Raw genomic sequence first — 53823 nt, forward strand, 5'->3', positions numbered from 1 at the left:
ATACCCCGCGGACGACATGCGCAGCTGGGACGAGCGCTGGCAGGGCGAGAACTATACGTACAACCTCCGCGCCACCGAACAGCTCAAGGAACTCGCCGCGGCCAAGGGCATCACCACCGCCCAACTCGCGCTGGCCTGGCTCCTCGCCCAGGGTCAGGACATCGTGCCCATCCCCGGCACCCGCAGTGCCAAGCGTCTCGAGGAGAACGCCGGCGCGGACAGCGTCCAGCTCACTGACGCCGACATGGCCCACATCACCGAGATCCTCCCCCACGGCTCGGCGGGCAGCCGATACCCGGCCGCGATACTGTCCACCTTCACCACCGACTGATCCCGCCGACGCCACAACGCCTCTCCACCGTTTATGTGGTGAGGCGCCGGTGGCAGATGAGAGCGGCGGCTATGCCGACGAAGGCAAGGAAGTGCTCGGGCTTGCGTTCATAGCGGCGGTGTGGGCGACGGCATCCGCCAAGCCAGGAAACCGTACGTTCAACGACCCATCGATGACGGCCGAGCCGCTGCGAGGGCTCGATGCCCTTGCGGGCGATGCGGTGGGGTATGCCGCGGCTGCGGAGCCATCGTCGCAGGTGCTTGTAGTCGTAGCCTTTGTCCGCATGCAGTTTCGCCGGGAGTCTGCGCCGAGGTCCGCGGCGGGAGCGAATGGGCGGGATGCCGCGCACAAGCGGTTCCAGGGCCTGGCTGTCGTGCATGTTGGCTCCGGAGATGCCCAGCGACAGCGGCAGTCCGTTCCGGTCGGTGAGCAGGTGAATCTTCGTTCCTGACTTGCCACGATCGGTCGAATTCGGTCCCGTCAGCATCCCCCTTTTGCTGCACGGATGCTGACCGAATCGATCGCGCACCGCGACCAGTCCAGCTCACCCCGAGCACCGAGTTCATCCAGGACCACGCGGCAGAGCCGGGCCCAGACCCGGTCCCGACTCCACTGTGCGAACCTCCGGTACACCGTCTGCCATGCCGGACCGAACACCGGCGGGAGCTGCCGCCACGTACAGCCGGAGGTCGCGACGAAGATGATCGCGGCCAGTGCCTCGCGGTCACCGGCTCGACGCCGCCCCCCGCCCTGTGGACGCTTCACCTCGGCGGGCGGCACCACCCGCCGGAACAGAGCCCACAACTCGTCCGGTACCAACCGCTCAACAGGAATCGTCATGCCCGGTTCAAAACGCGATCGGGCCATAAGGAACGATGTCTAAAGCGGGTGTCGCAGGTTCGAATCCTGCCGGGGGCACCAGTCAAAAGGCCCCAGACCGATCTTGGTCCGGGGCCTTTGACGGCGAAGTGTGATGGCAATGGTGGCTCGCTACCACACCGTCACTCTCACAAGCACGCCGAGAGTCCGAGCGGCACCGCTCACAGCACGCTCTGCGGCTGTGGGGCGGTCCTGCTTCCGATTGCCTCAAAGGGTCATGGGGTCGCCGGCTATATCCTCGATCCAGAACCTGTCGCCGTCATGAAAGAACGCGCCCTGGCCGGCCGGAATCCCGTTCACCTCGGATTGGTACATACGTAGGCCGTGCTCGTTCCGGCCTGTGCCGCCGGCACCTGGCTTTCTTTATCCCTCTCCTCCCCTCTCCCTGATGTCTCGTGATCCCACTGAGAAATCAGGTCCCATTTCCGGCCGTGGTAATTCTCGTGCCCATCCGTGACTTCCGCATCGCTCCCCTTCAGCTTCTTGGCCGGTGGGCGTCAGTGCGGTTCTCACGATAGGCCGCAGCCACAGGGATTTCGTTAGCGCTGAGTTCACACCTTTTTTTCCGACGCGTCTACTGGGCGAAGCTCCGGGCTTGGTGGCAGTACTCCTGACGGCGGGTTATGGCCGCCTCGATTCCTGTGGCCGGTGGCGACGACGTCCCCGAAGGACGCGGCGAGTGCTCGCGCGATCAGGTCGGGCAGTTCCGTCTGCCCGTCGTCCTCGGCCCAGCGCGTCAATGCCGTGTGCATCGCGGCCAGGCATGCGCTGGTCGCGGCCTGGGCACGGAACGCGGCGTCATGGGTAGTCGCGTCGTCCAGGCCGAGGGCGTCGACGATGGCCTGCTGGAGCGCGTACTGGCTGTCCAGATGCCGGGCCCGCAGCGCGGGCGTCGAGACCATCAGCCGGAGGCAGTCCAGCAGGAACCGCTCGCTCACTGCCGGTTCGTCCCCCTCGTCACCGATCAGCACCGTGGCCGCATCGACGAGTGCGCCACCGACGCGGCGCACCACGGGCTGCGTCGCGGGCGATGCGGCGACCTTCTCGGCGATGAGCCGGGCGGGCTGGTCGATGAGGACGAGGTCCTCCTTGGTGGGGAAGTGCCGGTACACGGTCATCGCCGAGACCCCGGCGGCCTCAGCGACTTCGGCCACCGTCACCGTGTCGTAGCCGCGGTCGGTGAACAGCCGTACCGCATGCTCCTGGATCACGCGCCGCGTCCCGGCTCGCTGCCGTTCCCTCAGCGTAGGCTTTCGCTCCGTCATATGGTAGACACTACCGCAGTGTTAGTAACTAACATGCGATGGGGTGGACGGTATGAGCGGTCAGGTCGGCAGGACGGCTTTGGTGACGGGTGCGTCGCGTGGCATCGGCCAAGCGATCGCAGCCCGGCTCGCGGCGGAAGGGGGCATGGTCATCGTGCACTTCGGCACGGACGAGAGCGGGGCGGCGGCGACGGTCGAGGCGGTGGAACGGGCTGGTGGGGCCGCCCGCGCCGTCCAGGCCGAACTGGGCGTGGACGGCGATGTCGAGACACTCTTCGCCGGTGTCGAGGACTGCTTGTCCGGCAGACCGCTCGACATCCTCGTCAACAACGCCGCGGCTGCGCCGGCCGGCCCGCTCGGCGCGACGACCCGGGCGGAGTTCGACCGCCTGTTCGCGGTCAACGTGCGAGCGCCGTATTTCATCATCGAGCACGCGATGCCCCTGCTGCGTGACGGCGGCCGGATCATCACGATCTCATCGGTGGCGACGCGGATGGCCAACTCGGCCCAGACGTCCTTCGCCATGACGAAAGCCGCGGTCGAGACGATGAGCAGGACCCTGGCCAACCAACTCGGGCCCCGGGGGATCACGGTGAACGCCGTCGCTCCCGGAGCCACCAGGACGGCGGCCAACGGAGCCGTCTTCGACGTGCCGGGCCTCGCCGAACAGATCACCGCTCTGACGGCACTCGACCGGCTGGGCGGGCCCGACGACATCGCCGATGTGGTCGCCTTCCTCGCATCCGACGCCGCTCGCTGGATCACCGGCCAGGTCATCGACGCGAGCGGAGGCCTGTTCCTCGGTCCACGCGTCTGACCGACGAGGGCGCGCGACGACCGGAGAGGACCATGGGGCCCGACATCGCCCGCATCCACCACGTGGGCCACATCGTCGCCTGGCCGCCGCATCCGTCGTCCGGACCGGCGACGACGGGTACTGGTACCAGGCAGCCGGGCACATGGTGGAAGCGGTCTGGTACGGGTGCACGGCCGCCGGACTTCCGCCGCTGCACGAGCGCCGCGAGCACCAAAACTTCTTCGCGTCCCAGATGGGCCGCGCCCTCCTCTTCGACCCGGGGCACGCGCTGTTGTACGCGGACAACGTGGAACTGCGCGCGGACCAGCGGGACTTGCTGACCGTGACCTCGTAGCCCCGACGGCCACCCTCTGACCGTCCTCCCTCCAGGGGACCCTACGCGGAGCGACGGGGATGCCCCAGGCCCGCGTCCCGCGCGAGGGCTGCTGCCTCTGTGCGAGACCGGGCGTGCAGTTTCGCCAGAACGTCGCTGACCCGATTGCGGATGGTCTTCTCGGACAGGGACAGGCTGCGGGCGATGGAAGCGTTGTCCAGGCCGCGGGAGATCAGATCGAGGGTCTCGCGTTCGCGGTCGGTGAGATGAGGAAACGGGAGGGGGGATCTGGCGGTGGGCGGAGTGGCGAAATGGGACAGGACGCGCTGGGCGATCCGGGGGCCGAAGACCGCTTCGCCGCGGGCGACACCGAGCAGGGCGCGGTGGACGTCGGCGCCGTCCGATTCCTTGAGCAGGTAGCCGCGTGCGCCGACGCGCAGGGCGGCGAACACCGAGTCCTCGTCCTCGTCCATGGTCAGGATGAGAACGGCGATATCCGGATGGGCGGTGGTGATCTGGGCCGTGGCCTCCAGGCCGTTGACGTTCGGCATACGCAGGTCCATGAGCACGATCGCCGGCCGCAGTCGGCCGGCGGCGGTGATGGCTTCGGCGCCGTCGGACGCTTCTCCGACGACCGTCACATCGGGGAGATCGGCGAGGACGGTGGCCATTCCGGCCCGGAAGACGGGATGGTCGTCGACGACGAGGACGGTGACACTCACCGCGGGTCACCTACCGGGAGGCCGGCTCGCACGAGGGTGCCTTCGCCGGGCTCGGTCGTCACCTCCAGCCAGCCTCCGATCTCGGCTGCGCGCTCCTTCATGCTGCGCAGTCCGACACCGGCCCTGTGCCTGGACGGAATACCGCGTCCATTGTCGCGGATCGACAGAATCAAGACGGTGTCCTCCATACGGGCGGTCAGTTCGAGGCGGCCGGCGGCGCTGTGCCTGACGGCGTTGGCGACCGCCTCGGCAGCGATGGCGTACGCGGCGACCTCGACGGCGGCCGGCAGACTGTGGCAGGCGCCGTCGATGCTGCTGTGACATGCCGGGGTGTCGTACCCGGCCAGCAGTTCCCGCAGGGCGCCGGGAAGCCCGAGCTGGTCGAGGACCGCGGGCCGGAGCCCCTGGACCACGGTGCGCAGATCGGCGACTGTGGAGCGGAGCCTGTCCCGAAGTGTCCTGACGCACCCCGCGAGATGGGGGTCGTCGATGCGCCGGGCGAGGGCATCGAGCTGGTGGGCGGTGCCGGCCAGGGAGGGGCCGATGCCATCGTGGAGGTCCGCGCGCAGCCGCCGTCGCTCCTCCTCACGCACCGACAGGATGCGTGACCGGCTGCGGGCGATGTCCTCGACCAGACCGGCGGCGTAGGCGAGTGTCCCGGCGCGGTCCGCGACCTCTTCGACCGCTGCCTGCTCCTTCGCCGTCCAAGGGTCGTTGACGCTTCGCCGTCCTACGCGGAGTACACCGAGTTCGCGGCCCAGAGCCCGGCAGGGGAAGGCCCGCCAGCCCGCGCCGGCCGCCGGCCTGCCGGAGGCCGCCGCTACGGCGGGGCTCTCGAAGGCCGCGTAGGGCAGCCGTAGCGCGGACCGCAAGGCATCGACGAGATGCTGCATGGCTTCCGCCGGCTCGCCGGCCGGAGCGACCCGGCGACCGACGTGGGCGACGACGGCGTACGGATCGTGGCGATGCCCGAACAGCGTCCGGTCCACGGCTGCCTGTACGGTGCCGCGGCCGTTGGCCGCGAGCAGTGCGGTGAAAGCGATCAGACAAGTCCCCGTCAGGGACCCGGGCGCGATCAGTCTCGCGCCGGCGACGACCGCGGCGTACACCCCCAGAACAAGCGCGCTGAGGACGGCGAAGACGATGGCGCGGCCGAGGACCAGCTCCACATCGAACAGTCCGTGCCGCAGCATGGCGACGGCGATGCTCGCAGGCGGGCCGAGCAGCCCCACCAGCATCACGAGATCACCGACCAGAGCCGGCTGCTCCGCGTCGTCCAACGGGAAGGCGAGGAAGGAGAACGCCATCAGCAGCCCGCCGAGCATCAGCCACTGCAGTTGAGCCCGCTCGACACCGGTCGCAGCGCGGGTACGCAGGACGAGGAAGACGGCGGCCGCGAGGGAACCGCCGAGCATGGTGGCCGCGGCACAGATGAACATCACCGTGTGCAGCCACTCCCAGCCCGCGATCCCGAGAGGATTCGGGACACCAGGGACGGGATCGGTGCCGCTGGGCCGCAGCATCGTGGCCAGCGTTCCTGTCCCGGCGACCGTGATGACAGCCCGGGCGCACGCCCGGCGCGGCGCTGTTTCCAGGCGGCCGTGCGGAAAGAGCAAGGGCACCAAGGGCGTGGCGAACCAGTAGCCGACAAAGCCCCAGCATCCGATCCAGGCTCCCACCTCCCACCCGGGAAGGGGATCCTCGGCGACGAGGCGGCTGTAACCGGCGTAGTAGGCCAGGAGATGGTACGGCCCGATCATCGCGGGCAGCAGCATCAGCCAGCAGACGGGATTACGCGGGCGGCCCCTGGCAACGACGGCGCCCACCAGCGGCCAGACAGAGCCGAGCACGAGGTCGGACCAGTACAGGGGCGTGACGGCGATGCGTTCAGCCAGCCAATCATGCACGGGCACCGTCGCCAGACAGCCCGCTGTGCCCAGGCTCGCAATGCCGTACGCGGTGTGACGCAGTGCCCGATCCCCCCGACTCACACCCACATGTTCCCGTAATGCCGGCCCTTACCGGGCGCGATCCGGCAAAACCGTCCCGGTCGTCCGGGGCCCGGGTCCCTGGGCGGCGGGACACGTCCCCCGCGACAGTCGGATCGGTAACGGACCCGCACTCACAGGGAGTTGACGCGGATGACCACCATCGATCCGGACGCCCGCCCGGGGCGCATGGCGCGACAGGACGGCGACGGAAGGGCGAAGTGGCCCCTGTACGGGGTCGGAGCAGGCGTGTTCGGAGGAGTCGCCACGCTCGTGGCGGATGTCCGGGCCGGCACGGTCGAGCGGACACCCGTCGAGGCGTCGATCCTCGACGACGTGGGGCGCTCCGTGGCGCATCTCGGTCTCGTCGCGGGGTTCCTGACGGTTCTCCTGCTCCTGGTGCTGGCCGCGGCATGGCGGCGTCAGGTCGAACCACGGGTACCTTCCAGCACCGCTGCCTATGTGGTCAGCGGCGCCTTGACGGCCTCGGCCGCAGGACTGACCTATGGCTACGGATGGAAGGGCGCCCTGGCGATCTATCTGCCGGCCGGTATGGATGAGCGGTCCTTCGGTGAGAACGGGCTGTTCGTCTACTTCATGCTCAACGACTTCGGCGGGTACATCGGCTGGCTCGGCGTCGTGGTCGCGGCTGGAGCGGTGGCCTGGATGGCGTTGCGTGAACGCACGATCTCACGGTGGATCGGTTGGTTCAGCATCGTGCCCGTACTGGCGGTCGTCCTGTTCGCGGGCATCACCGGCCTTCCCGGCTTCCAGGGTGTCGTCGGACCGGCATGGATGCTGGTCACCTTCCTCGGACTGACCTGGGGGCGCAGCGCGATCGTTCGCTGACACGGCCGGGCGGGCGGCTCACCGGCCCGTGAGCCGCCCGCCGCAGGCGCCCACGCCATCGGAACCACAGCCCTGTCCGACCTCGCGCATCAGGAGGCCCCGCATGCCGTCCACCACGAATGCCACCCGCCGCGGCGCCGCGTGTTCAGCGATTCTCATAGTCGCGCTGCTGACCGCAAGTGCCTGCGGGCCAGGCCCTTCGCCGAACGACTCCGGGGAAACGACCTACGAATACACGGAGGAGCCGACCGAGGAACCCACCGAGGAACCCACAGAGGAGCCGACCGAAGAACCCACGGAGAGCAGCGGGCTCGTCGAGGGGTCGGTCCCCGACAGCGTCGTCGGTGTCTGGTGCGGCGGCAGCAACGCCGAAGGACACTGGACGTATCAATTCTCCAATACCGGAGAGTTCATCGCGAGCAGGGGCAACGCGGGTTTCTCGGGTGTCGTCGTCAGCGACTCCCGATCCATGACCTTCCACGTGCCGGGGGAATCGCCTTTCGTATCCTCCTGGGAAGTGGTCCAGGACCCCGTCCTGGGACCTCTCCTCTTCCTCGACGGCTACAGCTACCTGCCCGGGAGCTGTGCCTCGTAGACGTCATCTCATTTGGTCGACTCGGTGGGCTGTCGATGGTGGTGGAGATCGTTGAGCGGCTGGTGCCGGATGAGTTGTGGTGGAGCGTCAGCGGTGCTTGATGCCGGCCTGGGCAGCGGGGGCGAGGGTGGGCTCGGTGAGGGGGACGTCGCCGAGGGCCTGGTCGACGGCGGCCAGGAGGTCGTCGGACAACTCCACCCCGGAGGCGGCGGCATTGGCGTGGATCTGCTCGGGGCGGGAGGCGCCGGTGATCGCGGAGGCGACCTCGGTTCGGCGCAGCACCCAGGCCAGGGCCAGGGTGGCCATGCTCATCCCCGCCTCCTGGGCGATGGGAACCAGGCGCTGCACGGCCTCCAAGGTGGCGTCGCTGTAGACGAGGTCCTGGGACACCGCCATCTCCGCGCTGGCGAACCGGCTTCCTTCCGGGACGGGCTGGCCGGGCTTGTACTTGCCGGTGAGGACGCCCTGGGCGAGCGGTGACCAGACGATCTGGGAGATGCCGTTCGCGGCGCACAGGCCGAACACCTCGGCCTCGGGGGCCTGCCACAGCAGGGAGTACTGCGGCTGGGAGGAGACGAACAGGTCGGGGCCGGCGATGTCGATCGCGGCCTGGATCTGTTCGGGGGTCCACTCGCTGAAGCCGAGGTAGCGGGCCTTGCCCTGTTCGACGGCCTTCTGGAACGCCTCGATGGTGTCCTCGATCGGGACGGTGGGGTCGAAGCGGTGCGCCTGGTACAGGTCGACGTGGTCGGTCTTGAGGCGGGTGAGGGAGGCGTCGATCTGCCGGGCGATCTGCGCCGGGGACAGGCCCTGGTCGGCCGGGTCGTCCGACATGGGGAAGTAGACCTTGGTGGCCAAGATGTAGGAGTCGCGGGGGCGGGAGGAGAGGATCTCGCCCCAGGCCGTCTCCGCGGCGCCCTGGCCGTAGACGTTGGCGGTGTCGAAGAAGTTGATGCCCGCGTCGAACGCCGCCTCGGTGCAGGCACGGGTCTGGTCGGCCTCGATGCCGCCGGAGTAGGTGAGCCAGGATCCCAGCGAGATCTCCGAGACCTGAAGGTCCGAGCTGCCGAGTGTGCGGTACCGCATGGTTGCTCCTCTGGGAACGGGTGTGTGATCAGCGTCGGCGGGCCGCCGGGTCCAGGATGACGTCGGCCGCGGGCAGTTGCGTCTGAGTCTGAAGGTGGTCCAAGGTGCGCGGGCCGATGAGGACCGAGGCGACCGCGGGATGGTTGAGCGCGAACGCGATGGCCATCTCGATCAGCGTCGTTCCGTTGTCCTCGGCCAAGTGGGCGAGGGCTTCGGTCGCCCCGAGCTTGCGCTGGTTGACCGGCAGGGACATGTCGAAAGACACGAGCATGGAGTACGGCGCCTGCTCGCACACGAACCGCTCCAGACACCGGTCGTGGGCGACCCACTGCGCTTCGACGCTCTGGCTGCCGGGGAAGGCGGACGAGCCCAGGTAGCGGACCTTGCCCTGACGCACCGGGTCCGTCAGGGCGCTCAGGGTTTCCTCGATGTCGGGTCGGTACCCCTCACAGCAAAGACTCCCAGCGCAGGGCCGGAGCGGACCTCCTGTTGATGGCCCCAGTCCGCACATCCCGGCCTCGTCGCGCCGACGGGCATCCACACTCAGATGCCGGCAGGCCGGGCTCGGGTGGTCAGGCCCGGCACGACGAGTGTGAGCCAGCGTGCGCGGGCCGCGGGGGGCTGGTCGGTGGGGGCGGTGGAGAACAGCAGGTAGATGTCGTTGACGGTGACGTCCGGGTGGATGTCCTCGTCGGCCTGACCTGCCTGGATGAGGGCGGCGACGGCTGCGCTCGCGCGCTCCTCGGTGGCCCGGTCGCCGGGTTCCGCGCCCAGGGCCTGGGCAGCCGCCTTGACGGCGCGGTCGGTCACGGATGCCTCGACCACGCGGCCGAGGAACGCGGTGAGCTCGTCCAGGGCCCGGGTACCGGCGGTGACACGCTCGAGCGCGGCCTGCGCGTCGTCGGCGACCCGGGCGACGAACTCGGCGACGACGGCCGCGACCAGGTCGGTCTTGGTGGGGAAGTGCCGGTACAAGGTGCCCACGGCCACGCCCGCGGCGGCGGCGATCTCGTCCATCCCGACCTCGGGCCCGTGCGCGGTGATCTGCTCACTGGCGGCGGCGAGGATCTTCTTCCGGTTGCGGACCGCGTCGGCGCGCGGCGCCCTGGCCTGGGTCATTGCGATGTCCCTGCCCTTCCCCTTGCATAAAAGTGAACCACGGTTCAGGATAGATGGTGAACCGAAGTTCATCTTAGTTGTGAGGACCCCGCCATGCCCACCAAGACCGCCCTCGTCACCGGTGCCTCCTCCGGCATCGGCGAAGCCACCGCCCTCAAGCTCCAGGAACTCGGATACACCGTCTACGGGGCCGCCCGCCGCGCCGACCGCCTTCAGCTGCTCGCCGACCGCGGCATCCGCCCGCTGGCCATGGACGTCACCGACGACGCCTCCATGCGCGCCGGCGTCGACCGCATCGCCGCCGAAACCGGCCGCATCGACGTCCTGGTCAACAACGCCGGCTACGGCTCCTACGGCGCCGTCGAGGACGTCCCCATGGACGAGGCCCGCTACCAGTTCGAGGTCAACGTCTTCGGCGCCCTGCGCCTGACCCAGCTCGTCCTGCCCCACATGCGTGCCCAGCACTCCGGCACGGTCGTCAACATCACCTCGATGGGCGGCAAGATCCATACGCCGCTCGGCGGTTGGTACCACGGCACCAAGTTCGCCCTAGAAGCGCTCAGCGACTGCCTGCGCCTGGAAGCCAAGCCCTTCGGCATCGACGTCGTCGTCATCGAACCCGGCGGCATCGCCACCGAATGGGGCGGCATCGCCGCCGACAAGCTGGAGAAGTCCTCCAGCAGCGGCCCCTACGCCGCCCAGGCCACCGCCGTCGCCGCCTCCCTGCGCTCCGAGGCCAACGCCAACCGCAACTCCCCGCCCCAGGTCATCGCCGACGCCATCGCCAAGGCCGTCACCGCCCGCCGCCCCAAGACCCGCTACGCCACCGGCTTCGGCGCCCGCCCCCTCATCACCCTGCGCCGCATCCTGCCCGACCGCGCCTTCGACACCGTTATCTCCCGCGCCGTCGGCGTGCCCCGCTGAACCATTCGGAAGGTGCCCGCGACACGACGTCGAGACGGCCGCTCACAGCACCTCCGTGCTCGCCGTCTCACAAGTCCTGGAACGGCCTGCCTCCTACCTTTCGGCTGATCGCAGAATCCGGCTGGCACGCGTGCCGACGGTGCGGCTGAGGCAAGCGTGCGCGTGGGGGAGGCAACCGGTTCGCCGAATGCTGGATTTCGCAGTCTCAACGGCCCCCGGAGTCCAAAGGATCAGCCATGTCCCGCATCACGTCCGACCGCCGGACCGCACACCGGGCCTGACCGGCTCTCGCCGGACAAGCCGCGGAACCGCCAGCTCATCTCCACCGCGGAGAGCTTCGTCCCGACGGGCAAGGCCTACCACAAGGTCACATGGCCGGACGCGGTACCGGCAAGGGTCGTCGTCTCGGAGAAGACCCCGTTCGACGGATCCCCCGAGGACGCCCGGCGCCGGCGGGACGCCGCCGCCACGTTCGTTCAGGACGGGCCCCACCGCATGGTCGCCACCCAGCACTGAGCCACCCAGCACTGACCCCTACATCCGGGAACAAGGCCCAGGTCAGAGACCTGGGCCTTGTTGGTGTGCGTGTTATCGGGGGCCGTCTCAGCCGACGTCAGGGAGCGGCTGGGGCGTTATCGGGGGATGTCCCTGGAGGCTGCTGCCGAGGTGTGGCTGGCCGGTGGGCGGCAGGAGGTAGGACGCCGGGGTCAGGCTGCGTGCTCCGGTGACGGTGAGGGTGGTGTCCGAGCCGAGGAGTGTGGTGAGCGCGCCGCTCCCGTCGTCCTCGCCCAGCGCCGCGACGGTCAGGTCCTTCCGGCCGTCGCCGTTGAGGTCGCTGAGCAGCAGCCGGGAGCCGAAGCCGTCGCCGGCCTCGTTGTCGCCGGGGACGCCGTCGGTGCCCTGGTCGAAGACCTGGCGGTCGGTGGTCGTGAGCCCGATGGAGCCGCCGTACATGACGGTCACGTGCCCGGCGTCGGCGACCGTGTCGGTGTCGGTGTCCTCGTTGGGATCGCCGACGGCGAGGTCGTCGTAGCCGTCGCCGTCGATGTCACCCGCAGCGAGTCCGGCGCCGTACCGGTCGTACAGGTCGCCGTCACCCGGGGTGTCGAAGTCGTCCTGGGTGAGGGTGTACCTCTCGACGTCGTCCACCGTCCAGGTGGGGTCGGTCTGGGAAACGGGGCGGCCCGGGACGTAGGTGATCTCGCCGCCGTTCCCGCCCTCGCGGCCGAGGACGATGTCCCCGTAGCCGTCGTTGTCGAAGTCCCCGAACACCGAGGAGTAGCCACCGCGGGAGCCGACCTGCAACGGCGTCGGGTCCAGGCCCAGCGTGCTCGCGTCACCACCGCTGCGATAGAGCTGGGAGTGGTTGAACAGCAGGTCGTCCGCGCCGTCGCCGGTGACGTCGCCGGCGGTGAGGGCGACGACCTCGCCACCCCAGGAATTCAGGTTGCCCAGCGGATAAGTGCCGCTGTCAGCGCCCTCTTTGGTGATACCGCCCGCGTACAGCCAGGCCTGGGCCGAGGTGTTGCCGGCGGCCAGGTCGTCCTTGCCGTCGCCGTTGAAGTCACCCGCGGCGAGGGTCCGGCCGTGGGCGTCCTGATCGGTGCTCGTGGGATCGGCGAGCCTGGCACTGCCCGACAGGCCGGTCGGCGAGCCCCACAGGATCTGGACGATACCGGCGTCCTGGTCGTCCCCGACGTCCTCGCCCGGGGTGCCGGTGGCGAGATCGGCGAAGCCGTCGTCGTTGAAGTCGGCGATGGCCACGGAGAATCCGAAGTGGTCACCTGCTTCGGCCTGCCCGCCGACTCCCTTGGAGTTCTGGCTGATCGTGACTCGTTCGGCCTGGGTGACGCCCGCGCCGTCCGCGGAACCGTAGGCGACGGTGACGGCCCCGGCACCCGCCGTGCCGTCGACCGTGGCGTCGGGGGCGGAGGCGGCGAGGTCGACATGACCGTCGCCGTTGAAGTCGCCGTAGCGGCCGGAGACCGACGCACGGTCGGCGGTCGCCGCGACGGCGCTGCCCGCGACGGTGGGCACCAGCAGACCGCCTGCCAGTGCGGCGACCACGACGGCGGTTGCCATGCGGTGGTCGCGTCCGCGTCTCGGCAAGCTGTGTCTTTCGCGCTCGGGCGAGCGGCGTATCGCTTGTTCAGACGAGCGGTGTCTTGCTTCTTCAGATGTCACGCGATGTCTCCCAGTGTGCATACGCGTTGACCCCAGTCGGGGGATCCGTGGACCTGGCGTGGGGGGTGGGAGAACGAACGTCGGTGCAGGTGGTCGTTCGGCCGACTGTTGATCATGGATGAGGCGGGCCCAAAGATAGCTCACAGATTCGCCGCTGTCCCGCGATCATCGGCTCGCGCACCGGTGCGGGCCGGCCTCAGACTTCGAGCTGGGCCTCGATCCTCCTCAGCTGGTGGCGGGCCATCGCCAGGTTGGCGCGTCCGGCGTCCAGGACGAGGTAGAGGAAGAGGCCGTTGCCTCCCTGGCTCCTGAGCAGCCGGATCAGGTGGTACTGGGTGCCCAGGGTGATGAGGATGTCCTCGATCTCGTCCTTGATGCCGAGGAGTTCCATGGTGCGCAGCTTGGCGCGGACGACGTCGGTGTTGCCGGCCGCCGCCACGTTCAGGTCGAAGCTGTTGCTGCCTCCGACGGTTCCCAGCGCCATCCCGCTGGTGTAGTCGACGAGCGCGGCGCCGGTCGCGCCCTCGATCGATGAGAGGGCTTCCTTCAGCGCTGCTTCGGTGTTCGCCATGACGTGCTGTTCCTTTCGGACTGGTGCCGGCCTCGCGTGTTTCAGGCCTGTGCCGGGCTGTGGTGCGGAAAGCGGTGTGCGGGTGCGGAGAGAGGCGTTCGGTCTACGTGCTCGGCGCCTCCCCGGTGGCCGTGCGCGGGGCGCCGGCGCCGGTGCCGGTGCCGTCGGGCCGCGGTGAGGGAGTCCGTACGGGCAGAGGGCCGCTGCCGGTGGTGGTGGGGGTTGTGGGCGGTGGCTGTCTCGGGGCGCGGTCGGGCCGCTGAACGGCGGTCTGCAGCAGTTCGCCGATGCGGTTGCCGGAGCGGCGCCCCTCCAGGTGCAGCCGGCCGACGTTCACCCGTCCCTCGGCGACCAGCGTCAGCACGGCGGACGGGCCGGCGGCGTAGGTGGCCACATAGCCGTGCGCACCGCGGACGAGGAGCTCGCGGAAGTCGCCCTGCCCGGTGGCGTCGGTGAGCCGCAGGGCCACGCCCTGGGCGGCCGCGGTGAGGGCGGCCAGCCCTTCCGGTTCCACCCCCCGGATGTCCTGCGCCAGCACGAGGCCGTCGACGCTGGCGGCGAGGGCGCCGGTCAGTTGCGGCAGGCGGGCCCGGAGGCTGTGCAGTTCGTCGAGGACTTCGGCCTCGGCCGCCATGAGCTGTCTCCTCTCGGCGCGCTGTCTGATCGCGCGGATCACAGGGCCTCCAATGCGTTCTTGATTCGGCGCAGCAGGGCGGCGTCGGGGCCGGCCGAGGTTCCCGGAAGGCGGGCGGGCCCGGTGGCGGGTCGCGGTGGTCGCCGGGCCGCGGCCACGATGCCGGCGGCGGCGAGACGACGGACCTCGACGAGGGTGTGGAAGGCGGGGCGGCCCAGGACATGGGAGATGTCGGATGCCGTTCGCGTCCCGTCCACGTGCTCGAGGACCGCGTGCTGACGCCGTGGCAGGCGGGTGTCGAGGGGGAGACGGGTGCGTACGAGCGGTTGGGTGTCCGTCTCCTCCTCGAACCAGATCTCGCGCAGCAGCTCCCGCCGGCGCACCGTCTCGCGCTGCACCGCGCCGACGGGCACGGGACGCACCGCCCCCAGCCAGTGCGCGACCCCGTGCCGGAACCGGGCTGTGCCGCCGCCCGGCCCGAGCACGAAGAACGCCGCGTCGTACAGCGCCCCGAGGTGGCACAGTTCCAGCGCGCCCTCGGGGAAGTGGCCGCTGTCCACCAGGAACCGGCCCACCCGCTGTCGGGGCCCGGCCTCGGTGAGGGCCTCGGACCACTCCTCGGGTGACAGGGCGCCGCCCGCGGTGAGCAGCACGTCGATCCCGGGCGTGTGCGGGCTCTCCGCGTGTATCACCTGGCCGTCGGCGAGATAGAGAGTGCCGCGTTCCCGCATGAGGGAGCCGGTGGCCTTCTCGCCGGCGAGCCGGTCCAGCATCGGCGAACCGAGCAGAGCGGGGCCGGGGCCTGGCCGGGATATGCCGGAGGAGAGCGTCCGCAACGTTGTCATCCCAATACGAGCTGCCGCGCCAGGTCGTGCAGCCGGATGCGGGCCAGAGCGAGGTTGCCCTCGCTGCGGCCGAGCCACAGATGCAGGAAGACGCTGCTGTCGAACGTGGTGCGGACGAACTGGAGGAGGTGGTAGCTGTCGCGGTTGCTGACGATCAGGTCCTCTACGGGGGTGTCGTCGCCGGACCGGTCGGACCAGTCGGAGCCGTCGGCGGGGGCGAAGGACTGGTACTCCGCCGCGATCCGGGCGAGTTCCGCCGCCTCGGCCGCCGCGACCTCGTGGTCACCGCCCGGGGACTCCCCTGCCGTGCCCAGAGCCAGGCCGCTGGTCCAGTCGACCACGGCAGCGCCGCGGGCGCCGGGCAGCTTCATGGCCTCCAGCAGACACTCGTCGATTCCGGGCAACGAGGACTCCTCTCCCGGTGTGCGTCGAAGGAATCATGCAGAACCTAGACTCCGGATGTGGAGCAGTTGTGACTACTTCGTCGAATTGCCGTGGAATGTGAGACCGATGGGTAGCTTCCGTTGACTATTTGAGGTTTCGTCAGGCGGTTTTCACACAGGCGCCCAGACGCCCTGACGCGCAAACGCTCAGACGCCCCCCGCCGAGTTGTCCGCGGACTCCCCCGGGATTGTCCGTGATCGGTAACGGAGGGATCCCGGGGCCGCCGCTTCTCGTCATGCCAGTTGGTCGCACGGTGACCGGGCATCGGCGAGGAACTGCTGGAGAGCGGGGCGGACATGGCACGGCACGGTGGCGGGCGGGGCTGGTACGGCAAGGTGATCGGGGCGGCGCTCGGGGTGACGCTGCTCGCCACCGGTGCCTCGGTGTGGACCGCGCAGGCCGGTGCCACGGACGGCTCGTCGCCGAAGGCGAGCGCGTCGGCCAGGCCGGGCGGTGACGTCAAGCCGGTCGCGGAGAGCATCGTGCACGCCTCGGACAAGGGGGCGCGCGGCGTCAACATCACCATCGACGACGGCCCCGACCCCGTGTGGACCCCGGAAGTGCTCGACGTGCTGCGGGAGTACGGGGTGAAGGCCACGTTCTGCATGGTGGGGACGCAGGCACAGGCCCACCCGGACCTCGTGAAGAAGGTGGTCGCGGACGGGCACCGGCTGTGCGACCACTCGGTGTCGCACGACACCACCATGGACAAGAAGTCCGAGGCCTACCAGTCGCGGCAGATCCTCGACGCCGAACGCATGATCACCAAGGCGTCCGGGGGCGTGCGGCCGATGTACTACCGGGCGCCCGGCGGGGCCTTCACCCCCTACAGCCGCAAGCTGGCCGCCTCCCGGGGCATGCGCCCGCTGGGCTGGAACGTCGACTCCAAGGACTTCGAGCGGCCGGGCACGGACGCCATGGTCGCCACCGTCGAGCGGGAGCTGCCGAACGGGCCGACGATCCTCTTCCACGACGCGGGCGGCGAACGTTCCCAGACCGTCGAGGCCCTGCGCCGGATCCTGCCCTGGCTCAAGGAACAGGGTTACTCCTGCGGCTTCCCGGTGCGCTGAGGAGCACGACCCAACGCTTTCCATTCGGGTCATTGTGGATAGGGGTGTAACACGGCAGGGCTCACAGGACGCAGGGATAGGCAGAAGCGGGGCGACGAACCGGATTGCATTTCGGTGTCCGGGGCGAGCGTGCCGACAGGACAACGCGTCAGATCGGATTCCTTGTGAGTAACATCGACCCGGCTCCCGGATATCAGACGTACAACCAGCCCACAGGCCCGGAGCGCCCCGTACGCCAGCAGGACGGCGCACGCCGTGCGGCCCTCACGATCTGCACGATCGCCGACATCGCCGCGGGTCTGCTCGGTCTCTGGATCCTGCTGTTCCTGCTCGACGCGAACCAGGCGAATGTATTCGTCGAGTTCGTACGGGGAACGGCGGATTTGCTGGCCTGGTGGTCGCAGGACATTTTCACGATGGACACAGAGGGCCTACGCGTTGTCCTCAATTACGGCCTTCCGGCCGTCATGTATTTGCTGATCGGTCACGGAATCGCCGCACGTCTCAACCGAGCCTGACCGCATACCCGCGCGGCCGCCAACCCCGACCCGGTGCTCGGCACGGAAGTTGGCGGCCTCGGGCGCGGACGCCCTCGCGTTGGCGGCCCGACGTGTCTCAGCCGGCGGCCTTGGCGATGATGCGGGACATCTCCTCCTGGCCGAAGGCCCGCAGGGTCGTGGTGCGGACGTTGCCCACCCCGCCGAGCTGCAGCAGAGCCGCGGTGGCGGTTTCGTCGTCGGGCGCTTCGACGACGGCCATGAGGTCGTACGGACCGACGGTCCAGTAGATGCTCACCAGCTTCGCCCCGAGCTTCTGCACCCCCGAGGCGAAGGCCTCGGCACGCTTCGCCGTGTCCTTGTAGTTCCGGATCCCTTGATCGGTCCAGTTCAGCAACGTGACATACGTCGGCATGATCTTTTCACCTTCGTGAGGGAACACATCGCGGGACCAATTCTGGACAGAAGCCCAGAAACTCGCACAATATGTGCGCCCGAAATGGGTCATGCGAGCGCGGCCCTCCCCGTTCAGGTGATTTTCGTCAAGTAAGCCACTTGGCTGGACTTACTATCCCGTCTCGTGACAGACAGGCAGACCCGGAGCGCGGCCGACGTGGTCATCCTCGGGGCCGGACCGGCCGGGCTCGTGCTCGGCAATCTTCTTCAGAGGCGTGGGGTCGACTGCGTCGTCCTGGAGCGTGCGGAGCGCGCGTATGTCCAGACTCGGGCGCGCGCCGGGTTCCTGGCGGCGAACACCGTACGGATCCTGGAGCGGCACGGGCTGGCCGAAGGGCTGCACCGGCACGGGCGGGCGCACAGCACGTGTGAGTTCCGCACCGTGGACGGCCGGTTCCGGCTGGACTACAGCGGGCTCGGACGCGGTGAGCGGCACACCGTCTATCCCCAGCAGCGGCTGGTCACCGATCTGTTGACGCGGTTCCTGGCCGCCGGGGGCCGGGTCGAGTTCGCCACCGAGGCGCTGGCCGTCCTCGACACCGACACCGATCGGCCCTCGGTGACCGTGCGCGAGGCGGACGGGCGGCCCGGGCGGTGGCGGGCGCGGTACGTGGCCGGGTGCGACGGGCGGCACGGTGCGGCCCGGCGCTCGCTCCCGCCCGGCTCGGTGCGCCGGCACCACTGCGATCACGGCGTGACCTGGCTCGGACTGCTCGCCGAGGCGCCGCCCAGTCTGGACGCCGTCGGGTACGCGGTGCACGAGCGGGGCTTCGCCGGGCACATGGCGCGCACGAGCGAGATCACCCGCTACTACGTGCAGTGGGAGCGCGGCACCCCGGCCGATGCCTGGTCCGAGGAACGGATCTGGGACGAGCTGGAGCTGCGGATGCGGGGAGCGGATTACGGCCCGCTGCACCGCGGCCGCTTCGCAGAGCGAACCGTCGTCGACCTGGAGTCCGACGTGCTCGAACCGCTGCGGCACGGTTCGCTGTTCCTGGCGGGCGACGCCGCCGGCCTCGTCAGCCCGTGCGCGGCGAAGGGCGCCAATCTCGCGGTCCTGGAGGCGGAGATCCTCGCCGACGCCCTGGCCGACGGCCTCGTCCACGGCGATTCCGGGGGGCTCGACGCCTACTCCGCGCGGTGCCTGCCGTACATCTGGCGCGCGCAGGAGTTCTCGCACTGGATGATCCGGTTGCTGCACGGCCCGTCCGGCTCGGACGGCACCTCCCTGTTCCACGACTCCCTGCGGCGCTCCCGCATCGCTTCGCTGCGTACGTCCCGCAGCCACCAGGACTGGTTCGCCGAGCACTACGTCGGCGTCTGAGGTCCGCTCCTCCGCGTTCTCCTTCCTTTCCCGCGTCATCCCAGATCTGAATGAGGATCCCCGCAATGATCACGACGTTGTCGGGCGACACGTCCCGCCTGCTCGCGACGGTCGACTTCGTCAAGGAGCAGGACACCGCCGCCCTGCTCCCGCTCCTGTTCCCCGGGCTCGACGGTCCGGAGCTGCGGGCTCTCGTGGAGCACTGCCGCTTCTCCCATGCCGCGCTGCTCGTCTTCCCGTCGGACGAGGCGGGGTTGCGTGCCATGCTCACCGACTGCGGGCTGGTCGCGGCCCTGCCGGCGCGACCGAGTGTGGTCGTACGCGAGCGGCTGGCCGTACGGCATCGGCGACCGGCGTCCGAGCTGGACATCGGCATCCTGCGCCCCGCGGTGGCCTGCGCTGACGGGGAGCACCGTACGGTCGAGGTGTTCGCGCTGACCGTGCCGCCGGGATCGGGGCTGGAGGAGATCGCCGCGTGCGAGCGTGAACGGCAGCACGAGGCGCACGTCGCCTTCGAGGTCGTGGCGCCCGATCCGCTGGTGCTGCGCGGCCTCACCTCGGCCTTCGCGCGCTACGGGGCCACCCCCGACGGCGGCGGCTACAACCCGCACGAGAACGGCACGGTCTTCTACTTCGGCGCGGCCGCGGGGGCCAAGGCCGGATACCGGCGCGTGGAGCTGTACGTCCCCGGCGACCACCGCGACCTGCTCGCCGCCCACCTCGACGAGCATCGCGCCGGACAGCCCGCCGAAACGCTCCTGCGCCTGCTGACCGGGGCGTGGACGACACAGGCGCTGGCCGCGTTCACCGAGCTCCGGGTGCCCGACGCCATGGATGTGGAGCGAGGGGTCGACGTCGGGGAACTGGCGCGGGCGATCGGCGCGCGGCCTCGGAACCTGGCGACGCTGCTGCGCTACCTCACGATGCTGGGCGCGGTGGCGGAAGGCCGCGACGGCTTCCGGCTCACCGAGCTGGGCGCACTGCTGCGGGCCGGCGCCCCGGGGTCGATGCGGGCGCTGGCGCTGATGTACGGCGGCCCGTTCTACGAGTCCTTCGCCGGGCTCGGGCACACGGTGCGCACCGGACAGGTGGCCTTCGAGCACCTCTTCGGCGAGAACCACTTCGACCATTTCGCCCGCGACCCCCGGCTCGCGGAACTCTTCGACCAGTCCATGGCCGCCGGAGCCGCCATGTTCGACCCGGTCCCCACGCACCCGGCGCTCACCGCGGCGGCCGAGGCACCCGCCGGGGCCACGGTGGTAGATGTCGCGGGCGGCAACGGGGAGCTGCTCGGCCGCGTCCTCGCCGCGCACCCGCGCCTGAACGGGGTCCTGCTGGAGCGTCCACACGCTGTTGAAGCCGCCCGCCGCCGGCTCGAGGAGAGCGGCCTCGGCACCCGCTGCGCCTTCGTGGCCGGCGACTTCGCGGACGTGCCCGCGGGCGGCGACGTCTACGTCCTGTCCCGGGTCCTGCACGACTGGGACGACGAGCGCTGCCGCGAGATCCTGCGCCACTGCGCCCGCGCGATGCCCGAGCACGCCGATCTGCTCGTCGTCGAACGCGTACTGCCGTCCGACGGCTCGGTCTCGCTGGCGACCGCGTGGGATCTCCACATGATGTGCAACGTCGGCGGGCGCGAGCGGCAGGCCGGCCACTACGCCAGGCTGTTCGCCGACGCCGGCCTCGCCCTGGTGGACCAGACGCCGCTGCCCCTGGACGGCAATGTGCTGCACGTCAGGAAGGGCCGGCGTCAGCCGATGGGTGCCGGCATCGGCCGGACGTCGTAGTCGAGGCGGATCGTGTCTCCGGTGGCGGGGTCGGACAGTTCCACGCTCCAGGCTTCGGCGAACTGGTCGACGCCGGGGGTCATGGGGATGGTGCCGGAGATCAGGACGGTGCCGGGCGTGAGCGCGTCGCGTGCGCGCAGGACGTCGACCCAGTAGGCCGGCGTGAGGAGTTCGGCGAGGGTGCCGTGCTGGATCTCCGTCGGCTTGTCGCCGTGGGTCACCCAGGCGCGCAGGGTGAGGTCGTCGAGGCGGGACTCCACGTCGGCCAGGCGCCAGGCGCGGCGGGCGAGGACGTCGGGGCCCGCGTTCTTGCTCCAGGCCACGCCGTGCACCTCCAGGTCGCGGTCGGTGTGGTCGCAGGCGGCGGTCAGCAGCAGCTCCCCGCCGTCCGCCACGACGAGCGCCCACTCCGCCTCGCCCGAGGTGTGCGCGTGCTGCGCGTGGACCCGGTCGGTCTGCTGGGCGAGGTAGGGGGAGACGGGGTAGAGGGCGGGCGTGACGGAGGGGCCGGGCACGCCCAGCTCGGCGAGTTCCGCGACGTGCGCGGCGACGTCCTCCTGGCTGCGTCCGGCATACCCGGCGTTGAGGACCTGGACGACGTCGACCTCGCGCGTCGATCCGTCGGGCAGTTCGAAGGTCAGTACGGCCATGAGGCACTCCCAGAGATCGGGTCCGCAGATCGGGTACGAGGTGAAGTTCTCGTCGCGCGGGGGTTGCGCATACGACCTGTATACAAGAAGTATGCCGGAAGGTCGATGTCCCCCGACGTCCCCGAGCAGTCCCCGAGCAGTCCCCGAGCAAGGATGGGAACCATGTCCGACACCCCGAAGGACGACACGAAGGACGACGCCAAGGCGTCAGGCAGGCACTCCGGCGTCCGCCGGGCCTTCGTCGCGAGCCTCACCGGCACCGCGCTGGAGTGGTACGACTTCGCCGTCTACTCCGCCGCGGCCGCCCTGGTCTTCGGCGACCTGTTCTTCCCCTCGGAGGACCCGCTCACCGGCACGCTCCTGGCGTTCTCCACCTACGCGGTCGGCTATGTGTCACGCCCGCTGGGCGGCTTCGTCTTCGGCCGCCTCGGTGATGTGATCGGCCGCAAGAAGGTGCTGATCGCCACGCTGGTCCTGATCGGCGCGGCGACGTTCCTGATCGGCGTCCTGCCCACGTACGCGACGGCCGGAGTGGCCGCCCCGATCGCCCTGGTCGTGCTGCGCTTCGCGCAGGGCGTCGGCGTCGGCGGCGAGTGGGGCGGTGCCGTACTGCTGTCCAGCGAGTTCGGGGACCCACTCCGCCGCGGCTTCTACGCCTCCGCCGCCCAGGTCGGCCCGCCCGCCGGAAACCTGCTGGCCAACGGCGTCCTGGCCGCCCTCGGCGCACTGCTCACCGAGGCGCAGTTCGAGTCGTGGGGCTGGCGTGTGGCGTTCCTGTTCTCCGGCGTGCTCGTCGGGTTCGGGCTGTGGATCCGGGCGAAGCTCGAGGAGACCCCGGTGTTCAAGGCGATGGAGGCCGAGCGATCCCGGCCGGAGGCGCCCATCCGCGAGGTGTTCACCACCCAGCCCCGTGCCCTGCTGGCCTCGATCCTGTGCCGGGTGGGCCCCGACGTGCTGTACGCCATGTTCACCGTCTTCGTCCTCACGTACGCCACCCAGGAACTGGGCATGTCACGCGGCTCCGCCCTCGCGGCCGTGCTCATCGGCTCCTCGATCCAGGTCTTCCTGATGCCGCTGGCCGGCGCCCTCTCCGACCGGGTCAACCGCCGTCTGCTGTACGGCGGTGCCGCGGTGGCCGCCGGTGTGTGGCCGTTCGTGTTCTTCCCGATGATCGGCGGCGGCACCTGGCTGCCACTCGCCACGGGTGTCGTGGTGGGCCTGGTGATCCACTGTTGCCTGTACGGCCCGCAGGCCGCCTTCATCACCGAGCAGTTCGAGCCCCGGCTGCGCTCCACCGGCTCGTCCCTGGCCTACACCCTGGCCGGGATCATCGGCGGCGCCGTCGCCCCGCTGCTGTTCACCAGCCTGCTGAGCGCCTACGGCACCTGGGCGCCGCTGGCCGTGTACATCGCCCTCGCCTCGGGCGTCTCCCTCGTCGGCGTCTGGCTGGGGCGCGACCCCGAGGCCGCCGTCGACGAGGACGCCGCGCTCGCCGCGCCGAAGGCGGACACCGTCCCTACCCGCCTCTGAGGAGGACGCACCGTGCAGATCGCCCTGAGCCAGCTCACCACCGGCCCCGACCCCGAGAAGAACCTGCTGCTCATCGAGGAATGGACCCGGCGGGCGGCGGACGCCGGAGCCCGTGTCGTCGTCTTCCCCGAGGCGTCGATGGCCTGCTTCGGCACCCCACTGGCACCGCTCGCCGAGCCCCTGGACGGACCGTGGGCCGACGGCGTGCGGCGGATCGCCCGCGACACCGGCACGGTCGTCGTGGCCGGTATGTTCACCCCGGCCGACGGAGGCCGGGTGACCAACACCCTGCTCGCCACCGGGCCCGGGGTCGAGGCGTCGTACGACAAGATCCACCTCTACGACGCCTTCGGCTTCCGTGAGTCCGACACCGTCGCCGCGGGTTCGGCCACGACGGTCATCGACGTGGACGGCGTACGGCTGGGCCTTGCCACCTGCTACGACATCCGCTTCCCGGAACTGTTCCGGGCGCACGCCGACGCCGGAGCCGTCGCCACACTGCTGGCCGCGTCCTGGGGCGCGGGGCCGGGAAAGCGCGAGCAGTGGGAGCTGCTGGCACGGGCCCGGGCGCTGGACGCCACGGTGTGGCTCGCCGCCGTGGACCAGGCGGACCCCGGCGCGGGCACCGGCCCGGGTTCCGCCCCGACGGGGATCGGGCACAGCCTCGTCGCCGGACCCGACGGGACCGTACGGCACGCGCTGGGCGCCGAGCCCGAGCTGCTGGTGGCGGACCTGGACATCGACGAGGTCGCCGCGGTCCGGCAGCGGACCTCCGTACTGGCCAACCGGCGCCCGGAGGTGTGGCGATGAGCAAGCCCGAGCTGGAGTTCCACCTCCCCGACGGCCCATGGCGGACCCCGGCCGGCGCCGCCCCGGGCGTCGAGGAGCGCGTCCTGGCCGACGACCCCGGGCGTGGATCCCGTACGGCGCTCGTCCGCTGGGCGCCGGGTACCGACACCTCGGCGGACGGTGTGACCCGCCACGACTTCTGGGAGGAGGTCTACCTGGTCGAGGGAGCGATGCACGACGTGACGCTCGACCGGACCTTCACAGCGGGCATGTACGCCTGCCGCCCGCCCGGAATGCCGCACGGCCCCTGGACCTCCCGGGACGGCGTCACCATGCTGGTGATCACCTACCCGGACACCCCCTGGCCCACCGCTAGCCCGCGAGCCTAGCCCGCGAGCAGCACCTTGAGCGTCGACTCCAGGTGGTGGTCGATGGCGGCCCACGCGGCCTGCGCGTCACCGGCTTCCAGGGCCTCCAGGATGGCCTCGTGCTCCTCCAGCACCGCTTCCTGGCGGCCCTGCTGGTTGAAGAGGGCGACCACTCCGGCCCGGACCTGGCGGCTGCGCAGGCCCTCGTAGTGCCGGTCGAGGAGGGCGTTGCCGACGGCGGAGACCAGGGCCGCGTGGAAGCAGTGGTCCACGGCGATGAACTCCCGGGCCTGGTCGGCACCGGTGAGTTCGCGCTGCCGTTCCAGCAGGGACCGCAGCTCGGCGACCGGTGCTCCCCCACCGGAGACGAGCTGCTGGGCGGCGTACCGCTCTACGATGCCCCGCAGCTCCATGAGCTCGCGGATCTCCCGCCCCGTCAGCGGCGACACCCGGGCGCCCCGCTTGGGCACCAGCTCGACCAGGTCCTCGGCGGCGAGTTGCAGCAGCGCTTCCCTGATGGGCGTGCGGGAGACACCGATCCGGTCCGCGAGCTCCTGCTCCGACAGAAAGGCGCCCTGCATCCCGGGATCCGTCAGGACCGTGTCCTTGAGATACGCGTACGCCTTCTCCCGACCGGACGTCACGGCAGCCCCCAGCTCTCGCATACACCTTGTATACGGACGCTACCACGGGCTTCCGAGAGCGGGAGGTCGTCGGGGAGGACACGGAATGCCTGGTGCCGGTCCGAGGGCCGTACGGCCACTGTCGGCGCGTGTGAAGCTGTATGACCTGCTCGCCCAGAACAAGTCGAACAGCCTGTCCCGCAACAGCGGTGACGGCAAGGGGTCGTTCGGCGGTACGAAGATCGCAACGGGCCGGCAGGGGTACTGCATGAGGCTGTTGACGCAACTCCGCTTCACTCGGCTTCAGTACACCAAGGTGAACATCTGGCAGGACCCGGACGCGGCGGCGTTCGTGCGGTCGGTCGCTGAGGGGAACGAGACTGTGCCCACGGTGACCGTGGCCGGGCGAGCCATGGTGAATCCGTCGAAGCGGGAGCTTCTGGAAGCGGTCGAGGCCTACGCGCCGCATCTGCTGCGCAAGAGCGGCTGACGGCGTCGGTAGCAGGCGAGTTGCGGGCAACAGGGCTCCGCAAGCACCCGTTCGAGGGACCGTTGTCCTTGACCGGGGTGCTCAAGCGATGTCCTGGCCCTCGGAGGCGCCACTATGGGGCCAAGCAGCAACGAGGACCAGGAGGTACCGCAATGACTGTGGCTCCAACTCGCTCTGTATTGTCCATCGCTCGCCCGAGGGACTGGGCGGCCGTGCTGATCGTCATCGTGATCGTCTATGCGCCGGCGGCGCAGATCCAGGACATTCTGACCAGTCTCATCGCCCTGTCAGGAGTTCTCGTCTCGGGGTCGGCGGTGCGGGCCGTGGCCGAGCGGCAGCGGCCGACGACCGTCTGAGGACGGGCCGGGCTCGAATCTCCGCCAGACCAGAGGGCCGGACCACGGTGTGGTCCGGCCCTCTGTGCGTGACGAACGGCGGGCGGCTCCGGCTCAGTGGCCGGCCGCGCTGGCGTCGCGGCGTCGGCGGCGGAGAGCCGCGGCGTAGGTCGTCAGACCGCCCAGGACCAGGGCCAGGCTGGCGGCGATGATCAGGTGAGCGGTGGAGGAGGTGCCGGTGGCCGCGAGGGACGCCGCCCCGGTGACGAGTCCGGTTCCGGTACCGCTGAGGTAGTTCACGATCGATTTCCTCTCGGCGGCCTCGCGGCCGCGTCGGATCAGGCAGATGAGTCAGGCGGATCAGGAGAGCCGGGCGCTGAAGACGCCTGGCGCTGCGGTCACTTCCAGGCCGAGACGCGGGTGGCGTACGACTTCACGACCGAGGAGGCGAACCAGTAGGCGCGCACGGTGGAGAACACCAGCCCGGGCAGCATCAGTACGTCGACCAGGACGCCCTTCCAGCCGAGATGGCGGGTGCGGAAGGCGGCGTACACGATCCAGAAGGCGACCAGGCACAACCAGACCGGGTCCATGACGAAGCCCGAGTCGGCGATCACGCCGGTCCAGACGGCCAGCCACCCCAGCGTGTAGAGGAAGCCGACGAAGCCGAGCACCATGCTGGTGATGGAGAACCATGTGTACTTGGTCCAGCCGCGGCGCCGCAGGGTGTCGACCGTGCCGCGTCCCCAGCGTTCCCGCTGGCCGATCAGCTCCCGCAGGGTGGGCATGAGGTCGGTGTAGGCGATGCAGTGCTGGTTGGCCGTGACCTTCCAGCCCACTTCCTTCAGCGCGAGCGTCGTCTCGTAGTCCTCCACGAGATTGGCGTGGTCCTCCCAGAACACCTCGCCGCGCCAGCGCAGGAGGCTCAGCAACGCCTCGGTGCGGTAGAAGGAGCCCGCGCCCGACATGCTGTGGATGCCGAAGCGGTAGCGGCCGCGGGCGTAGCGTCGGTACTCCATGATCTGCATCCCCAGCAGATAGCGCTGCCAGAGGTTCTTCCACAGTCCGGTGCGGCCGAGGCAGGTGGCACTGAGGCCGCCCAGCCGCCGGTCGGAGGCCATGACGTTGCGCGCCCGTTCCAGGAACTTCGGGTGCAGGCTGGTGTCCGCGTCCATGACCAGCAGATACTTCGCGGTGCCCGCGAGCCCGCCGGATGCGCTGTGCAGCCAGTCGATGCCGTGATTGAGGGCACCGGCCTTCTTGTGCGGGTTGTCCGGAAGGTTGAAGACGACCGTGCGCGGCACACCGGGACGGTCGGCGAACCGGCGGGCGAACTCCTCGGTCCGGTCGGAGGAGTTGTTGACCACGATGACGATCAGGTCGGGTGGTGTGCTCTGCGCGGCGAGTGATTCCAGCGCGAGCAGAACGCCGTCCTCCTCGTTGCGGGCGGGGAGGATCACGGCGGTCTCCATCAGCGGGGCCGCCCCCTGGGTGACCAGACGTCGCCGGTGGGCGCCTTGCGTACGTCGGCCTCTGCTGTGAACGGGGCTGCCGCCGTGGCGGCTTCCCTCCGTGGGTAAGGAGCCTGAGCGGCTCCTCCCCGCTGCGACCGGGCGCCCGGCAGGCGTGGTCAGGTGATCGGACATGAATGTGTTGCCCCCCGGCGGCATGGCTGCCGCCCGTTTCCTCGACGGCCGTCGGGCCGCCCTGTTGCCTGGTGACGTCCCGATGCCATTCCCCCCGGCTCGGGACAGACGTAGCCGCCACTACGAGCAATGGCGGCACGAGCGGCCATTGTCGTGGCGGCGGTTACGGTCCCGGAAGGGTGATGAAGGGGCGCAGAGGAGCTTGCAAGAGGGGTGTGGGGTGAGGATGGGATTGGGTGGTGAGAGAGGGGAGCGCATTTCTTCTGCGCGCCCCCCCGAGTTGCCCCCGAGTTGTCCCCGGTGTCAGCCCGAGAAGGGGACCGCGTCGGCGGGGGAGGTGTGCCAGCTGGTGACGACCGGCTTGTCGACGACGTAGGAATCGACCTTGAGGGACTCCGGGTTCGGGTCGTCGTTGGCGACGGAGACGATGAGGCTGTCCAGTTCCTTGCCGCCGTCCTCGTCGGTGGTCTTCGGGTTGACGCCGGCGTAGGCGGTGACCCCGGCGCGCAGGGTGATCGGCTGGCCCGCCGACTGCTCCGCCGGCTCGGCCTCGGTGCCGTCCGAGCCGAAGGCGACGACCGGCAGCTCGGCGGGGAGGATGCAGGTGATGCCGGACTTGGCCTGGGCCTTGATCAGGAAGTAGCCGCCGGCCTGGGACTCGGAGCTCACGCTCCAGGAGATGTCGTTGGTGCCGCAGCTCTGCCCGTAGCCGCTCTTGTCGCCGGACGAGGCGCCGTCGGCCGAGTCGCCGCCGCCCGTACCGGACTTGTCCGACGAGCCGCTGCCCGCGGCACCGCCGCCGGAGGACTTCGACGTGCCCGAACCGCCGCCGTCGCTGCCGCCTGACGCCGTCGGGCTCGCCTGGCCGGAGGACGCCGCCGGGGAATCCGAGGCGGACGACTCGTCACCGCCCCCGCACGCGGTCATCAGCAGGCCCGAGCCGATCACGGCGGTCACGGCGAGGGCGGTGGGCAGACGACGGTTCATTCGGGATTCCTCCAAGGAACGACAAATGCGAGGCATCCAGTGATCGGTACCGCGCTTTTACGATCATCAAGACGGCCCCTTCCGGGATCCGGTTCACGTCGTCTCACGTCCCGGACATCGCTGTCACGGGGCTGTGACACAGCCTCAGATGTGACGACGTGGGGACTCCGGCTCGCTCAGTTCGGCGGTGAACTGGGCGCCGGCCAGCAGGGCCAGGTTGGAGAGCCACAGCCAGACGAGGAAGACCACGACGCCGGCGAGGGAGCCGTAGAGCCTGCTGTAGGTGCTCAGCGCGGAGGCGTAGAGGGCGAAGCCGGCGGAGACGGTGAGCCACAGGGCGGCGGCGAGGGCTCCGCCGGGGAGGCTGTGGCCGCGCGTGCGGGCCGCCCTGGGGCCGGTGTGGAAGACAATGACGACCAGCAGGGCCACCACGCACAGCAGAAGGGGCCAGCGCAGCAGGCTCCAGGTCCACGCGGCCATCGCGCCGAGGCCGAGGTAGCGGCCGATGTTCTCGGCTGCGGGGCCGCTCAGCAGCAGGACGAGGGAACCTACGACGAGCAGACCGAGCAGGGCCAGCGCGGTGAGCAGGATGCGGTGCGCCTTGCGCCAGGGCGAGCGGCTGTCGGCCACCCGGTGCATACGGTGCAGGGCCCGGCGGAAGACGGCGAGGTAGCTGGAGGCGGACCACACCGCGCTCACGATGCCGCCGCACAGCAGGGTCCAGACGGCCGAACCGTCGTGCAGGGTGCGGGACAGCACGTCGTGCAGCGGGGCACCCGACTGGCCGGGCGCGTAGGCGGTGACGTGCGCGATGAAGGCCTCGGCCGTGCCCGGGCTGATCAGGCCGAACGCGATGGCGGTGACGAGCAGGGCGGGCAGCACGGCCAGGATGGCGTAGTAGGTGAGGGCGGCGGCGAAGTCCGACACATCGTCGCGCCACATCGACACCGGGGTGCGGCGCAGGGCGGCCGCCCAGGGCCGGACGAGCCGGTCGCCCGGCCGTGGGGCGCTGCGGTCGCCCGGGCGGGGGGCTGCCGTGGAGTGTGGTTCAGCTGACATGGGACCTGCGGTGCGAGGACGTGCCGAGACGGACGTGGGTACGGACACTCTAGAGGGGGGCAGGGCCGTCTCCGTGGGGGGCGCATGCGGTGCGGGTGGGCAGGACGTCGGTGGGGCGGCGTCCGGCTGGGCCCTTACCCCCGGACGTACGTGCGGAAGCGTCCGCCGTACCGACGCCCTGCCGTTCCGAGCCTCAGTGCCCGTTCCCGACGCCTCCGCAACCGGTTCCAGCGCGGATTCCCCGGCCGCTCCGGCATCCATACGGCGTCCCCGCCCGGAAGTACCTGGTAGCGGCCCGGTGGACCCCTGTCCGTGACCGCGACCGTGTCCATGTCCATGTCCATGTCCAAGTCCAGGTGCGACCAGGAGGAGGGGCGATGTCACAGCCGCCGGGAAACGCCGCGCGGGAGCGGCGCCGCACGGCCGTGATCGGAAGCGGGGTGGCGGGCCTGACCGCCGCGTACGTGCTCGCCCGCGCGCACCACGTCACGTTGTTCGAGGCCGACGACCGGCTCGGCGGGCACGCCCACACCCACGAGCTGACCTCGCCCGGGGGCGCGACGTACCGCGTCGACTCCGGCTTCATCGTGCACAACCGCCGCACCTACCCCAACCTCCTGCGCCTCTTCGGCGAACTCGGTGTCTCCACCCAGGAGTCGGAGATGAGCATGTCGGTGCGGTGCGAGGGCTGCGGCCTGGAGTACGCCGGTGCCCGTGGCCCCGCCGGACTGTTCGCCCGGCCCCGCAACGCCCTGCGGGGCGCCTATCTGCGGATGCTGAGGGAGATACCGGCCTTCCACCGTTCCGCGCGGCGGTTCCTCGGGCGGGGTACCGACCCGGACCTCACCCTCGGGGAGTTTCTCGACGCCGAGGGTTTCTCGCCCTACTTCCGCACCCACTTCATGACCCCGCTCGTGTCGGCGGTGTGGTCCTGCGACGCAGGCATCGCCCAGCGCTACCCGGCCGCCTACCTGTTCCGTTTCCTGGAGCACCACGGGCTGCTCTCGGTGAGCGGTTCTCCGACGTGGCGCACCGTCACCGGCGGCTCCCGCTCGTACGTGGAGCGGGTGGCGGCCCGGCTGGACGAGGTGCGCCTCGCGGCTCCGGTCCTGGCCCTGCGGCGGCATCCCGACGGCGTCGGTCTCACCACGGCCGACGGCACCACACGGTCGTACGACTCGGTGGTCCTCGCGACGCACCCCGACCAGGCCCTGCGGCTGCTGTCCGATGCCACGCCGGAGGAGAAGGAGGTGCTCGGCGCGTTCCGGTACTCCCGCAACACCACGCTCCTGCACACCGACACCCGGCTGCTGCCGCGTGCGCGCGGGGCGCGGGCCTCGTGGAACTACCTGATGCCGTCGTGCGGTGCGGGCGCCGACCGGGTGCGGGTCAGCTACGACATGAACCGGCTCCAGCGGCTCGACGCCGCCGAGACGTTCGTGGTCACCCTCGGCGGCGAGGACCGTGTCGACCCGGCCCGGGTCCGCGCCCGCATGGTCTACGAACACCCCGTCTACACCCCGGACTCGGTGGCGGCCCAGCAGCGGCTGCCCGAACTGGGCGGCCCCGTCACCGCGTTCGCGGGCGCCTATCACGGCTGGGGTTTCCACGAGGACGGCTGCCGGTCCGGGGTGGCGGCCGCCGCGGCGCTGGGGGTGCGATGGTGACGACGCCCATATCCACGACCGCGCCCGCGCCCGCCCTCTACTACTGCTCGATCGCCCACGTGCGCACCGCGCCCCTCCGATACGCCCTGCGCCACCGCACCTACATGTGGCTCGTCGACCCCGACCGGCTCCCCCAACTCCCCCGCTGCCTGAGCCCGTTGGCGCGCTTCGATCCGCGCGACCACTTCTCCGGCGAGCACCCCTCCATCCGCGCGGGGCTGGACGCCTTCCTGGCCGGCCACGGGGTGCGGCTGGACGGCGGCCGGGTCGTGATGCTCACCCACGCACGGGTCTTCGGATACGTCTTCAACCCGCTCACCGTCTACTGGTGCCACGGCCCCGACGGCACCGTGCGCTGTGTGGTCGCCGAGGTCCACAACACCTACGGCGAACGCCACTGCTATCTGCTGCGCCACCCGGACGCCTCGGGGACGGCGGAGGTGGGCAAGGAGTTCTACGTCTCGCCGTTCTTCCCCGTCGACGGCCGCTACCGCATGCGCCTGCCCGCTCCCGGGGACCGGCTCGACCTCACCGTGCACCTGGAACGGGAGGGCGGCAGGCCGTTCACGGCGACCGTGCGCGGGGCGCGCCACGAAGTCCGTACCGGAACGCTGCTGCGGCTGGCCCTGCGCCGGCCCTGGTCCACGCTCGCCGTGTCCGCGGCCATCCGGCTGCACGGCATCCGTCTGTATCTGCGCGGGCTGCCCGTCCGGCCCCGACCCGAACACCGGACCCCGAGCAACAGGGAGAACTCCGCATGACGACAGCCGAGCTCCGACCCGGCGACACGGGGCGGATCACGGCCGTGCCCCCCGAGGCCGATGCCGATGCCGTGGCCGTGGACGCCTCCCGCTGGCCCGACGTGGCCCGGCCGCCGAAGGCCTCCCGGGCCCGGACCGCGATCACGGCAGCCGTCGTACGACATGCCCTGCGGGATCTGCCGCTGCACGTCCGCTTCCCCGACGGCACCTCGCTCGGGAAGGGCGGCCCGGTACTGGACCTCCACGACCCGGGGGCGTTCCACGCCCGCGTGGGCAGCCACGGCCTGGTCGGCTTCGGCGAGTCGTACATGGCCGGCGAGTGGGACGCGCCCGACCTGGTCGCCGCCCTCACCGTGCTCGCGGAGCGCATGGGCGAGCTGATCCCCGCACCGCTGCAGCGGCTGCGCGGACTGTGGGCGCCGCGCCGGCCGGACGTCCAGCGCAACACCCCGGGCGGCTCCCGCACCAACATCAGCAGCCACTACGACCTGTCCAACGACCTGTTCGCGCTGTTCCTCGACGACACCCTCAGCTACTCCTCGGCCCTCTTCCGCGGCTTCCCCGCCGGCTGGGACCTGCTCGCCGCCGCCCAGCACCGCAAGATCGACCGGCTGCTGGATCTGGCCGGAGTGCGGGAGGGCACCCGGGTGCTGGAGATCGGCACCGGGTGGGGTGAACTGGCGGTCCGCGCCGCCGCGCGCGGCGCGCACGTCACCTCGCTCACCCTCTCCCGCGAACAGGCCGCCCTGGCCCGTGAGCGCGTGGCGGCGGCCGGTCTCGCCGGGCGGGTCTCGGTGGAACTGTGCGACTACCGCGAGGCACGCGGCACCTACGACGCCGTCCTGAGCGTGGAGATGGTCGAGGCGGTGGGCGCGGAGTTCTGGCCCGTCTACTTCCGCGTCCTCGACGAACGGCTGGCCCCGGGCGGACGCGCCGCCCTCCAGGCCATCACCATGCCCCACGAGCGGATGCTCGCCGCCCGGGACACCTTCACCTGGATCTCCAAGTACGTCTTCCCCGGCGGTCTGATCCCCTCCGTCGAGGCCGTCGCCGCGACCGTCCGCGACCACACCCGGCTGAGCGTCACCCGCCGGGACGCCTACGGCGCCCACTACGCCGAGACCCTGCGCCTGTGGCGCGAACGCTTCGCCGGGCGCGCGGACGAGGTCGCCGCGCTCGGCTTCGACGAGACGTTCCGCCGGCTGTGGACGTTCTACCTCGCCTACTCCGAGGCCGGATTCCGCTCCGGCTACCTGGACGTACAGCAGTACCTGCTCACCAAGGAGGCCGCGTTCCGATGACTCTCACAGCTGCACTGGCCCGGCCGTGAACGGGTTCGCCTGGGCCGCGTTCGCGGTCGGCCTCGCGTGGTCCGCCGGGGCCGCACTCGCGGTGATGCTGGTGACCTTCGCGGTCGCCGTGCGCAAGGGCGTGCACCGGATCGTCGACGCGGCCTGGGGACTCGGGTTCACCGCGGTCGCCGTAGCGGCCTTCCTCGCGTCGGCGGGCACCGGTGACCCGGGGCGGCGGATCCTGGTCACCGTGCTGACGGCGGTCTGGGGGCTGCGCCTGGCCCTGCACATCGCCCGGCGCGGGCGCGGACACGGTGAGGACCCGCGCTACGAGGAGATGCTGGCCAAGGCGCCCGGCAGCCGGAACCTCTACGCGCTGCGGATCGTGTATCTGCTGCAGGGCGCGCTGGTGTGGCTGGTGTCGCTGCCCGTCCAGGCCGCGCAGTACATCACCGGGCCGATGACGGGGTGGGCCGTGGCGGGCGCCTGTCTGTGGGCGGTCGGCGTGTCCTTCGAGGCGGTCGGGGACGCCCAGCTCGCCCGGTTCAAGGCGGATCCGGAGAACAAGGGCCGGATCATGGACCGGGGGCTGTGGCGCTACACCCGTCACCCCAACTACTTCGGGGACTTCTGCGTCTGGTGGGGCCTGTTCCTGACCGTCTGCGACGCGCCCGCCGCGGCCGCGGCCGTCCTGGTGTCGCCGGTGGTGATGAGCCTGCTGCTGACCAAGGGCAGCGGGAAGCGGCTGCTGGAGCGGCATATGGCCGAGCGCCCGGGGTATGCCGCGTACGCTGCCCGGACCAGCGGCTTCTTCCCGCTGCCACCCAAGTGAGCGGCACCCCGCGAGGGGACACATGAGGAGCGCGGATGACAGTCAACGAGCGGGAGGGCACCCCCGGGGCCGGGGTGCCCGGCGTGCCGGCCGCGCTGGTGGCGCGGCGCGCCCCCGGTGCGCCGCGTGCCGCCGTGCTGTTCCTGCACGGCGGCCGTTCCGAGGGCCGGTCCCCGTCCCGGCCCTGGCATCTGGCGGCCCTGCGGATGAGGCCCTTCGTGCGGGCCGTCGCCGCGGCGCTGCCGGACGACGGGGTCTTCCTGGGTGAGGTGCGCTACCGCGTGCGCGGCTGGAACGGCACCGACGGCACCGAGGGCTCCGAGGGCGACGCCCTGCGGGACGTCCGGCGGGCACTCGACGAGCTCGCCCGCCGCGCCGGTGACATCCCGGTGGTTCTCGTGGGTCACTCGATGGGGGGTCGTGCCGCCCTGCGCGCCGCGGGCGCGCCGCAGGTCCGGGGGGTGCTGGCGCTGGCGCCCTGGTGTCCGGACGGCGAGCCGGTGAGCCAGTTGCGGGGCAAGGACGTCGTCGTGATCCACGGGGACCGGGACCGCGTGACCGACCCGAGCGCGTCGGTGGCGTTCGTGGACCGGGCCCGCGCGGCCGGGGCCCGGGCGGAGGTGCGCCTCGTGCCGGGCGGTGACCACGCGATGCTCCGGGGCGACACGAACTGGCACCGCCTCGCGGCCTCGACCGCCGTGGGCATGCTCCCGCCCTGACGGATCGCCGCGCCCCGGAGGTGGAGGAAACAGAGGTAGTTCCCTCAGGGCCGTCCCCCGGCCTCCCCCCGCTGCTCGTGCCGTCCGAAACCGTGGATCAGGGCCACCGCCAGCGCGCTGATCAGCAGCAGCACGCTCATGTACAGGACCACCGGCCAGGGTTCTCCCCCGGCCGCCTCCAGCAGGGCGGCCGCGATGAGGGGTGCGGTGCCGCCCGCGAGTGCCGCCGCGACCTCGCGGCTCAGGGCGACTCCGCTGAACCGGGTCCTGGTCGTGAACAGGTCCGCCAGGAAGCCGGCCTGGGCGCCGAGCTGGGCCCCCAGCAGCAGCCCGCTCAAGCCGAACGCGAACCACACGTACCCGGCCTCCCCGGTGTCCAGCAGCCAGAAGAAGGGGAACGCGAACGCCGCCGCGCCGACCATGGCCCAGCCGAGCACCGTCCGGCGGCCGACCACGTCGCCCAGCGCCCCGGCCACCGGCGTCACCGCCGCGCTGCACGCGAAGTAGATCAGCGCGCCGACGAGGGTGACCGTACGGGAGACGCCGAGCTGCTCGGTGAGGTAGGCGAGCGCGAACACCACCGGGATGTACGCGGCGACGTTCGGCCCGATACTGCTGATCACCCCGAGGACGAGGGTGCGCGGAGCCCCTCGGGCCAGCTCCACGGCGGGTGCCCGGGCGACTCCCCGCTGCCGCTTGGCCTCCTCGAACATCGGGCTCTCGGCCACGCTCACACGGATGTAGAAGCCGGTCGCCGTGACGAGGAGGGTGACCAGGAAGGGGATGCGCCAGCCCCAGTCGAGGAAGTCGTCCGGGGGCAGGGCCGCCACGGCGGCGACGGCCCCGGCCGAGAGCAGCGCGCCGGCCGCCGCACCCGCCGGGGGGATGGCGGCGTACCGCCCGCGACGCTCCGGCGTGGCGAACTCGGCCAGGGTGAGGGAGGCGCCCGCGTACTCGGCGCCCGCGCCGAACCCCTGGATCATCCGCAGCACGACCAGCAGGGCGGGAGCCCACGCCCCGGCGGTCGCGTACGTCGGCAGCGCGCCCATCAGGGCGCTGGCCAGGCCGACGGTGACCAGCGTGATCACCAGCATCCGTCGGCGGCCCAGCCGGTCCCCGTAGTGCCCGATGACCAGCGCGCCTAGCGGCCGGACGGCGAAGCCGACCGCGAACGTGGCGAAGGAGGCCAGTGTCGCCGCGACCGGATCGCCGGGCGGGAAGAACAGCCGGTTCAGGACGAGCGCGCTCATGGTGCTGAACAGGATGAAGCCGTACCACTCCAGCGCGGTGCCGATGGTCGTCGCCAGCACCACGCGCGTCAGCATGGACGGTCCCGCACCGGCCATACGCCGCATATACCGCATACGGCCACTCTGCGCCAGCCTCCCCGCCGCCCCGCCGAACCTCGCCGGTACCGGCAGCGCACAACCGTCGGACGGACGCAGCGCCCGCTTCGGCGTCGGCGTGCCTCCGGACTCCTACCGCCGGACGTTCCGCTCACGGCACACGGCACCCGAGCGGTAACCGCCTCTTCACGAGCAACGCACAGGCCCTGTTCCGCCTCTTGCACAGCGTCACCCCCCAACTGAGAGGACCGCGCTGTGCGTTCACGTACTCACATACGTCCACGTCTGAATCCGGCCGGGTCGCTGGTCCTGGCTCTCGCCGCGGCCGGGTCCGTGCTGGCGGGGCCGGCCGGCTCCGCCTCCGCCGCCGAGACCGCCGGCCGGGCCGATCTGCGCGTCGACGTGAACCGCGACGGGCGGGTCGATGTCGCCGGCGGCAGCGACAAGAGCGGCGAGGACGGCTGGACCGTCGGGCGCGGAGCGGTCTACCTGCCCAACATCGACGACGACACCAAGCGGTGTCCCGTCACCGGACCGGGCGGCAGACCCCTGTCCGACGCCAAGCTGGCCGCGTGCAACGACGGCACCGACACGAAGGTCAACGGCACCGCGGACGCCGCCGACCTCGCCCGGGTCCGTTCCGTGCCCCTGCCCGGCCTCCCCGCGAACGCCAAGGGCAGCCTGAAGGTCACCACGGGCGGCAAGCACGCGCACCTCTTCCTCAAGCGCGCCGGGCAGTGGGTCCTGGTGACGCCGGCGACCCGGCTGACCGCCGCCGAGCTGCGGGCCGGCGTGGAGTTCGGCATCGAGGCCACCGACGTCGTCCGGGACACGGCGAAGTGGGACGGCCGTGCGGTGGTCCGGATGACGGTCAAGTCCGGGCAGAAGACCACCTCCGACGCCGTGACCCTGCGGGTGGCACCGCTGCTGACCCAGCATCATCTGCAGAACACCCAGCAGGTGATGGTGACCGAGGTCCAGGGTGAGGGCGAGTACAGCCGCCTCCAGCAGAAGTTCGTCGCCGAACTCGGCAAAGAGGTCAAGAAGGCCGGGGTCACCACGCCGCTGGTCAAGTTCACGAAGTACGCCGATCCCTGGGCCCAGGACTTCGTCGAACCGGCCTACGTCAACATGACCGGGCCGAACGGGCAGCCGCAGGTGATGCGCGTGATGCTGCGCTCCGCCCAGCCGGACCGGGACGCGGGCCGCGAGCTGTTCGAGAAGATCCGCGGCCGGGACATGGGGGTCGTGCAGGTGACCGACCCGGCGGAGCCCGACGACTGGTCGCTCAACTCCTTCGGGAACCTGGAGACCATCCCGCCCTACGCGCACAACGGCCGTTCCTTCCCGGCCGGGCGCATCATCATGGGCGAGCGCAAGGACAGCGGGGCACGTCCGTCGAAGGTGATGCGGACGATGCTGAAGTCGCAGGGCATGCAGGACCCGCTGCTGCTGGACACCTCCTGGCTGGGCGTCGGGCACGTCGACGAGTTCGTGCAGTTCCTGCCCGCCGACACCCCGCGCGGCTGGCGCATCGGCGTCGCCGACCCGCAGGCGGGGCTGCGGCTGCTGCGCGACGCCAAGCGCGACGGCCACGGCGGCACGAAGATGTTCTCCGTCCCGGGCCGCAGCGACAGCCCCGCGCCCAAGGAGACCATCGACCAGGCGCTCGCCTCCCGGCATCTGGTGTCCGACAACGAGATGGCGGCCCGGCGCATCGCGGCCAACCTGGAGATCCTCAAGCGCGAGACGGGCGTCACCGACGGGGAGATCGTGCGGGTGCCCGCGCTGTACACCCGTGAGTCGGAGGCCTTCAGCGCCGAGGGCCAGGACGTTCCCGTGCCGCGGCTGACGCGCATGGGCGCCGCGCCCGACCTCGTGGACAGCCTCAGGGACCGCGGCCAGCAGAAGTGGCTCGCCGAGAACCCGGCGGCCCCGCGTGCGGCGGCTCCGGCGGCGGTGCAGACCAGCGCGTACGTGCCCGGCGCGGTCAACGGCGTGCTCCTGGGCCGCGACCGCTATCTCGCCCCGCGCCAGTGGGGGCCCGTCATCGGCGGCAAGGACATCTTCACGGAGGCCGTCAACGCCGTCTACACACGGGTCGGCATGAAGGTGTCGTACATCGACGACTGGTACACGTACCACCTCGGCATGGGCGAGGTGCACTGCGGCACCAACACCCTGCGGGACGCCTCCGCCGCGTGGTGGCGGCAGCCGGCACGGTAGCGGGTCAGTCCTCGACGCGGACCCGTCCGAGCCTGCTGACCATCGCGGGATCGCGGTGGTCGAAGAACTGGGACGTGCCCGCGTCGAGGGCGGCGATGCCGGCCATCTCCTCCTCGGAGAGGGCGAAGCCGAAGACGTCGAGGTTCTCCGCCATGCGGTCCGGGCGGACCGACTTGGGGATGACGACGACCTCACGCTGGATGAGCCAGCGCAGCACGACCTGGGCGACGGACCTGCCGTGGGCCTCGGCGACCAGGGTCAGGGCAGGGTGGGTGAAGAGGTTGTTCCTGCCCTCGGCGAAGGGGCCCCAGGACTCGATCTGGACGCCGTGCTCGCGCATGAACCGCTGGTCGTCGGTGCGCTGGTGGAAGGGGTGGGTCTCGACCTGGTTGACGGCGGGGACGATGTCGTTGTTGTCGATCAGGTCGATGAGCCGGTCCGGGAAGAAGTTGGAGACACCGATGGCACGGACCCGGCCCTCGCGGTGAAGGTCCTGCAGGGCGCGCCACTCGCTGTAGACGTCGCCGTAGGGCTGGTGGATCAGGTAGAGGTCGAGGTGGTCCAGGCCGAGCCTGCGCAGCGAGGCGTCGAACGCGCGCTTGGTGTTGTCCTCGCCCGGGTCCTGGACCCACAGCTTGGTGGTGACGAAGAGTTCCTCACGCGGGATGCCGGCGGCCTTGATGGCGCGGCCGACGGCCTCCTCGTTGCGATAGGCGGCGGCGGTGTCGAGGGAGCGGTAGCCGGCGGCCAGGGCGTCGGTGACGGCCTGTTCGGTCTGCTCCGGCGGGATCTGGTAGACGCCGAAGCCGAGGATCGGCATCTCGACGCCGTTGTTGAGGGTGACGTGGCGCATGGGGTTCCTTTCGTTCCTCTGTGCAGGTCTAGCGGGCGCGCCGGACGGGTTCCAGCAGCCAGGTGGCCACCGCGCTCAGGGCCACGACCGTCGCGGCGATCACGAGGCTGGTGTGCAGCCCGGAGACGAACCGGGCCCGGTCGGCGACCAGGGCGCCGAAGGCGGCGACGGCCAGGGCACCGCCGAGCTGGCGGGAGGCGTTCAGCACACCGCTCGCGACTCCGGCCCGTTCGGCGGGGACCCGCTCCAGCAGCAGGGCCGTCATCGACGTCACGGCCAGCGCGCCACCGGCGCCGACGGGCACCATCGGCACCACCGTCAGCCACACCGGGGCCGAGACGGGCAGGGCCACCATCGCCAGCAGGCCCCCGGACATCAGGGCCTGGCCGGTGATCATCGGCATCCGGGCGCCGAACCGCGTCGCCAGCCGGGCGGCGACGGGCCCCATGAACGCGGTGATCACGCTCATCGGCAGGAACGCCACACCCGTGGCGAGCGCGCTCAGGCCGTGCACCTGCTGGAGGTACAGACCGAGCAGGAAGATCATCCCGTAGAAGCCGACGTTCAGGGCGAAGCCGATGGCGGCCGTGAGGGACATCGTCCGGGAGCGCAGCAGCGGCAGCGGCGTCATCGGGTGCCGGCCGCGGGCTTGCGCGACGACGTAGACGACGGCGGCCAGGACCGCCACGGTGAACGCGACCAGGACCCGCGCGGCACCGAAGCCGACCGCTCCGGCTTCGATGGCCGCGTACGTCAGGCCGCCGAGCGCCGCCACGGCGGCCACCTGGCCGGCCCAGTCGAAGGGCACCGCCCGGCGCGGGGACGGCTGGGCGTACTTCAGGAGCAGCAGGGCCACCGCGCCGACGGGCAGGTTGACGAAGAAGACCATCCGCCAGTCGACCACCGTGAGCAGGCCGCCCGCCACGGGCCCGGCGGCCGCCCCGACCGCGCCTGCCGCGCCCCACAGGGCGATGGCCCGCGCGCGCTCCGCCGGGTCGGGGAAGGTCTCCCGCAGCAGGGCGAGCGAGGACGGCAGGACCATCGCGGCCCCGACGCCCTGTACCAGCCGCGCCGCCACCAGCACGCCCAGGTTCGGTGCCAGCCCGCACACCAGGGATGCCGCGACGAACAGCGCGAGTCCGCCGGCGAAGGCCTGGCGGGCGCCGACGCGGTCGCTGATCGCACCGGCTGAGAGCAGGAAGGCGGCGAAGGTGAGGGTGTAGCCGTCGACCACCCACTGCAGGCCGGTCATGCCACTGCCGAAGCCCTGCCCGATCGAGGGCAGGGCGACGTTCACGATCATCGCGTCGACCATGATCGTGAAGAAGCCGAGCAGCACGGCGGCCATCGCCGGCCGCCCACCGGTCCGCCGTGGCGGCCCGACGGGGTCGGCCTGCCGGCCGTGCCCGCTGCGGGGGACGAGGGGTGGGCGGGCGGACGTGGTCACGGGGGAATCTCCTGCACTGGGTGGGCGGGGGGCGGGCCGGCTGGTGCGCCAGCGGGGCGGGGGGACGGGCCCGCTGCCGCTGCGGCACCGGGCGGAGCGGGCGCACGCCCGTACCTGCGCTGAGGGCTGGTAGGCACCCGGCCACCGCACAGGACGGGCCAGGAACACACCCGCTCCCGCACCGGACGGGCCGGGCGCATACCTGCACCCCGCGCGGGGGCGGGTACACACCCACACCCGTACCGGACGGGCAAGCGCACGCCGGCGCTTCCGGTCGGCTACGGAGATCGAGCCTCGCGCGATTCCGGTCGCGGTGGCAGGCCGGGCCGTTCGGGGGGAGTGACAAGGCCCCCCACTTCTCCGCCGGGCCGGTCAGCGCGGTGTGACACTGGCCGTATGGCATCCGAGCAGAGCGGCGGCGGCGCCGGTGGCGGGACGGAGCTGGGGCAGTTCCTGCGGGCCCGCCGCACCCAGACCCTCCCCGGCCAGGTCGGCCTCACCGTGGGGCCCGGACTGCGCCGTACCCCCGGCCTGCGCCGCGAGGAGCTGGCGACGCTCGCCGGGATGAGCATCGACTACTACGTCCGTCTGGAACGCGGCAAGGAGACCCGCCCCAGCCCCGCCGTGCTCGACGCCCTCGCCCGCGCCCTGCGACTCGACGACGCCGAGCACCAGCACCTGCGCGAACTCGCCGCCCGGGCCGCCCGGTACGCCCCCGAGCCCCCGCCGCCGCCCAGCCGGACCGTGCGCCCGCACCTGAGGCTGATCCTGGAGACGCTCCGCCCGAGCCCGGCGTACGTGATCAGCCGGAGCATGGACCTGCTCGCCTGGAACCCCGGCGGCCTCGCCCTGTACGCGGGGATCGCCGACTGGCCCGCCGGTCAGCGCAACCTCGCCCGCTATCTGTTCCTGCACCCCACCGCCCGCGGTCTCTTCCCCGACTGGGACGAACAGGTCCGCGGCTGTGTGGCCCGGCTCCGCGGCCTGGCCGGCACCGCCCCGGACGCGCCCGACCTCACCCGGCTGGTGGGCGAACTCGTCCTCAAGAGCCCGGACTTCGCCAGGCTGTGGGAGCGCTATGACGTCACCGGGCGCAAGAAGCTCCAGAAGACCTTCCACCACCCCGAGGTCGGCGTCCTCACCCTGACCGGCCAGAGCATGCAGCTGGAGGGCACCCCCGGCCAGCGTCTCGGCGTCTACACCGCCGATCCCGGCACCCCCGACCACGACGCCATGCTCCTCCTCGACCTCACCGCCCCCGGACCGGCCGGGGCCCCGGAGACGGAGGCCGGGCGGGGACGGCGCTCGCGGTCCTGACCGCCTTCGCTACCTGATCGACTGTCAGCCGTACCGTGCCTGCTTACGGGCGCGGCGCCTGAGGCGGAGTCGCCCGCGTACCTTGCGCCGGGCCGACGGAGCCGGTCCCTCGACAGGCATCCCGGTATGGCCGTAGTGGATGGCGGCCATGCGGTCGCCGTGCTGTGAGTTCAGCAGACGGATGAGCAGGACCCCGACCACGATCATGCCCAGGATCACGGCCACGGTCACGAACGTCGCCACCACTGTCCTCACGCTCCCATCGAGATGCGTCGACGTGCGGCCAAGTCGCGGGCCTCATGCCCGCCTTCGGAGTCCCAGACCGCTTCCACGGCCCGGTCGGCGTCACGCAGTGTCCGCAGACGCGCCGCCTCCTCCAGCAACCGGCTCGCGGTCAGCGTGCCGCGTGGGTCACTCGCGGCGGCCATCAGCCAGGCGGCCGAGTCGGGCGTGGTCTGCGGCGGTACGACCAGGAGGTTCCAGCGGCCCACGTGGTAGGAGAGCAACAGCAGTTCATGCGGGTCCTGCTCGGCCAGGAACCAGCCCACGTTCACCACATGCCCGGCGACGGGCACCTTGCGTGGAACGACCGGCCACTGGGTGGGATTCACCGTGACCCGGGTGATCCGCCCCCACAGTTGATCCAGTACGGCGGTCAGGGACGGAAGTTCCGCCCCGAGATCGCGGGACCGGGGCCACCATGCGCCGTCCAGCAGAGCCGGGGCGGAGCCGACGGGAGCCAGCGACAGACGCGGAGAGGCCGGGGAGAACCGGTCTTCGGCTTCGGTCGTCGGCGGGTGGGAGATGGTCGCAGTCATGACGCGAACCCTGCCCCGGGCCGGTCGGGACCGGCCCGTATATTCAATCGCCGAAAACGACACGAGCCTGGCAGCCGGTGTTCGAAATATCCTCGGTGACTCCAACGTACTCCTCGAACAGGCCCGGCGGACCGTACGGAGGGCCCGGCCTATGCGCTGCCGGTGTCGAGGAGGATCCGTTCGGCCCGCGTCACGCTGCCGGCGCGGACGGCTTCGGCCATGGCGGCGCGCGCGGCGTCGGGCGTCGCGTGCGACGGGACCACGAGGAGGGAGAAGAGATCCTGCTCGCCCCGGGTGATGAGGACGGTGTCGTCGCCTGCCGCGAAGGAATCGATGTGGACGACACGGTCGTCGATGGTCATCCGCGTCGGCAGCCCTTCCCAGGCGCCGGCGTCCAGGCCGACGCGCGTGATGGGCCCGAGATACTCGGTCAGTGCGGTGATCAGGCCGGGGAGCTCGGCGGCGATGTCGCGGGAACGAGGCCACCACGCCCCGTCGAGCACGCCCTGCCGGTCATGTGTCGTCTCCAGCCGTACGACAGCGGTCCCGGGCCGCACGGCCGGGTGGACCGCGTCCGGCAGGAGCCTGGTCACGCGCGGGGAGGAGGGGTCGGCCATCGCACTCGCCTGCCTCCCTGCCGGGACGAGGAAACCGAGTGGCTTCCTCGTTTCACGGTACTCCCGGGCCGACGGCGCCCGGGGAGCCCGCCGGTCATCCGCGGGGGCCGCGGGGCGCTCCGGAGTAGGGTTGGAGATCCGGGTCGTCTCCCGCCGGGACATCGAACTTCGAGGTCGCCATGCAGTCCATGGAAACACCCTGGGACGGGCACGCCGAGGTCCGCATCGTCGCCGCCTCGCCCGACGTCGCCCGTCAGGTCGCGGAGGTTCTCCGCCATTGCTTCGCCGCCTCCGAGCAGCGCAGCTATCCCGCGGGCGTCGACGGAGGAACCCGCCTCGACCTCACCGTGGACACCAGCCGCGCGGCAGAACCCGCACGGTCGTGGCTGGAGACCAGCCGGTCCACGCAGGACGCCGGCTGAAGGAGAATGTCGGCGGCCGGGAGCGGCGGGTGCCCCCTCGTCACCCTTGATCGCCCGCAGCGGCCGCAGCGGCCGCCATGAGCGGTTCCGCCGCCTTCTCGGCCGTATCCGGAGGCACGACCAGCAGGTCCCAGCGTCCCCGGCCGGGGGTGAGCAGGACGATGGTGTGCGGGGCGGACGCGGCGAGGGCCCTGTGCAGTCGTACGACCTGGTTGAAGACGAGCATCCGGCCGGGCGCCTCGGACCACACCGCCCCGTTGACGGTGACGCTGGTGATCTGGCCCCACGCGCGCGGCAACCCCGCGAGCAGCGAGGGGAGTTCCGCGAGCAGGTCGTACGAGCGGGGCCACCATGCTCCGTCGATGGGCCGGGGCATGCCGCTGCGGGGTGCGAGGCGCATCCGGAGGACGGGCTGGGAGGGAATCTGGGGCTGCAGTGCGGTGGTCATGATGAGCTCCTGCCAACTGCCGTAAGAGAGCGAATGGTCGAGGTCAGGCGCGTCGGGCGGCGACCCGCTCGGCGGTCGGCCGGCGCACGTCGTGCACCCAGCCGAGACGTTCGAGAAGGCGGATGAAGGCGGCGGAGGGGTCGATCTGGCCGCGGTCGACGCCGTGCCGGGCGCTGGTGGGGTCGGCGTGGTGGAGGTTGTGCCGGCTCTCGCCGAACGAGAGCAGGGCGAGGGGCCACAGGTTGGCCGCCCGGTCATGGCGCCGGGTGCGGAACGGGCCCTCACCGATCAGATGGCAGAGGGAGTTCACGCTCCAGGCGACGGCGCGGATGTCGCGGTCGGCCAGGAGGCCGGGGGCGTACCGGTCGGCGGGTGTGCGGTCGTTGCGGAACAGCCGGCCGACGTGTGCGTGCAGCAGGCCGCGCAACCGGCCTCGCGGATGCGTGCCGTAGCGGTACGGGGAATGCGGGTCCCCCGGCCGGTCGGTGAAGGCGTGGTGGCGGCGGTGGGTGGCGACCCAGCCGATGACGTCGCCCTGGAAACTCATCGAGTCCGCGACCGCGAGCGCGATCCGCACGGGACGGACGGCCCGGTAGCCGCCGTGGGTGAGGCCGCGGTGGAAGCCGACGGTGACGCCGAGACCGGTGACCGTGTAGAGGACGAGGGCGAGCACGATGTCGACGGGGTGGATGAGGCTCCCCCGCAGCAGCCGGCCGGCGAGACCGATCGCCACGAACGGCAGGACCACGATCACCCCCGTCACCGCGACGTACAGCCGCTCACCGCCGTCGCGGGCGGGCGCCGGGCCGTCCGCCGGGAAGGGGGGCGGCCCGTCGTAGATCCGGGGCGGCGGGGCCGGGCCCGGCGGTGTGACCGTCGTGGACGTGGCCGGAACGGACGGCATGCGTGACTCCTCGGCCTGGATGCGGATGGCGCGGCCGGGGTCACGGGCTGCCCCAGTGAGAACGGTGACGTGCTCTGCAGGGAAGGTGCTCGGGTGGACTCGCCGGAGACGAGGCGACGGTCCTGGGCCGGTGGATTCCGGCATACGAAAGTGCTCGTGGTCTCCACCGTACTCCCGCCCGTGTAACAGCCGGGACCGTTCAGGTCCCGAGGACCAGGACGCGGAACGGGCCCGGCGGCGTGGTCCTCGGAGTGTCGCCCTCGAGGGACCGCCACCCCCAGGACCGCAGCGCCTCGACGGTCCTGGCGTCGGAGCGGTTCACCAGCGTCACGCCGGCCGTGGCGCCGTGGTCGGTGAGCAGCCGCCGCTGGAAGCGCCGGGCGAGGTTCCAGGCACGGTCCTGGTTCTGTCGGCACACCCAGGGCTGGACGAGGATCACGCAGACCACGAAGAGGCGCCCGGAGCCCGCGAGACGGAGCAGACTCCCCGGGAGGTATCCGTCGAAGCCCTCCCACCAGGGCCCGTCACCGCGTACCGGGAAGCCGTAGGCGCATCCGGTCAGCGCGGTGGTCTCCGCGATCAGCAGCGAGAACCCCGGTCGCTTCGCGTCGGCGGCCAGCCGTCGCAGGAAGGCGCCGCGGGCCTCGTTCCACGCCCACGGGCCGCCACCGGAGGTGTCCGCGTACAGATCGCCCAGCTCCCCCAGCCGGTCCTCGACCTGACGTCGGGTCAGTTCGCGGACGCGGGCGCCTTCACGCGGGGAGGAGCCCCGCTCCGGCCTCGGCCGGAGCTGCCTCCGCGTGCCGCGCCGGTCCGGGACGGCCTGCCGCCCGGGGAGCTCTGTGGTCGTCGGCGCGACCGGAACGTGCACCGTCATGAGGCAAGCCCTGCTCCGGGCACGGGAGACCCGTCCCGGGGTCGTCGGTCGCCGAGGGCGGCACCGGTGTCGGGGCCGGTGCGCGAAGGGCTCTCGGTACCTTTACGGTACTCCCGGCCGCGCACCCGTCCGCCGGGACCACGGCCGGGAACCCCGGGGTGTGCGGCTACCTGGAGGCCGCGCCGACGAGGCCGTCCAGCCAGGCCTGGTGGCCGTTGAGCATCGGGTTGGGACGCTCGGCCGCCAGGGCCGCGGCGGGCCGGCCGATCTGGGTCTCCTGGGTCAGGATCCGCACCCGGCCGCCGGGCAGGTCCTCCACCAGCCAGGCGTGCAGCACATCGAGCCGCTCCTGAGGCGTACCGTCCTGCTTCGCCGTCCAGGACAGCCGGCCGGGGACGCCCTCGGCCGGGGCCTGGAACCGGACGACATGGGCGTCCAGGGGCGGGAAGCCGAACGTGCCGAAGCTGAAGTCGAGGTCGTCCTTCAGCCCGGGGCCGTCACCGTTCGGGAAGGAGATGTCCGCGACGTTGTCGTAGTACCCCTCCCAGGTCGAGGTGTCGGTGAGGAAGTGCCAGACCCGGGCGGCCGTCAGGCCCTCGACGATCACCTCGTTGGAGACGAAGTTGTCGCCGGTGCCGGGCAGGTACTTCCGCGGCCAGTCGATCGCGTTCTGCGTGGTCATGGTGCGGGGTGTCCTTCTCGTCAGCGCGTTTCCCGTCCGCGCGTTGTCAGGGGAGCTTCTTGAGCAGCTCGGCGGCGAGCGGGGCGGAGGAGGCCGGGTTCTGGCCGGTGACGACATTGCGGTCGACCCGGACGTGCGGCGCCCACGGCTCCCCGGTCTCGACCGTCAGACCGGCCTCGGTCAGCCGGTCCTCCAGCAGCCACTTCGCCTTGTCCGCGCTGCCGGCCAGCCGCTCCTCGGCGTTGGTGAAGGCGGTGATCCGGTAGCCGGCGTAGGCGTTGGTGCCGTCCTCCCTCACCGCGGCCAGCAGCGCCGCCGGGCCGTGGCAGACCACGCCCACCGGCAGTCCGGACTCCACGGCCCGGGCGAGGAGACGGCCGGAGTCGGTGTCGACGGCGAGGTCCTCCATCGGGCCGTGGCCGCCGGGGACGTAGACCGCGTCGAAGTCGTCGAGGCGTACGTCGGCCAGGGTCAGCGGGGCCCGGAACTCCGGGGCGCCCTCCAGCACGGCCTTGATCTTCGCGGCGTTCTCCTCGCCGCCGGCCGCCCCCGGGGCCAGGCTGCCCGGGTCGACCGGCGGGACGACGCCGCCCGGGGTGGCCACGGTGATCTCGTGGCCGGCGGCCTTGAACGCCTCGTAGGGGGCGACCGCCTCTTCGGCCCAGAAGCCGGTGCGGTGCTTGCTGCCGTCGGCCAGCGTCCAGTGGTCGGCGCCGGTCATCAGGAAAAGGATCTTCGCCATGGGGTGCTCCTACGGTTCTGAGGGGTGGTGGGTCCGCATGGTCCGGCCGCGTCGTCACTTACGACGCTAGAGCCGGTGCCCATCGGAGTACCAATAGGAGGGCCGATTTCACCTATCGACACTCCGATGTGTCCCGGCGGCTACGCTGGCGTCATGAAGAACCGGACGCCCGAGGCCGCCGGTACCGGCAGGCAGCTACCCGCCCATGCCGACCTGAACCTGCTGCGCACCTTCCTGGCCGTCTACCGCGCCGGTACGTTCACCGCCGCAGCGCCCGCGCTCGGGCTGTCCCAGCCCACCGTGACCGCGCAGATCCGCACCCTGGAGCAGCAGACCGGCCGCGAGCTGTTCACCCGGCTGCCGCGCGGCGTGGAACCCACGCCCGTCGCCCACGAGCTGGCCGCGCGGATCGAGGGCCCCCTCGACACCCTCGCGACGCTGGAGGGCGGCGGCCGGGAGGGCGGCCCCACCCTGCCCGTGCATCTCGCCGGGCCGTCGGAACTGCTGTGCGTGCGCGTCCTGCCCGCCCTGGTCCCCCTCGTCGCCGACGGCGTACAGCTGCGCGTCACCCAGGGGCTGCCCGAACCCCTGCTGGAGGAGATGCGGTCGGGCCGCCACGACCTGGTCATCACGACCCGGCGCCCGCGCGGCCGGGCCCTGGAGGCCGTGCCGCTCGCCGACGAGGAGTATCTGCTCGTGGCCTCCCCCGGCTGGGCCCGGCGCATCGCCGCGGATCCGCGGGCCGACGGCGACCTGTGTGCCGCCCTGCGCGAGGTGCCGATGGTCACCTACGCCGAGGACCTGCCCATCGTGCGGCGCTACTGGCGGACCGTGTTCGGCAGACAGCTCACCACCCGGGCGGCGGTCACCGTGCCCAATCTGTACGCCGTCCTGTCCGCGGTCAACGCCGGGGCGGGCGTGAGCGTGCTGCCGCGTTCGCTGTGCCAGGAGTACCTCGACTCCGGCCGCCTCGCGCTCCTGCACGACCCGGAGGAACCGCCGTTGAACACCCTGTTCCTCGTCCAGCGGCCCGGCGCCGAGGCCAACCCCGATGTGCTCCGGGTCCGCGATCTGCTCCGGGCGGCAGCCCGAGGCTGGTAGCCGCGTCCCCGCGACGCGTCAGCCGGTGGCGCCCGCCCGGGCGCCGGTGCGGGACTCGGCGGCGGCTTTCAGATCGCGAAGCCACGCGTCGAGACCCTCGCCGAGGGCCTTCCTCGCGGTGGGGACGTCCGCCTCGACCTGGTCGCCCGTCCAGGTCTCCTCGGTGTGTACGCGCACGCCGCCCTTGACCTTCTGGTACGTCCACAGATGGACGCCCTCGTCGATGCGCAGCCCCTCGCCGATCGCGGGTCCGCTCCACAGGACGCAGTCGCGGTCGCGGAGTTCCCGGACGGTGGAGGTGATCTCCAGTGTGGTGGCGGGGGTTGTGGGGGTGGCGGGCGCCGGGGTCGTCCACCGGAACTGCGAACCCTTCCGCAGGCGGCCGGAGTCAAGACGCTCCATGGTGGTGACCGGGGGCTGCCAGGACGGCCAGCTTTCGACGTCGGTCTGCAGCTTCCAGACGGTGCTGAGCGGGGCCTTGACCACGATGTCGGCCTCGTAGCGGATGAGGGCGCCGCTGTCGACGCCGCGCCCGCGGCACTGGGACGGACCGCCGTGCGTGGCGGCCTGGGCGGCGGGGACGGTACTCGCGAGAACGCCGGCGACGGCGAGCGCGACCAGGCCCGTGACGGCGCCGCCTCGTACGTTGCTGATGCTGACCATGGTGTCCCTCTCGATGTTTGGTTATCTACCTTCTCGTTCGTTAGAAGTTGTAACTCACCAGTCGAGAGAGTGTCAATAACTTTGGTGATAGCCTCTAACAGTGACTGAAGCAGGTGCGACGAAGACCCCGCGCGAGCGCTACCGCGCCCAGGTGCGTACGGAGGTCAAGGAACACGCGTGGGAGCAGATCGCCACGGCGGGGGCGTCCGCACTCTCCCTCAACGCGATCGCCAAGCGGATGGGGATGAGCGGGCCCGCGCTGTACCGGTACTTCGCCGGGCGAGACGAGCTGATCACCGAGCTCGTCGCCGACGCCTACCGAAGTCTCGCCGACACCTTCCGCGCGGCCTCCGAGGCCGGCGCCGACGTCGCCGCGCTGGGGCACGCCCTGCGCGGCTGGGCTCTGGAGGACCCCCAGCGGTACCTCCTCATCTACGGCACCCCCGTCCCCGGCTACCACGCCCCCGACGACGTCACCGCGATCTCGTCCGAGATCATGGCGACCCTGCTCGACGCCTGTGCCGCGCTGCCGCCGGACAGCCCGGCGACACCGCTCGACGCGCACCTCGAAGACCACCGGGACTGGGCGGGCGGCCATCCGGCCCCACCCGCGGCCCTCCGCCGGGCCCTGGCCTTCTGGACCCGGCTGCACGGCGCACTGTCCCTGGAACTCGCGGGCCACTTCAGGGGGATGGGGATCGACCCCGCGCAGCTCTTCGCCGCCGAACTGGACGAAGTCTCCCGCCCGGACTAGGAGTCGTACGGTCCGTCGCCGGGGCCGCTCCTCGGGCCGAGGCGGCGGTAGGCGGCGCGGGCGTGGACCAGCCGGGCCAGGGCCGTGCCCAGCAGGGCGGCCGCGAGCAGACAGGCGAGCCATGTGGTGTCGCGGTGTCCGGCCCAGGTGAGGGTGCCGGCGGGCGGGATGACGAAGCCGTTGAGGAACAGCCAGCACAGCAGGGCCGTACCGGGGGCGGCCGTGAAGCGTGCGCCGAGACCCAGCACGGCGGCCAGCAGGGACAGCGCGGGCAGGGCCAGTTCCGGACGGCCGGGCCCCACCACGGTGTTGAGACACGCCACCAGCACCGGAGCCCCCGCGAAGGCCCCGGCCCAGACCAGCGGGGTCGCGACCGGCCGGGGGACGGGCCTGGCTCCGGTGCCCAGGGGCATCCACTTGATCATGCTGCCGCTTCCGCTCTGCCGGCCGGTTCCGAAGTGCTCGCCAGGGTGCCATCAACGCCGCGTCGGAGAAACAGCGAATCCGGACAGCCGGCCAGGGGGAGTTCAGTTCGGACGGCGCAGTCCCGTGACCAGGAGTCCGACCAGGCGCCGTGCGTCGTAGCGGGGTTCGCTGCCGGGGTCGCGGTCGCTGTCCGCGCCGATGCAGAGGTTTCCCACGCCGCGCATGAGTTCGTACGCCTCGATGTCGGAGCGGATCTCGCCCGCCTCGGCCGCGGCGGACAGCAGCTCGGCGCAGACCGGCACGAGCCGGTCGATGAAGTAAGCGTGCAGCGCCTCGAAGCCGGCGTCGTCGGAGTGCAGGGCGGCGGCGAGGCCGTGCTTGGTCACCAGGAAGCCGACGAATAGGTCGATCCACTGCCGCAGTGCGGCGTGCGGGGTCGCACCGCTCGCCAGCAGGGCCGGGCCGGCCTCGGCGCAGGCGTCGACCTGGTGCCGGTAGACGGCGATGACGAGGTCCGCCCGGTTGGGGAAGTGGCGGTAGATCGTGCCCACCCCGACCCCGGCCCTGGCCGCGATGTCACGCACCGGTGCTTCCACACCCGACGTGACGAAGACCGAGGCGGCCGCGTCGAGCAGGGCCGCCTTGTTGCGCCGGGCGTCCCTCCGCCGGGACGGGGCCGCGCGCCCTTCGTCCTCGCCACTGCCGTTCACCGCGTCACTCCTCCTCGGAACTCGCCCTTGCGAAAACGGAACAGCGTTCCGTATCGTCCTAAGCGGAACGACGTTCCGCTTCCCTCATGATGCCAGAGGAGACACGGTCATGCAGTACCGCACCCTGGGCCGCACCGGCGTACAGGTCAGCTCCCTCGCGCTCGGCGCGATGAACTTCGGACGGATCGGACGCACCACCCAGGACGAGGCCACCGCCCTCGTCGACGCCGCCCTGGAGGCGGGGATCAACCTCATCGACACCGCCGACATGTACGGCCGCGGCGAGTCCGAGGAAATGGTCGGCAAGGCCATCGCGGGGCGCCGTGAGGACATCGTGCTGGCCACGAAGGCGAGCATGCCGATGAGCGACGAGCCCAACCACCGGGGCGCCTCGCGCCGCTGGCTGGTCACCGCGCTGGACGACAGCCTGCGCCGCCTCGGGGTCGACCACGTCGACCTGTTCCAGATCCACCGGTGGGATCCGCGCACCGGCGACGAGGAGACCCTGTCGGCGCTGACCGACCTGCAACGCGCGGGGAAGATCAGGTACTTCGGTTCCTCGACCTTCCCCGCGTACCGCATCGTGCAGGCGCAGTGGGCCGCCCGCGAGTGGCATCTGAGCCGCTACGTCACCGAACAGCCCGGCTACTCGGTCCTCCAGCGCGGGATCGAGACCCATGTCCTGCCCGTCACGCAGGAGTACGGGCTCGGCGTGCTGGTGTGGAGCCCGCTCGCCTCGGGCTGGCTGACGGGCGCCGTGCGCGAGGGGCGGGACATCACCACGAACCGCTCGGCGTTCATGCCGGAGCGCTTCGACACCTCCCTTCCCGCCAACCGGGCCAGGCTCGACGCCGTCGAGCGGCTCGCCGAGCTCGCCGACGAGGCCGGCCTGACCATGATTCAGCTGGCGCTCGGCTTCGTGACCGCGCATCCCGGCGTGACCAGCGCGCTCATCGGGCCCCGGACGCCGGACCATCTCGCAGCGCAGCTCGCCGCCGCCGACACCGTGCTCACCGCCGACGTGCTCGACGCGATCGACCGGATCGTCCCGCCCGGCACCGACCTGGCCCCGCACGAGAAGCACGACACCCCGCCCGCGCTGCTCGACCCGTCACTGCGGCGCCGCTGACCGGCCGGGGACGCGTCAGGCGTCCTCGATGGTGATGAAGGGGTCCCACTGGAAGTACCCCTTCAACTGGCGGTGGCGGTCCAGGATCTGGAAGTAGAAGTGGTAGGTGACCTTGCCGGCCCTCCTGACGGTCGTCCGCCAGTAGTGGTCCTGGTACCGCTGGGTGTCGAACTCCGGCCGGCCTTCGCTGCCCTCCTTCGGCAGCGGGTATATGCCGTCGATCACCTCGATCTCCGGTGTGCGGATGAGCTGGTGCTGGCTGTCGCTGCTGACGTAGCGATAGAGCAGGGCCTTGTAGTCGCTGCCCAGGGAGACGGTCGTCTCGCGCCACTTGACGGTGTCGCCGGGTTCGGCGCGCAGGTTCAGCTCGGCGCCCGACGTGCCGACGATGTGGTCGTGGCGGGTCGTCATGTAGATCAGGCTCTCGTCGACCTGGGTCGGTGCGTCGGGGTTGCGGGACGCGTTGGGGTTGCGTTCGACGATCGTGGCCGCGTCGAACGCGATCAGTACGTTGAGATCAGCCATTTCTTCTCTCCCTGTGTCGATTTCTACGAGTGCGGAACCTTGTAGGACATCGCCCGCGGGTAGTCGTGCCGGTGCAATCGGACGCGGACGAGGAGCGGTCCGGCGTTGAGCGGGTCGGCCGGGTCGGTGAGGCGGTCCAGGAGGTCGTCCAGCTCGGCGGTGTGCGTGACGCTGACGCCGTTCGCCGGGGTCTTCCCGCCGGCGAAGACGGCCGGGAGGCGGTCGTAGTGCCAGGGGTGCAGGACGTTGTAGAAGTCCGGGTCGGCGGCGTCCCGGTCCGCGTAGAACTCCGGGTGCACCAGCATCTGTTCGATGCCGTAGAAGTGGCCGTTGTCCATGACGAACACCACCGAGCGCAGGCCGAGCCTGGTGTGGGTGGAGAGCTCCTGGCAGGTCTCCTGGAAGGCGCCGTCGCCGACGAACACCATCGGGCGGGCGTCCCCCCGCTCGGGGGCGAGCGCGGCGCCGGTGGCCGCGCCGACCGACCAGCCGATGGACAGCCAGCTGACCTGCGAGAGGAACCCGCCCGCGGGCAGGGACAGGTTCATCGAGCCGATGAGGGAGAACGCGGCGTCCGAGACGACCGTCCAGTCCTCGCCGGTGTCGTGGTTCAGGAAGTGGTTGATCCGGTCGAAGACGCCGTCGTAGGTGAGGTGCTTTCCGTTCGGGTGACTGGATCGCGCTGCGCCGGTGCGGAGGGAGGCGCGGTGCTGTTCGAGGGCCGCGGGGCGGTCGCCCGGCGAGTCGTGGTGGTCGTAGGACTCGGCGTAGTAGTCGGCGGCCAGGCCCTCGGTCCCGTAGGCCTTCACCAGTGCGTCCTGGAGGGCGGGCAGCAGGTGGCGGAGCTGGACGTCGGGGAAATAGGAGGTGCCGACGCTGACGCCGCCGAGCGCGGCCATCACCCAGTCGCCGCCGACGGACTGCTCGCCGCCGAGGTTCTTCGACGTGGACCAGGCGCCGAGCCCGATCCGGCAGGTGGCCCAGTCCTTGAAGACGCGGTGCACATCGGGGTGGCTGGCCGGGCCGTTGTAGACGCCGTGGAACCGCGGCAGGTCCTCGTCGACGACGGCCTTGGCGCCGACGGTGGTGCAGAACGGCACACCGGTGGCCTCCACCAGGCCGGTGAGCTGCTCGCCGAGGCGGAACCGCTCGATCTCCTCGCCGGCCCACACGATCGGGCGGGGCCTGCCGTCCGGGCCGGGGTGCTCCTCTACCAGGGTGAGGACGGCCTGCACGGCGTGGTCCAGCGTGGTCTGGTTGCGTTCGCTGAACGGCCGCTCCCGGGGCACGAGCGGCACCTCCGGTTCGGGGCAGGGCTCGTCCCAGAGGTCCTCCATGATCTCCAGGTAGACCGGGCGGCGCTCGGAG

At 71.3% G+C, this 53823-nt stretch carries 61 protein-coding genes (2 of these 61 cut by a window edge); 26 read left to right on the forward strand and 35 right to left on the reverse strand.

Annotated elements, in window-relative coordinates:
* Positions 1–331: the end of an aldo/keto reductase gene (locus ACFT32_RS21545; protein ID WP_382491498.1), read on the forward strand. The gene continues 662 nt to the left of window position 1, outside the view; 331 of the gene's 993 nt are visible here — the last part of the coding sequence; its start codon lies beyond the left edge, outside the window; the stop codon is at positions 329–331.
* Between the two features lie 31 nt (positions 332–362).
* Here ACFT32_RS21545 and ACFT32_RS21550 read toward each other — a convergent pair.
* A protein-coding gene (locus ACFT32_RS21550; protein WP_382491501.1) for an IS5 family transposase occupies positions 363–1171 on the reverse strand; the annotation gives its coding sequence in 2 pieces (ribosomal slippage) (positions 363–821 and positions 824–1171; 807 coding nt in all).
* A 590-nt stretch (positions 1172–1761) separates the two neighbouring features.
* Positions 1762–2475 (reverse strand): TetR/AcrR family transcriptional regulator, encoded by a 714-nt coding sequence (locus ACFT32_RS21555; protein ID WP_382491504.1) that lies wholly within the window; start codon positions 2473–2475, stop codon positions 1762–1764.
* 52 nt (positions 2476–2527) lie between these two features.
* Here ACFT32_RS21555 and ACFT32_RS21560 point away from each other — a divergent pair, with 52 nt between their 5' ends.
* Both ACFT32_RS21560 and ACFT32_RS21565 read left to right on the forward strand, forming a co-directional pair.
* A complete protein-coding gene (locus ACFT32_RS21560; protein WP_382491507.1) occupies positions 2528–3292 on the forward strand; it encodes an SDR family NAD(P)-dependent oxidoreductase in 765 nt (254 codons plus the stop codon).
* A 142-nt stretch (positions 3293–3434) separates the two neighbouring features.
* The gene (locus tag ACFT32_RS21565) at positions 3435–3626 is read left to right on the forward strand and encodes a hypothetical protein (RefSeq protein WP_382491509.1); all 192 of its coding nucleotides are present in this window, start codon (positions 3435–3437) and stop codon (positions 3624–3626) included.
* A 41-nt stretch (positions 3627–3667) separates the two neighbouring features.
* On the opposite strand, the gene ACFT32_RS21570 is transcribed toward ACFT32_RS21565, so the two are convergent.
* Complete coding sequence (locus ACFT32_RS21570) at positions 3668–4327, reverse strand: response regulator (RefSeq protein ID WP_382491512.1); 660 nt, start codon at positions 4325–4327, stop codon at positions 3668–3670.
* Complete coding sequence (locus ACFT32_RS21575) at positions 4324–6240, reverse strand: sensor histidine kinase (protein WP_382491515.1); 1917 nt, start codon at positions 6238–6240, stop codon at positions 4324–4326. Before ACFT32_RS21575 ends, ACFT32_RS21570 begins: the two co-directional genes overlap by 4 nt.
* A 228-nt stretch (positions 6241–6468) precedes the next feature.
* Between ACFT32_RS21575 and ACFT32_RS21580 the strand changes: the two genes are divergently transcribed.
* Together ACFT32_RS21580 and ACFT32_RS21585 are read left to right on the forward strand one after the other, a co-directional pair.
* A complete protein-coding gene (locus tag ACFT32_RS21580; RefSeq protein ID WP_382491518.1) occupies positions 6469–7164 on the forward strand; it encodes a hypothetical protein in 696 nt (231 codons plus the stop codon).
* Between the two features lie 103 nt (positions 7165–7267).
* Positions 7268–7759, forward strand: a complete 492-nt coding sequence (locus tag ACFT32_RS21585) for a hypothetical protein (protein WP_382491521.1) — start codon at positions 7268–7270, stop codon at positions 7757–7759.
* A gap of 87 nt (positions 7760–7846) precedes the next feature.
* Here the strand turns inward: ACFT32_RS21585 and ACFT32_RS21590 are convergent, their stop codons facing one another.
* The 3 genes from ACFT32_RS21590 to ACFT32_RS21600 form a co-directional block, all read right to left on the reverse strand.
* A complete protein-coding gene (locus ACFT32_RS21590; RefSeq protein ID WP_382491524.1) occupies positions 7847–8845 on the reverse strand; it encodes an aldo/keto reductase family protein in 999 nt (332 codons plus the stop codon).
* A gap of 28 nt (positions 8846–8873) precedes the next feature.
* Positions 8874–9242 carry an aldo/keto reductase gene (locus tag ACFT32_RS21595; protein WP_382491527.1) on the reverse strand — a complete coding sequence of 123 codons (369 nt, stop codon included), beginning with the start codon at positions 9240–9242 and terminating at the stop codon, positions 8874–8876.
* A 146-nt stretch (positions 9243–9388) separates the two neighbouring features.
* Positions 9389–9964, reverse strand: a complete 576-nt coding sequence (locus tag ACFT32_RS21600; RefSeq protein WP_382491529.1) for a TetR/AcrR family transcriptional regulator — start codon at positions 9962–9964, stop codon at positions 9389–9391.
* 93 nt (positions 9965–10057) lie between these two features.
* On the opposite strand from ACFT32_RS21600, the gene ACFT32_RS21605 reads away from it, so the two are divergent.
* Positions 10058–10888, forward strand: a complete 831-nt coding sequence (locus ACFT32_RS21605; RefSeq protein ID WP_382491531.1) for an oxidoreductase — start codon at positions 10058–10060, stop codon at positions 10886–10888.
* 603 nt (positions 10889–11491) lie between these two features.
* On the opposite strand, the gene ACFT32_RS21610 is transcribed toward ACFT32_RS21605, so the two are convergent.
* From ACFT32_RS21610 to ACFT32_RS21630, 5 genes are all read right to left on the reverse strand, one after another.
* Entirely contained in the window at positions 11492–12970 is a 1479-nt protein-coding gene (locus ACFT32_RS21610) for an FG-GAP-like repeat-containing protein (RefSeq protein ID WP_382491534.1), read from the reverse strand.
* Between the two features lie 298 nt (positions 12971–13268).
* Complete coding sequence (locus ACFT32_RS21615) at positions 13269–13643, reverse strand: hypothetical protein (RefSeq protein ID WP_382491536.1); 375 nt, start codon at positions 13641–13643, stop codon at positions 13269–13271.
* Positions 13644–13746: 103 nt separating this feature from the next.
* The gene (locus tag ACFT32_RS21620; RefSeq protein WP_382491539.1) at positions 13747–14277 is read right to left on the reverse strand and encodes a roadblock/LC7 domain-containing protein; all 531 of its coding nucleotides are present in this window, start codon (positions 14275–14277) and stop codon (positions 13747–13749) included.
* A 38-nt stretch (positions 14278–14315) separates the two neighbouring features.
* Positions 14316–15050 (reverse strand): transcriptional regulator, encoded by a 735-nt coding sequence (locus ACFT32_RS21625; RefSeq protein WP_382492719.1) that lies wholly within the window; start codon positions 15048–15050, stop codon positions 14316–14318.
* A gap of 68 nt (positions 15051–15118) precedes the next feature.
* On the reverse strand, positions 15119–15526 hold the full coding sequence (locus ACFT32_RS21630; RefSeq protein ID WP_382491542.1) for a hypothetical protein: 408 nt from the start codon (positions 15524–15526) through the stop codon (positions 15119–15121).
* Positions 15527–15862: 336 nt separating this feature from the next.
* Here ACFT32_RS21630 and ACFT32_RS21635 point away from each other — a divergent pair, with 336 nt between their 5' ends.
* The gene (locus ACFT32_RS21635) at positions 15863–16636 is read left to right on the forward strand and encodes a polysaccharide deacetylase family protein (RefSeq protein WP_382491544.1); all 774 of its coding nucleotides are present in this window, start codon (positions 15863–15865) and stop codon (positions 16634–16636) included.
* Between the two features lie 164 nt (positions 16637–16800).
* The gene (locus ACFT32_RS21640; RefSeq protein WP_382491547.1) at positions 16801–17154 is read left to right on the forward strand and encodes a hypothetical protein; all 354 of its coding nucleotides are present in this window, start codon (positions 16801–16803) and stop codon (positions 17152–17154) included.
* 97 nt (positions 17155–17251) lie between these two features.
* On the opposite strand, the gene ACFT32_RS21645 is transcribed toward ACFT32_RS21640, so the two are convergent.
* Positions 17252–17548, reverse strand: coding sequence for a GYD domain-containing protein (locus ACFT32_RS21645; protein ID WP_382491550.1), 297 nt, complete (start codon positions 17546–17548; stop codon positions 17252–17254).
* A gap of 198 nt (positions 17549–17746) precedes the next feature.
* On the opposite strand from ACFT32_RS21645, the gene ACFT32_RS21650 reads away from it, so the two are divergent.
* The gene (locus ACFT32_RS21650; RefSeq protein WP_382492722.1) at positions 17747–18913 is read left to right on the forward strand and encodes a 4-hydroxybenzoate 3-monooxygenase; all 1167 of its coding nucleotides are present in this window, start codon (positions 17747–17749) and stop codon (positions 18911–18913) included.
* Positions 18914–18978: 65 nt separating this feature from the next.
* Entirely contained in the window at positions 18979–20700 is a 1722-nt protein-coding gene (locus ACFT32_RS21655; RefSeq protein WP_382491553.1) for a methyltransferase, read from the forward strand.
* On the opposite strand, the gene ACFT32_RS21660 is transcribed toward ACFT32_RS21655, so the two are convergent.
* On the reverse strand, positions 20664–21350 hold the full coding sequence (locus tag ACFT32_RS21660; protein WP_382491556.1) for a DUF2848 domain-containing protein: 687 nt from the start codon (positions 21348–21350) through the stop codon (positions 20664–20666). The two genes, ACFT32_RS21655 and ACFT32_RS21660, sit on opposite strands and share 37 nt — an antisense overlap.
* 162 nt (positions 21351–21512) lie before the next feature.
* Here ACFT32_RS21660 and ACFT32_RS21665 point away from each other — a divergent pair, with 162 nt between their 5' ends.
* From ACFT32_RS21665 to ACFT32_RS21675, 3 genes are read left to right on the forward strand one after another with little or no spacing between them, the layout of a single operon-like run.
* Complete coding sequence (locus ACFT32_RS21665; RefSeq protein ID WP_382491558.1) at positions 21513–22880, forward strand: MFS transporter; 1368 nt, start codon at positions 21513–21515, stop codon at positions 22878–22880.
* A 12-nt stretch (positions 22881–22892) separates the two neighbouring features.
* Positions 22893–23690: a carbon-nitrogen hydrolase family protein gene (locus ACFT32_RS21670; RefSeq protein WP_382491561.1), complete on the forward strand. Its 798-nt coding sequence runs from the start codon at positions 22893–22895 to the stop codon at positions 23688–23690.
* On the forward strand, positions 23687–24058 hold the full coding sequence (locus tag ACFT32_RS21675; protein WP_382491563.1) for a cupin domain-containing protein: 372 nt from the start codon (positions 23687–23689) through the stop codon (positions 24056–24058). Before ACFT32_RS21670 ends, ACFT32_RS21675 begins: the two co-directional genes overlap by 4 nt.
* On the opposite strand, the gene ACFT32_RS21680 is transcribed toward ACFT32_RS21675, so the two are convergent.
* On the reverse strand, positions 24055–24702 hold the full coding sequence (locus ACFT32_RS21680; protein ID WP_382491565.1) for a GntR family transcriptional regulator: 648 nt from the start codon (positions 24700–24702) through the stop codon (positions 24055–24057). The genes ACFT32_RS21675 and ACFT32_RS21680 overlap by 4 nt on opposite strands.
* A 109-nt stretch (positions 24703–24811) precedes the next feature.
* On the opposite strand from ACFT32_RS21680, the gene ACFT32_RS21685 reads away from it, so the two are divergent.
* Together ACFT32_RS21685 and ACFT32_RS21690 are read left to right on the forward strand one after the other, a co-directional pair.
* Entirely contained in the window at positions 24812–25150 is a 339-nt protein-coding gene (locus ACFT32_RS21685; protein ID WP_382491566.1) for a glutaredoxin domain-containing protein, read from the forward strand.
* A gap of 212 nt (positions 25151–25362) precedes the next feature.
* Positions 25363–25506: a hypothetical protein gene (locus ACFT32_RS21690; RefSeq protein ID WP_382491567.1), complete on the forward strand. Its 144-nt coding sequence runs from the start codon at positions 25363–25365 to the stop codon at positions 25504–25506.
* Between the two features lie 93 nt (positions 25507–25599).
* Here ACFT32_RS21690 and ACFT32_RS21695 read toward each other — a convergent pair whose 3' ends face one another.
* From ACFT32_RS21695 to ACFT32_RS21710, 4 genes are all read right to left on the reverse strand, one after another.
* A complete protein-coding gene (locus ACFT32_RS21695) occupies positions 25600–25785 on the reverse strand; it encodes a hypothetical protein (protein ID WP_382491569.1) in 186 nt (61 codons plus the stop codon).
* Positions 25786–25883: 98 nt separating this feature from the next.
* A complete protein-coding gene (locus ACFT32_RS21700) occupies positions 25884–26957 on the reverse strand; it encodes a glycosyltransferase (RefSeq protein ID WP_382491571.1) in 1074 nt (357 codons plus the stop codon).
* Between the two features lie 477 nt (positions 26958–27434).
* A complete protein-coding gene (locus ACFT32_RS21705; protein WP_382491572.1) occupies positions 27435–28118 on the reverse strand; it encodes a DUF4232 domain-containing protein in 684 nt (227 codons plus the stop codon).
* Between the two features lie 144 nt (positions 28119–28262).
* The gene (locus tag ACFT32_RS21710; protein WP_382491575.1) at positions 28263–29177 is read right to left on the reverse strand and encodes a YihY/virulence factor BrkB family protein; all 915 of its coding nucleotides are present in this window, start codon (positions 29175–29177) and stop codon (positions 28263–28265) included.
* Between the two features lie 377 nt (positions 29178–29554).
* On the opposite strand from ACFT32_RS21710, the gene ACFT32_RS21715 reads away from it, so the two are divergent.
* Genes ACFT32_RS21715 through ACFT32_RS21735 form a run of 5 tightly spaced genes read left to right on the forward strand, consistent with a single transcriptional unit; the run spans position 29555 to position 34448 of the window.
* A complete protein-coding gene (locus ACFT32_RS21715) occupies positions 29555–30844 on the forward strand; it encodes an NAD(P)/FAD-dependent oxidoreductase (protein WP_382491578.1) in 1290 nt (429 codons plus the stop codon).
* The gene (locus ACFT32_RS21720) at positions 30838–31605 is read left to right on the forward strand and encodes a DUF1365 domain-containing protein (RefSeq protein ID WP_382491580.1); all 768 of its coding nucleotides are present in this window, start codon (positions 30838–30840) and stop codon (positions 31603–31605) included. Before ACFT32_RS21715 ends, ACFT32_RS21720 begins: the two co-directional genes overlap by 7 nt.
* Positions 31602–32906: a class I SAM-dependent methyltransferase gene (locus ACFT32_RS21725; protein ID WP_382491582.1), complete on the forward strand. Its 1305-nt coding sequence runs from the start codon at positions 31602–31604 to the stop codon at positions 32904–32906. Before ACFT32_RS21720 ends, ACFT32_RS21725 begins: the two co-directional genes overlap by 4 nt.
* A gap of 25 nt (positions 32907–32931) precedes the next feature.
* Complete coding sequence (locus ACFT32_RS21730; RefSeq protein ID WP_382491585.1) at positions 32932–33729, forward strand: DUF1295 domain-containing protein; 798 nt, start codon at positions 32932–32934, stop codon at positions 33727–33729.
* A 35-nt stretch (positions 33730–33764) separates the two neighbouring features.
* Complete coding sequence (locus tag ACFT32_RS21735; protein WP_382491589.1) at positions 33765–34448, forward strand: alpha/beta hydrolase; 684 nt, start codon at positions 33765–33767, stop codon at positions 34446–34448.
* A 44-nt stretch (positions 34449–34492) separates the two neighbouring features.
* Here ACFT32_RS21735 and ACFT32_RS21740 read toward each other — a convergent pair whose 3' ends face one another.
* The gene (locus ACFT32_RS21740) at positions 34493–35773 is read right to left on the reverse strand and encodes an MFS transporter (protein ID WP_382491592.1); all 1281 of its coding nucleotides are present in this window, start codon (positions 35771–35773) and stop codon (positions 34493–34495) included.
* Positions 35774–36049: 276 nt separating this feature from the next.
* Here ACFT32_RS21740 and ACFT32_RS21745 point away from each other — a divergent pair, with 276 nt between their 5' ends.
* On the forward strand, positions 36050–38020 hold the full coding sequence (locus ACFT32_RS21745) for a protein-arginine deiminase domain-containing protein (RefSeq protein WP_382491594.1): 1971 nt from the start codon (positions 36050–36052) through the stop codon (positions 38018–38020).
* A gap of 4 nt (positions 38021–38024) precedes the next feature.
* Here ACFT32_RS21745 and ACFT32_RS21750 read toward each other — a convergent pair whose 3' ends face one another.
* Together ACFT32_RS21750 and ACFT32_RS21755 are read right to left on the reverse strand one after the other, a co-directional pair.
* On the reverse strand, positions 38025–38873 hold the full coding sequence (locus ACFT32_RS21750; protein WP_382491597.1) for an aldo/keto reductase: 849 nt from the start codon (positions 38871–38873) through the stop codon (positions 38025–38027).
* Between the two features lie 28 nt (positions 38874–38901).
* Positions 38902–40320 (reverse strand): MFS transporter, encoded by a 1419-nt coding sequence (locus ACFT32_RS21755; protein WP_382491599.1) that lies wholly within the window; start codon positions 40318–40320, stop codon positions 38902–38904.
* Between the two features lie 396 nt (positions 40321–40716).
* Here ACFT32_RS21755 and ACFT32_RS21760 point away from each other — a divergent pair, with 396 nt between their 5' ends.
* Positions 40717–41637, forward strand: coding sequence for a helix-turn-helix transcriptional regulator (locus tag ACFT32_RS21760; RefSeq protein ID WP_382491602.1), 921 nt, complete (start codon positions 40717–40719; stop codon positions 41635–41637).
* 24 nt (positions 41638–41661) lie between these two features.
* Here the strand turns inward: ACFT32_RS21760 and ACFT32_RS21765 are convergent, their stop codons facing one another.
* The 3 genes from ACFT32_RS21765 to ACFT32_RS21775 all read right to left on the reverse strand — a co-directional run bounded on the left by ACFT32_RS21765 (position 41662) and on the right by ACFT32_RS21775 (position 43072).
* Positions 41662–41892, reverse strand: coding sequence for a hypothetical protein (locus tag ACFT32_RS21765; protein WP_382491605.1), 231 nt, complete (start codon positions 41890–41892; stop codon positions 41662–41664).
* Positions 41889–42455, reverse strand: a complete 567-nt coding sequence (locus tag ACFT32_RS21770) for a DUF5994 family protein (protein ID WP_382491608.1) — start codon at positions 42453–42455, stop codon at positions 41889–41891. The genes ACFT32_RS21765 and ACFT32_RS21770 overlap by 4 nt, the downstream gene beginning before the upstream one ends.
* A gap of 149 nt (positions 42456–42604) precedes the next feature.
* The gene (locus tag ACFT32_RS21775) at positions 42605–43072 is read right to left on the reverse strand and encodes a DUF5994 family protein (RefSeq protein ID WP_382491611.1); all 468 of its coding nucleotides are present in this window, start codon (positions 43070–43072) and stop codon (positions 42605–42607) included.
* 179 nt (positions 43073–43251) lie between these two features.
* On the opposite strand from ACFT32_RS21775, the gene ACFT32_RS21780 reads away from it, so the two are divergent.
* Positions 43252–43494, forward strand: coding sequence for a hypothetical protein (locus ACFT32_RS21780; protein ID WP_382491612.1), 243 nt, complete (start codon positions 43252–43254; stop codon positions 43492–43494).
* Between the two features lie 40 nt (positions 43495–43534).
* Here ACFT32_RS21780 and ACFT32_RS21785 read toward each other — a convergent pair whose 3' ends face one another.
* The 5 genes from ACFT32_RS21785 to ACFT32_RS21805 all read right to left on the reverse strand — a co-directional run bounded on the left by ACFT32_RS21785 (position 43535) and on the right by ACFT32_RS21805 (position 47147).
* Complete coding sequence (locus ACFT32_RS21785) at positions 43535–43942, reverse strand: DUF5994 family protein (RefSeq protein WP_382491615.1); 408 nt, start codon at positions 43940–43942, stop codon at positions 43535–43537.
* 43 nt (positions 43943–43985) lie between these two features.
* Entirely contained in the window at positions 43986–44846 is an 861-nt protein-coding gene (locus ACFT32_RS21790) for an acyl-CoA desaturase (protein WP_382491618.1), read from the reverse strand.
* A 199-nt stretch (positions 44847–45045) separates the two neighbouring features.
* Entirely contained in the window at positions 45046–45723 is a 678-nt protein-coding gene (locus ACFT32_RS21795; RefSeq protein WP_382491621.1) for a hypothetical protein, read from the reverse strand.
* Positions 45724–45889: 166 nt separating this feature from the next.
* On the reverse strand, positions 45890–46405 hold the full coding sequence (locus ACFT32_RS21800) for an SRPBCC domain-containing protein (RefSeq protein ID WP_382491622.1): 516 nt from the start codon (positions 46403–46405) through the stop codon (positions 45890–45892).
* A gap of 46 nt (positions 46406–46451) precedes the next feature.
* On the reverse strand, positions 46452–47147 hold the full coding sequence (locus ACFT32_RS21805; RefSeq protein ID WP_382491625.1) for a type 1 glutamine amidotransferase domain-containing protein: 696 nt from the start codon (positions 47145–47147) through the stop codon (positions 46452–46454).
* Between the two features lie 153 nt (positions 47148–47300).
* Here ACFT32_RS21805 and ACFT32_RS21810 point away from each other — a divergent pair, with 153 nt between their 5' ends.
* Positions 47301–48248, forward strand: a complete 948-nt coding sequence (locus tag ACFT32_RS21810) for a LysR family transcriptional regulator (RefSeq protein WP_382491626.1) — start codon at positions 47301–47303, stop codon at positions 48246–48248.
* Between the two features lie 18 nt (positions 48249–48266).
* Here ACFT32_RS21810 and ACFT32_RS21815 read toward each other — a convergent pair whose 3' ends face one another.
* Positions 48267–48911, reverse strand: coding sequence for an SRPBCC family protein (locus ACFT32_RS21815; RefSeq protein WP_382491629.1), 645 nt, complete (start codon positions 48909–48911; stop codon positions 48267–48269).
* 100 nt (positions 48912–49011) lie between these two features.
* Between ACFT32_RS21815 and ACFT32_RS21820 the strand changes: the two genes are divergently transcribed.
* Positions 49012–49665 (forward strand): TetR/AcrR family transcriptional regulator, encoded by a 654-nt coding sequence (locus ACFT32_RS21820; RefSeq protein WP_382491632.1) that lies wholly within the window; start codon positions 49012–49014, stop codon positions 49663–49665.
* On the opposite strand, the gene ACFT32_RS21825 is transcribed toward ACFT32_RS21820, so the two are convergent.
* Both ACFT32_RS21825 and ACFT32_RS21830 read right to left on the reverse strand, forming a co-directional pair.
* Positions 49662–50090: a hypothetical protein gene (locus ACFT32_RS21825; protein ID WP_382491635.1), complete on the reverse strand. Its 429-nt coding sequence runs from the start codon at positions 50088–50090 to the stop codon at positions 49662–49664. The genes ACFT32_RS21820 and ACFT32_RS21825 overlap by 4 nt on opposite strands.
* Positions 50091–50192: 102 nt before the next feature.
* Entirely contained in the window at positions 50193–50801 is a 609-nt protein-coding gene (locus ACFT32_RS21830) for a TetR/AcrR family transcriptional regulator (protein ID WP_382491638.1), read from the reverse strand.
* Positions 50802–50910: 109 nt separating this feature from the next.
* Between ACFT32_RS21830 and ACFT32_RS21835 the strand changes: the two genes are divergently transcribed.
* On the forward strand, positions 50911–51930 hold the full coding sequence (locus ACFT32_RS21835; RefSeq protein WP_382491641.1) for an aldo/keto reductase: 1020 nt from the start codon (positions 50911–50913) through the stop codon (positions 51928–51930).
* Between the two features lie 15 nt (positions 51931–51945).
* Here the strand turns inward: ACFT32_RS21835 and ACFT32_RS21840 are convergent, their stop codons facing one another.
* Together ACFT32_RS21840 and ACFT32_RS21845 are read right to left on the reverse strand one after the other, a co-directional pair.
* Positions 51946–52455, reverse strand: a complete 510-nt coding sequence (locus ACFT32_RS21840) for an inclusion body family protein (RefSeq protein WP_382491643.1) — start codon at positions 52453–52455, stop codon at positions 51946–51948.
* 23 nt (positions 52456–52478) lie between these two features.
* Positions 52479–53823, reverse strand: the 3' portion of a protein-coding gene (locus tag ACFT32_RS21845; RefSeq protein WP_382491646.1) for a thiamine pyrophosphate-binding protein. Its footprint extends 488 nt past the window's final position; the window shows 1345 of its 1833 coding nt (coding positions 489–1833); the start codon falls outside the window, past its right edge; the stop codon is at positions 52479–52481.

The organism is Streptomyces sp. NPDC057002 (assembly GCF_042673825.1).
In the GTDB taxonomy this organism is placed as follows: Bacteria; Actinomycetota; Actinomycetes; order Streptomycetales; family Streptomycetaceae; genus Streptomyces.

Coding starts and splice junctions, on each gene's coding strand:
- ACFT32_RS21555 (WP_382491504.1), bottom strand. CDS start 2,475: ATGACGGAGCGAAAGCCTACGCTGAGGGAACGGCAGCGAGCCGGGACG.
- ACFT32_RS21560 (WP_382491507.1), top strand. CDS start 2,528: ATGAGCGGTCAGGTCGGCAGGACGGCTTTGGTGACGGGTGCGTCGCGT.
- ACFT32_RS21565 (WP_382491509.1), top strand. CDS start 3,435: ATGGTGGAAGCGGTCTGGTACGGGTGCACGGCCGCCGGACTTCCGCCG.
- ACFT32_RS21580 (WP_382491518.1), top strand. CDS start 6,469: ATGACCACCATCGATCCGGACGCCCGCCCGGGGCGCATGGCGCGACAG.
- ACFT32_RS21585 (WP_382491521.1), top strand. CDS start 7,268: ATGCCGTCCACCACGAATGCCACCCGCCGCGGCGCCGCGTGTTCAGCG.
- ACFT32_RS21590 (WP_382491524.1), bottom strand. CDS start 8,845: ATGCGGTACCGCACACTCGGCAGCTCGGACCTTCAGGTCTCGGAGATC.
- ACFT32_RS21600 (WP_382491529.1), bottom strand. CDS start 9,964: ATGACCCAGGCCAGGGCGCCGCGCGCCGACGCGGTCCGCAACCGGAAG.
- ACFT32_RS21605 (WP_382491531.1), top strand. CDS start 10,058: ATGCCCACCAAGACCGCCCTCGTCACCGGTGCCTCCTCCGGCATCGGC.
- ACFT32_RS21610 (WP_382491534.1), bottom strand. CDS start 12,970: ATGGCAACCGCCGTCGTGGTCGCCGCACTGGCAGGCGGTCTGCTGGTG.
- ACFT32_RS21615 (WP_382491536.1), bottom strand. CDS start 13,643: ATGGCGAACACCGAAGCAGCGCTGAAGGAAGCCCTCTCATCGATCGAG.
- ACFT32_RS21620 (WP_382491539.1), bottom strand. CDS start 14,277: ATGGCGGCCGAGGCCGAAGTCCTCGACGAACTGCACAGCCTCCGGGCC.
- ACFT32_RS21625 (WP_382492719.1), bottom strand. CDS start 15,050: ATGCTGGACCGGCTCGCCGGCGAGAAGGCCACCGGCTCCCTCATGCGG.
- ACFT32_RS21635 (WP_382491544.1), top strand. CDS start 15,863: ATGGCACGGCACGGTGGCGGGCGGGGCTGGTACGGCAAGGTGATCGGG.
- ACFT32_RS21645 (WP_382491550.1), bottom strand. CDS start 17,548: ATGCCGACGTATGTCACGTTGCTGAACTGGACCGATCAAGGGATCCGG.
- ACFT32_RS21655 (WP_382491553.1), top strand. CDS start 18,979: ATGATCACGACGTTGTCGGGCGACACGTCCCGCCTGCTCGCGACGGTC.
- ACFT32_RS21660 (WP_382491556.1), bottom strand. CDS start 21,350: ATGGCCGTACTGACCTTCGAACTGCCCGACGGATCGACGCGCGAGGTC.
- ACFT32_RS21665 (WP_382491558.1), top strand. CDS start 21,513: ATGTCCGACACCCCGAAGGACGACACGAAGGACGACGCCAAGGCGTCA.
- ACFT32_RS21675 (WP_382491563.1), top strand. CDS start 23,687: ATGAGCAAGCCCGAGCTGGAGTTCCACCTCCCCGACGGCCCATGGCGG.
- ACFT32_RS21680 (WP_382491565.1), bottom strand. CDS start 24,702: ATGCGAGAGCTGGGGGCTGCCGTGACGTCCGGTCGGGAGAAGGCGTAC.
- ACFT32_RS21700 (WP_382491571.1), bottom strand. CDS start 26,957: ATGGAGACCGCCGTGATCCTCCCCGCCCGCAACGAGGAGGACGGCGTT.
- ACFT32_RS21705 (WP_382491572.1), bottom strand. CDS start 28,118: ATGAACCGTCGTCTGCCCACCGCCCTCGCCGTGACCGCCGTGATCGGC.
- ACFT32_RS21710 (WP_382491575.1), bottom strand. CDS start 29,177: ATGTCAGCTGAACCACACTCCACGGCAGCCCCCCGCCCGGGCGACCGC.
- ACFT32_RS21715 (WP_382491578.1), top strand. CDS start 29,555: ATGTCACAGCCGCCGGGAAACGCCGCGCGGGAGCGGCGCCGCACGGCC.
- ACFT32_RS21720 (WP_382491580.1), top strand. CDS start 30,838: ATGGTGACGACGCCCATATCCACGACCGCGCCCGCGCCCGCCCTCTAC.
- ACFT32_RS21725 (WP_382491582.1), top strand. CDS start 31,602: ATGACGACAGCCGAGCTCCGACCCGGCGACACGGGGCGGATCACGGCC.
- ACFT32_RS21735 (WP_382491589.1), top strand. CDS start 33,765: ATGACAGTCAACGAGCGGGAGGGCACCCCCGGGGCCGGGGTGCCCGGC.
- ACFT32_RS21740 (WP_382491592.1), bottom strand. CDS start 35,773: ATGCTGACGCGCGTGGTGCTGGCGACGACCATCGGCACCGCGCTGGAG.
- ACFT32_RS21750 (WP_382491597.1), bottom strand. CDS start 38,873: ATGCGCCACGTCACCCTCAACAACGGCGTCGAGATGCCGATCCTCGGC.
- ACFT32_RS21760 (WP_382491602.1), top strand. CDS start 40,717: ATGGCATCCGAGCAGAGCGGCGGCGGCGCCGGTGGCGGGACGGAGCTG.
- ACFT32_RS21770 (WP_382491608.1), bottom strand. CDS start 42,455: ATGACTGCGACCATCTCCCACCCGCCGACGACCGAAGCCGAAGACCGG.
- ACFT32_RS21775 (WP_382491611.1), bottom strand. CDS start 43,072: ATGGCCGACCCCTCCTCCCCGCGCGTGACCAGGCTCCTGCCGGACGCG.
- ACFT32_RS21780 (WP_382491612.1), top strand. CDS start 43,252: ATGCAGTCCATGGAAACACCCTGGGACGGGCACGCCGAGGTCCGCATC.
- ACFT32_RS21785 (WP_382491615.1), bottom strand. CDS start 43,942: ATGACCACCGCACTGCAGCCCCAGATTCCCTCCCAGCCCGTCCTCCGG.
- ACFT32_RS21790 (WP_382491618.1), bottom strand. CDS start 44,846: ATGCCGTCCGTTCCGGCCACGTCCACGACGGTCACACCGCCGGGCCCG.
- ACFT32_RS21795 (WP_382491621.1), bottom strand. CDS start 45,723: ATGACGGTGCACGTTCCGGTCGCGCCGACGACCACAGAGCTCCCCGGG.
- ACFT32_RS21800 (WP_382491622.1), bottom strand. CDS start 46,405: ATGACCACGCAGAACGCGATCGACTGGCCGCGGAAGTACCTGCCCGGC.
- ACFT32_RS21805 (WP_382491625.1), bottom strand. CDS start 47,147: ATGGCGAAGATCCTTTTCCTGATGACCGGCGCCGACCACTGGACGCTG.
- ACFT32_RS21810 (WP_382491626.1), top strand. CDS start 47,301: ATGAAGAACCGGACGCCCGAGGCCGCCGGTACCGGCAGGCAGCTACCC.
- ACFT32_RS21815 (WP_382491629.1), bottom strand. CDS start 48,911: ATGGTCAGCATCAGCAACGTACGAGGCGGCGCCGTCACGGGCCTGGTC.
- ACFT32_RS21825 (WP_382491635.1), bottom strand. CDS start 50,090: ATGATCAAGTGGATGCCCCTGGGCACCGGAGCCAGGCCCGTCCCCCGG.
- ACFT32_RS21835 (WP_382491641.1), top strand. CDS start 50,911: ATGCAGTACCGCACCCTGGGCCGCACCGGCGTACAGGTCAGCTCCCTC.
- ACFT32_RS21840 (WP_382491643.1), bottom strand. CDS start 52,455: ATGGCTGATCTCAACGTACTGATCGCGTTCGACGCGGCCACGATCGTC.